Consider the following 56,150-nt stretch of genomic DNA (forward strand, 5'->3'; position numbering starts at 1 on the left):
TTCATCTTACTTCTTTGCCTCTTCTGCGACCATGCCCGCGACGACGCCCTCGGCCGTCTTCAGCCGCTGGCGCACGACCGCACGGCCGAGAATGGCCATACTGTCAAACAGCGGCAGCGACCGCGACGAGCCGGACATGGCGACGAACAGCGGCGCGACAACCGTGCGCAGTTTCTTGTCCATGTCTTCGGAAAGCTGGCGCAGCGCCTCCTCGATGGTGGTGACGTTCCACTCGACCAGCTTTTCCAGCACCGGCTGGACGGCCTGTAGGATCTCGAGGATTTCCGCCGGATTGGTCTTCTTGATCTTGGCGAAGGCTTCGGCCTCCGGCACCATGTCCGACTGCAGCAGGAAGCCCATCAGCGCCGGCAGCTCGCCGAGCTTGGTGATCCGGCTCTGGGAAAGTTTCAGCCCTTCCTTCAGCCGCGCGTTCTCGGACGCCCAGGCGGCGACGCGGAGGATGAAATCCTCTTCCGTCAGCGTTTCGCGCAGGAACCTTCCGTTCAACCATTCGAGCTTCTGGGTGTCGAACACCGCGCCGGACTTGTTGAGATTGTCGGCGTCGAACTGCGCGATGAGTTGGTCCATCGTCATCAGCTCTTCGCCCTCGGCGATCTGGATGAAGAACAGGCCGAGGAAGTTCATGAGCGCTTCCGGCAGATAGCCGAGCGCCGAATAATAGGAGATCGAGGTCGGGTTCTTGCGCTTCGACAGCTTCGACTTGTCGGGATTGCGCATCAGCGGCAAGTGGAAGAACTGCGGCGGCTCGAGCCCGAGATAGGTGTAGAGCAGGATGTGCTTCGGCACCGAGGCGAGCCACTCCTCGCCGCGCGCCACATGGGTGATCTTCATCATGTGGTCGTCGACGACGTTCGCCATGTGATAGGTCGGCATGCCGTCGGCCTTGAGCAGCACCTGCATGTCGACCGCGTCCCACGGGATTTCGACATCGCCGTAGACGCCATCGGTGAACTTGCACGATCCTTCGGTCGGGATCTTCATGCGCACGACATTGGGCTCGCCGGCCTCGATGCGGGCCTTCACCTCCTCCGCCTTCAGATGCATGCAGAGCCCGTCATATTTCGGAGCCCTGCCCTCGGCGCGCTGGCCGGCGCGCATGCGCTCCAGCCGCTCCGGCGTGCAGAAGCAGTGGAAGGCGTGGCCTTCTGCGACCAGACGGTCGACATAGGGCTTGTAGAGGTCCTTGCGGTCGGACTGGCGATAGGGGCCGTAGGGACCGCCAACATCCGGGCCTTCCGCCCATTCCAGCCCGCACCATTTCAGCGCGTCGAGCACGTTCTTCTCGAATTCCGGCGTCGAGCGCGTCGCGTCGGTATCCTCGATGCGCAGAATGAAGGTGCCGCCCATCTTCTTGGCGTAGAGATAGTTGAACAGCGCGGTGTAGGCGGTGCCGACATGCGGCTCGCCGGTCGGAGATGGCGCGATGCGCAGGCGCGGGCCGGTTGTGCTCATTGTTCTTGTCCGTGGCGCCGGGCAGGCCGGCAGCTTCCCTGAAAGTGCTGAATGTGCTGGGCCGCGGCAGGTCTTTGGAGGCGGCGGCCCGTTCAGGCCAGCCTTAGGCCATATTCAACCCTCTCCGTCAAGCCATCGGCCCGGCCACCGGCCCTCTCCGGCCGCCTCAGTGAACCGTCGGCGCGCTCGATGCGCCTTCGCCGCGCAAAGCCCGATCCTTCATCCGTTTGCGCCGCGCCAGCATGTTGAGCAGTTCGACGAGGCCCGAAAACGCCATCGCGGCATAGATATAACCCTTCGGCACATGGAAACCGAGGCCATCGGCAATCAGCGTCATGCCGATCATCAGAAGGAAGGAGAGCGCCAGCATGACGATTGTCGGGTTCGCCTCGATGAAGCGGGCGAGCGGTCCGGAGGCAATCAGCATCAGCGTTACGGCCACAACCACGGCGATGACCATGATCGGCAGATGGTCGGTCATGCCGACGGCGGTGATGATGCTGTCGACGGAAAACACCAGATCGAGCAGCAGGATCTGGAAGATCGCCGCGGTAAAGCCGGTCTTCACCGCGCCGCCGATGATCTCGCCGGCATGCTCCTCCGGATCGACATTGTGATGGATTTCCTTGGTTGCCTTCCAGACCAGGAACAGACCGCCGGCGATCAGGATGATGTCCTTCCAGGAAAAGCCGTGACCGAACGCGGTGAACACCGGCGTGGTCAACTGCACGATCCAGGCGACTGCGCCGAGCAGAACGAGGCGAAGCACAAGCGCCAGGCCGAGGCCGATCCGCCGCGCGCTTTGCCGGCTGGCCTCGGGCAGCTTGTTGGTCAGGATCGAAATGAAGACGAGGTTGTCGATGCCGAGCACCACCTCCATCACGATCAGGGTCACGAGCGCGGCCCATGCTTCGGGCTGGGCGGCCAACACAAGAATGTCGTTCAAGTCAGTCTCCTTCAAAACCCGGCATGCGATTGTTGCGATCGGTGGCCCGGAACCGGCGCGGAAGCGTCGGCGTTGTATAGCGCGAAATCCATCCTTTCACTATCAACGTAATTGACATTCAGCAGTTCCCGTCGGTCCCCCGCTTGACAGTCAACGCCGCGAGGAGCATTACCACGTCAACAAATCGAACCGGCGAGTTCGAATTCGCTATCTCCGTGCTGAACCTTCCTCCCTTCAGCGCCAGAAAGGCATTTTTCAACATGACGACTGAGACAGAAGTGCACCCCGAACCGCGCCCTGAAGAGACCAAACGCGGCGGCGGGGCCCGTAAAGTCATCTTTTCGCTGGTAGGAATAGTCCTTCTCGCCGGCGCGGGCTGGTTCGGCTATCACTGGTGGACCGAAGGTCGGTTCATGGTGTCCACCGATGACGCTTATATCGAAGGCGATATCGCCGTGATCGCGCCCAAGGTTTCCGGTTATGTCAAAACCGTCGAGGTTCAGAACAACCAACAGGTCAAGCAGGGTGACCTTCTGGTCAAGATCGATGACGGCGACTACCAGAATGCGGTCGCCCAGGCAGAGGCACAGCTCAACGCCCAGAACGTGGCCCTGAAGGCGACCGAGGCCCAGATCGCCGGCGCCAAGGCGTCGCTGTCGCAGGCAAAGGCCAACCGCGATGCGCTTAACCCGCAGATCGACAACGCCAAGACCGTGCTTCAGCGCGCCGATACCCTGCGCGAGAAGGGCGCGGCCACCGTCGCCTCCTTCGATGATGCCAGATCCGCGCTCGACCAGTTGAAGGCCAAGGTCCAGGCCGCCGACGCGGCGGTGGAGGTGGCGAAATCCAACATCTCGATTGCCCAGGCACAGCTTGCCCAGCAGCAGGCAGCGTTGCAAGAGCGCAAACTTGCCGTCGATATGGCAAAGCGCAATCTCGGCTTCACCGAAATCCGCGCGCCCTTCGACGGCGTGTTCGGCAACAAGAATGTCCAGGTTGGGGATTTCGTCAGCACCGGCATACGGCTGGGGGCACTGGTGCCGACGGACGATCTCTATATCGTCGCTAATTTCAAGGAGACCGATCTCGACCGCCTCGGCGTCGACGCGAAGGTCAAGGTTTCCGTCGATGCCTTTGAAAAAGACGATTTCACCGGCACGATCGAGTCCTTCTCACCAGCGTCCGGCGCCGTGTTCGCGCTGCTGCCGCCGCAAAACGCCACAGGCAATTTCACCAAGATCGTCCAGCGTCTGCCGGTCAGGATTTCGATCCCCAAGGACGTGCTCGACAGGCAGTACCTGAAAGCCGGGCTCTCCGTCACCGTCGATGTCGACACCCGCACCGCGCCCGATGGCACGCTCGGCGAAACGCTCGCCGCCAACCGCTGACATGTCGCGGGTGGCTGACGCCCGCGTCCTCATCCCACGGATGCTTCAATGACAGATACAGCCGAAAACGCGCCGGCCCCGGCGCAGGCAGGGGCGCCGCCCTCGGACCATGTCCCGCTGCGCACATGGATCGCCTTTATCGTCATGGCGTTCGGCATGTTCATGGCGATCCTCGATATCCAGATCGTCGCATCGGCGCTCACCGATATCCAGGCCGGCATCTCGGCAAGCGCCGACGAGATCGCGTGGGTGCAGACCTCATACCTGATCGCCGAAGTGATCATGATCCCGCTTTCGGGCATTCTGGCGCGGATCTTCTCGACCCGGGTCGTGTTCAGCGTTTCAGCCGCGGCGTTTACCGCCTGCAGCGCGCTTTGCGCCACGGCAACCAACATCGACCAGATGATCATCTATCGCGCGCTGCAGGGCTTTATGTCGGGCGGCATGGTGCCGGCGGTGTTCGCGGTATCGTTCACGGCCTTTCCGCCATCCAAGCGCTCGACCGTCATCCCCTTGGTCGGCCTCGTGGCGACGCTCGCCCCGACGATCGGCCCGACCGTCGGGGGCTATCTCGTCGATGCGCTGTCATGGCACTGGCTGTTCCTCATCAACGTCATCCCCGGCATTCTGGTGGCTGTCAGCGCCTGGCTGCTGATCGATTTCGACAAACCCGATCTTTCGATCATGCGCCATTTCGACTGGATCGGTCTTGCCGCCATGGCGACCTTCCTCGGAACGCTCGAATATTTTCTGGAAGAGGGCAATATCAAGGGCTGGTTCTCCGATGAGGTCATCCGGGTCGTCTTCGTGGTGATGATTGTCGGCGGCATCGCGTTCTTCTACCGCTCCTTCACCAGCCGTTATCCGGTCGTCGATCTGCGCGCCTTCGGTAATTTCAACTTCGCCGTCGGCTCGATCTTCTCGTTCTCGCTCGGCATCGGGCTTTACGGCCTCGTCTACCTGTTCCCGCTCTACATGGCCCGCATCCGCGGCTATGACGCGCTGATGATCGGCGAGACGATGTTCGTTACCGGCGCGTTCATGATGGCGACCGCCCCGGTTGCCGGCATGCTGCAGAACAAGCTCGACCCGCGCGTGATGATGGGCGCGGGCCTGGCGCTGTTCGCGCTCTGCACCTGGCAGATGACCCACATCACCGCCGAATGGGATTACTGGAACCTGTTCTGGCCGCAGGCGGGTCGCGGCGTGGCGCTGATGATCTCGATGATCCCGGTCTCCAACATCGCGCTCGGCACGCTGCCGCCGCAGGATATCAAGAACGCGTCCGGCCTCTTCAACCTGACCCGCAATCTCGGCGGCGCAGTTGGCCTTGCCGTGATCAACACGCTTTTGAGCCGCCGCACCGATTTTCATTTCGACCGGCTGGCGGAAACCGTGAACGCGGCGAGCGCCACGACACAGGAATGGGTCGGCGCGTTGTCCGGGCTCTACGACAGCTACGGCATCAACGGCGAAAAGGCCGCCGTGCTGCAGCTCGACCAGATCGTCAATCAGCAGGCATGGCTGATGGCGTTCATCGACATCTTCACGATCCTGACTGTGCTGTTCGTCTGCCTGAGCTTCTGCATCATTGTCGTGCGCAAGCCCCAGGCCGGAGCCGGCGGCGGCGGGCATTAGTGCCCTTCAGGCGGCATCGACCTCCGAGGCAATCCGGCAGAATTACGATCGCCGCGCCGCCTCGGCGCCATAACTGTTCATGAAGGTGCGGACGCCGCGCTCCGCCATGCGCTGAATGTCGGCCTGCGGCGGCGGCCCGTCCATCAAACCGAACAGCCGCATTTTCCACAGATGCCCGGTACACAGATCCAGAAGCTGCTGGGCGGCGACGCGCGGCTCGTCGGCAACCAGTTCTCCCGTCTCGCAGCGCGCTGCCACAAAGGCGGTCAGCGTTTCGATCAGGTTGTCGGGGTGATCGCCGAAGAAGGTGCGCACCAGTTCGGGAAAACGCTCGGCAACGCCGATGGCGATCCGCATCGCCCGGATGGTTTCCTCGCAGGTCAGGCCCGTGGCAAGCTGCGCGCCAAACCGCGTCAGCACGCTGTCAACCGCATCATCCTCGGCAAGAGTCTGGCGCAGATCCTCGAAGATACGCTGCTTGGCCTCCAGGATGATGGTCTGGAACAGCTCGCCCTTGTTTTCGAAATAGACGTAGATCGTGCCCTTGGAGACGCCGGCGGCGCGGGTGATGTCGTTCATGCTGGCGGCATCGAAGCCGACATTCATGAACACCTGGCGCGCGCCTTCCAGTATCTGCGCGCGCTTGGCCGGATCCTCACCGGCGGCATGCCGGCCGAGGCCGCGGAATACGCAGCGATCCGTCTCATCCTTCGGGCGGCAGAAGCCGCCCCTGGCTTTTCCAAATCCCAAATTCGCCTCACTCGCCGGCGCGATCGCAACCGCGCCGTCAGCCCTGAATGCTCCAGCAGCCCGGCGACACGCCGGATTTTAATATTGACCTATGCGGAACACATCTACGCATACGATGCGGGGCCGCTCAATTCAATGGTTAATTGAACTGAGCGGTTCGATGGACATCAATCCTGGCCGAACTCCTCCGGCGCATATTCATACGCCGTCGAACAGAATTCGCAGGTCACCGTGATCTTGCCGTTCTCGGTGCTTTCCGCGAGTTCCTCGGCCGTGAAGGCGCCGAGCACGTCGCGGATTTTCTCGCGCGAGCACGAACAGCGGTCATAGACCCCGTGGGCGGGATAGACCGTGACGCCGCGTTCATGAAACAGCCGATAGAGCAGCCGCTCCGCGCCGACTTCCGGATCGGTCATCTCGTCGAGATCGATGGTTTCGACCATGGCGCGGGCTTCCGACCAGGCATCGTCCGGATCGTGCGACAGCACGCCGTCATCGCCGTCGCCGCCGTGAAGGTCCGGCTGGCGCATGCGCTCCGGCTCCTGCGGCAGGAACTGGGCCACCAGCCCGCCGGCCCGCCAGCTTTCGCGCGGCTGACCGTCCTCATCGCGCGAAAACAGCTTCGCGACGCCGAGACGCACCGCCGTCGGGATCTGCTCCGACTGGCGGAAATAGGCCATGGCGATTTCCTCGAGCGAACGCCCGTCAAGCTCCACGATCCCCTGATAGGGCTGCATGAAGCCGCCCTGGTCGATGGTGAAGGCGAGCACGCCGCGACCGAGCAGCGCTTCCGGCTCGCTCTTGCCCGCCTCGATCGCGGCATCGAGGGCCGCCTGATCGAAACGGGCATAGCCGCGCAGCGCATCCGGTGTCGAGAAATCGGCGACCAGCAGGTCGACCGGGCCGTCGCCCTTGGTCTGGACGGTGAACTTGCCTTCGAATTTCAGCGATGTGCCGATCAGCGCCGTCAGCACCACCGCTTCGGCCAGCAGCCGGGCGACAGGCTCGGGATAGGCGTGGCGCGCCAGCATGGTATCCAGCAACGGGCCGAGCTGGACCGTGCGGCCGCGCACATCGAGCGCATCCACCTGGAAGGGCACAACCATGTCATCACCGGCGAAACCGAGTTCGCCGAGTTGCGTTTCAAGATTTTGCATTGTTCATCTCCTTGCCCGGCAAGGCGGCGCTTCAGTCGAAGACGCCGAGGCACCAGGCCAGAACGGATTTCTGGGCATGAAGCCGGTTTTCGGCCTCGTCAAAGACGACCGATTGCGGACCGTCCATCACCTCGTCAGTCACCTCCTCGCCACGATGGGCGGGCAGGCAGTGCATGAATATGGCGTTGCCATTCGCCTTTTTCATCAGGTCGGCATTCACCTGATAGGGCTGGAACACATTGTGGCCGCGCGCCTTGTGCTCCTGGTTCATCGAAACCCAGGTATCGGTGACCACGCAATCGGCGCCCGCAACGGCCTCGGCCGCCGTCTCGAAGAAGTTGACCTCCGCGCCTTCCGCGCGCGCCCAGTCGACGAACCGCATTTCCGGCTCCGAGCCTTTCGGCACGGCGATGTTCATGCGGTAGGAAAACCGCCCGGCGCCTTCCAGGAAGGAATGCAGCACATTATTGCCGTCGCCGGTCCAGGCAATGGTCTTTCCCGCCACCGGGCCGTTATGCTCCTCGAAGGTCTGCAGGTCGGCCATGATCTGGCAGGGATGGGTCGCATCCGTCAGCCCGTTGATCACCGGCACGGTGGCGGTTTCGGCAAGCTCCAGCAGCCGATCGTGATCGGTGGTGCGGATCATGATCGCATCGACATAGCGCGACAGCACCTTGGCGGTGTCGCCGATCGTCTCGGCGCGGCCAAGCTGCATGTCCTTGCCGGACAGCACCAGCGTGTCGCCGCCGAGCTGGCGCATGCCGACGTCGAAGGAAACTCGGGTGCGCGTCGACGGTTTTTCGAAGATCATCGCCAGCACCTTGCCGGCCAGAGGCTTGTCCGCGGTGCCTGCCTTCTGGGCGGTCTTTCGGCTCGCCGCGTCATCGAGAATGCCGCGCAGCGCGGATTTCGAAACGGCGGAGAGATCGAGAAAATGCCTCGGATTGGACATGGAACTACTCTTTCACAGATAGAACTTCGTTTTGCGCGACCGGCCAGCAAACCGCTTCGTGTGGCCGCGGCCTAGGCTGCCGAAAGCTTTTCAGCGGCACGGCCTAACCGGGCAAGACCTTCACGCGCTTCCTCGACCGTCACGGTCAAGGGCGGTAGAAGACGGATCACATTGTCGCCAGCCGGCACGGAAAGCAGCTTTTCCTCGCGCATGGCCGCCGCCAGTTCGCCGGCCGGCAGATTGGCCTTGATGCCCAGCATCAGGCCTTCGCCGCGGATTTCGCCGATCACGCCCGGATAGCGGTCCTTCAACTCGGCAAGCCCCTGCTTGAACACCAGGCCCACCTCCTTGACATGCTCCAGGAAGCCGTCTTCCAGCACCACGTCGAGCACCGCATTGCCGACGGCCATGGCCAGCGGATTGCCGCCGAACGTGGTGCCATGCACGCCCGGCACCATGCCGGATGCGGCCTCCTCGGTCGCAAGGCAGGCAGCCATCGGAAAACCGCCGCCAATGCCTTTGGCAATCGCCATGATATCCGGCGCGACCCCGGTCTGTTCATAGGCAAACAGCGTGCCGGTGCGCCCGACGCCGGTCTGGACTTCGTCGAAGATCAACAACAGGCCATGCTCCTCGCAGAGCGCGCGCATGGCATGAAGAAAGGCCTTGTCGACGGTGCGCACGCCACCCTCGCCCTGGATCGGTTCGATCATCAAGGCGGCGGTCGTATCGGAAATCGTTTCCTTCAGCAGATCGAGATCGCCAGCCGGAATCTGGACAAAGCCCGGCGCCTTCGGCCCGAAGCCTTCCATGTATTTCGCCTGGCCGCCGGCCGCGATCGTTGCGAGCGTCCGCCCATGGAACGCGCCCTCGAAGGTGATGATGTCGATCTTCTCCGGATGGCCCTTGGCATAATGATAGCGCCGCGCGGTCTTGATCGCCGTCTCCAGCGCTTCAGCCCCGGAATTGGAGAAGAACACCTTGTCGGCAAAGGTCGCCGCCGTCAGGCGTTCGGCCAGTTTTTCCTGGCCGGCAACCTGATAGAGGTTCGAGACATGCCACAGCTTGTCGGCCTGATCCTTCAGCGCCGCGACCAGATGCGGGTGGGCGTGGCCAAGGGAATTGACGGCGACGCCGGCGGCAAAGTCGAGATATCGCTCGCCCTTGTCCGTGATCAGCCAAACGCCTTCGCCGCGCTCGAAAGTGAGCGGTATTCTGGCAAACGTATTATAAAGAGGCGATGCACCGGACATGGCGGTAAAACTCCGACAAGATGACAAGGGCGATTTTTGAGCGCCCGCAGAAATTAAAAATGCCGCCTTGAGGCGGCGGCAGGCCTTATATTGTCATGTCCGCCTCCAATGTCAACAAACGCGGTGGCCGCAAGGCGATTGGGCAAAACTGCCGCTGTTTTCACGCCCGGGAAAACAAAAATCACCAAGTTGGGGAAAACCCTGAAAAACGATTCGCGCGATTCCCCGTAACCTTGCCACGCCCCGACCATAGGCCTACCTTACGAGCCAACAGAGTACTGCAAGCGGCGGATCTGATTACCCGGATTGGCGACATTTTCCTGTTTCGGACATGTTTCGGAGCACGACGCCGGATTCCGCCCGCAATAGCCGGAGACGACATATGAGCTGGACAGACGAACGCGTCGAAAAACTCAAACAACTCTGGTCGGAAGGACTGAGCGCCAGCCAGATCGCGACCCAACTCGGCGGTGTGAGCCGCAATGCCGTGATCGGCAAGGTGCATCGCCTTTCGCTGCCCGGCCGCGCCAAGAGCGGTGGCGCGCCGCCGCAGTCAGCCCCCCGGGCGACCGCGCGCAACACCGCACCGCCACGCGCGCCGAACTTCGCCTCGCGCGTCGCAGGCCGCCGCCCGGCCGCTCCGCCTCAAAGCACGCCATCCGCGCCGCGCACCGCTGGCGCCACCGCGCTCAAGCAGGAGGTCGAGGCCGATATCGCTCCGGCCGCGCGTCCCCGATCGAATCCCGACAATGTCGTGCCGATCATGAAGAAGGTGGCGCTTACCGAGCTCACCGAAATGACCTGCAAATGGCCGGTCGGCGACCCGACCCAGGACGATTTCTACTTCTGCGGTTGCGATGCAAAGGACAATTCCCCCTATTGCAGCTACCACGCAAAGCTCGCCTACCAGCCTGTCAGCGACCGCCGCCGGGCTGGGTAAGCGAAAGTCCTAGCTTTTGACAAGCTGCCGCATAGGACAGCTTGTCAGCGATACTTCAAAGCTCCTCTCGACGTCGCGACTTTCAATCTCCCCCCTTGAGGGGCAGCGCTATCGCATATGGCGTAGCAGCTTGCTCCCAATACTCTCTCCCGCTGGCGGGAGAGATGCCCCGAAAGGGGCAGTGAGGGTGGCGCAGTGCTTCAGATCGTGAGAGCGCTCGCGGGGATAGACTCCCCCCTCACTGTCGCTGTCGCGACATCTCTCCCCTCCGGGGCGAGAAGATTGGGGGCTATGCGAGAAGGTCATATGCGATAGCGCTGCCCCTCAAGGGGGGAGATTGTTGGTTTGAGAAACCGGATCACCCATCCCAGCCGATCACCGTCAGATCCGGCCAGAGCGTCTTCCAGCGCTCAACCTTGTTCTCATACGCCTCGCGGGACACCTGTGTCTTGTTCGGGCGCACGACGGCGTTGAGGAGATCGGCGAGACCGAAGGGCGCATCGCATTCGAAGCCCTCGCCCGTCGGTCTGATGCCGAAGGCGGTGGCTGTGGTCGGGAAGGTCGTGATCGCCTCCGAGACGCTGTCATATGCTTCGATGTCGAAGCCGAAACGGTCGCCGTACCAGAGATGCACCCGGGCCTGGTTCTTGACGTCGATCCAGGCAGGCAGAGCGGAAAAAGCCGCGCGGATACGGGCAGCATGGCGGGCTTCCGCCCGTTCCGACAGGTCGGTGGCATCGAAATAGACGATATCGATATCCGCGATGCCGTGCGCCGGGTCCATCCCGAACCGGCGGTTCCAGACCGTCTGCGCCAGCGCGCCGGCCACCAGCCAGCAATCCGGAAGGTCGATCAGGCGCCAGTTTTCAAGAAGCGGCCTGATAAGCGGACTGTCCGATACCGCCGACATGACCTCTGATAGTTCAGCCTTCATCGGACCCCGCTGCGACGATCCGGTCGGCGCCGGTGTAGACGCTGAAGCCGTCGCCGCGCGCCGTGGCAATCAGCGTGACGCCGGCGGCCTCGGCGGTCTCGACGGCAAGCGCCGTTGGCGCGGAAATCGCGATCAGCACCGGGCTGCCGGCAATCGCCGCCTTCTGCACCATTTCCACCGAGAGCCGGCTGCTGACGACGATCGCACCCGCGCCTGCATCAATGTCCTCGCGCGCCAGGGCGCCGATCAGCTTGTCGAGCGCGTTATGGCGGCCGACATCCTCGCGCACCGCCAGCATGCCGTCGCCCGGACGGTAGAAGCCCGCGCCATGCACCGCGCGGGTGGCGGCAAACAGCGGCTGCGCGCGCGACAGCGCCTCCACGGCGGCATCCACCTCGTCGACCTGGAGGCGAAACTCCGGGGCGGCGATTTTCGGCACATCCCGCACGGCCGCATCGATGCTCTCCAGCCCGCAAAGCCCGCAGCCGACAGGCCCGGCCATGGAGCGGCGGCGGGCGGCAAGCGCCTCGGAGCGATCCGCCTGCAGCGTAATCTGCACATCGATGCCCTTGTCGAAGGCAACGACATCGACCGCCTCGATCTCCCGAGCATCCCTGATGATGCCTTCCGTCAGGCTGAAGCCATAGGCGAAATCGATGAGATCTTCGGGCGTCGCCATCATCACCGCATGGGTGGAACCGCCATAGCTTATCGCCACCGCCATCTCGGCGGCAAGGGGCCGGTCGGCCGCCTCTTCACGGCTTCCATGGGTAAACAGGGGCTTCAGGGGGGCTCCGGCCATCGCCTTACACCATCACCGGTTTGGGAAGCTGCCGCTCGCCCTTCAGGATGGCCGCGACCAGCGCCAACGACGAGGCGAGTTCGAGCTCGCTCGAGGCGGCAAGCGCCACCCGGATCGCCGGCGGCGCGGCCGCGCGGCCGACATGGAAGCTCGACCCGGCCGCGACAGCAACGCCCCGGCTTTTCGCCCGCTCGACCATCGCCGCCTCGGTGAGGCCCTCCGGCAGCGGTATCCAGACATGCAGCGCGCCGGGCGTCATCCGGCAGGCGATGCCGGCGAGCGCTTTTTCCGCGATCGCGCGACGGCGCATCAGCGCCTGGCGCTGCCAGTTGACGAGTTCGATCGCAGTGCCATCGAGGATCCAGCGGCTGGCGATCTCCGCCATAACCGGCGTCGCCACCCAGTTCGCCGCGAGATAACGGTTGGAAACGGCGGCGGCAAAGCGATCAGGGGCGGCCACGAAGCCGCAGCGCAGCCCCGGGATCGTGTTCTTGGACAGGTCGGTCATGTAGACCGTGCGCTCCGGCGCGAAAGCGGCGACCGGCGGCGGGCGGTTTTCGACGAGCGGTCCCAGCACATCGTTTTCGATGATGGCGAGATCGAGCCTGCGGGCAATCGCCGCAATCGCGCGGCGGCGCGGCGCGCTCATCACTAGCGCCTGCGGACCGGCGGCCGATGGCTGGAGGAAGATCGCCCGCAGACGCTTCCGGCCGGCAACGGCTTCCAGCGCGGCCGGCACGATGCCCTCGCCATCCACCTCCACGCCTTCGAGATCGATGCCGAGATAGCCGGCGAGCGGTCGCACCATCGGGTGCGTCAGCGCCTCCACCGCCAGCGCGCCGCCGGCCGGCACCACGCTCATGAACGCCGCCGTCATCGCATCGCTGGAACCGTTGGTGACCGTGATGCCGTGGGCCGGCGCCTTCAGCCCGCAGGCTGCCAGCCAGTTGACGCCGGCCATGCGGTAGCGCTGGAACAGCGCGTTGGGCATCATCGAGAACGCCAGTTCCGGCGGCATGGTGGCGCCGAGTTCGGCGAAGGCCGCGCGGAACTTGGCAAGGCTGCGGCTCTCGCAAACCGGCTTCAGGATCGAAAGGTCGATGACGCCGCTGCCGCCCTCGGTGAGATACGGCCGCTCCGGCGCCACCGGTTCCGCCTTGATGTAGGACCCGCGCCCGACCTCGCCGACCACCATGCCGCGCCGCGTCAACTCCTCATAGGCGCGGCTGATCGTCTGCACCGACACCTTGAGATCGGCCGCCATCTCGCGCTGCGGCGGCAGGCGCATGCCATCGATCAGCAGGCCGCTGCGCACGGCTGCCGCGATCTGTTCGGCAATGGAGAGATAGGCCGGCCGCTTGATCAGCCGGGGGTTCGGGCGCCATTTTGTCATCTCCGGATGGTGGGGCAAATCCGAGACAATGACAAGCGCCGGACCGAGAGCGGATTGCGGAAAGGCAACGCCAAAGCCGTGGAATGCTTAACGCTTTCGAAACATCCGACGGGGTTTGGAAAGGACGCGCGCCGGACCGGACCCACACGGCTTTGCTTGGCGCCGCAAACCGTTTAGAAGGCCCTGAACAAAACCGGCGACCGGGGCGGCCATGTCCGAGAGCAAAGCGAAAACCGTGATAACCGACACCGATGCGCTGGTGGCGCGCGGGCTCGTGCCGGCGAATGCGGCGGGCGATATCGCGCGGGTTGCCGAGGATTTCCGCATCCGCATTCCGGCCCATATCCTGTCGGCGATCGACACGCTGGCCGCCGATGATCCGCTGGCGCGCCAGTTCGTGCCGGATGCGCGCGAGCTTCAAGCCTATGACGGCGAGATGGACGACCCGATCGGCGACGGCGCGTTCGAGCGCGCCAAGGGCGTCACCCACCGCTATCCCGACCGTGTGCTTCTGAAGCCAACCCACGCCTGCCAGGTCTATTGCCGTTTCTGCTTCCGCCGCGAAACCGTGGGCGAGCCGGAGGCGGCGCTTGACAGGGAGGAGCTTGCGGCGGCGCTCGACTATATCCGCGCCCATAGCGAAATCTGGGAGGTGATCCTGTCGGGCGGCGATCCGCTGGTGCTTTCCGACCGCAGGCTTGCCGCGCTGATGCGCTCGCTCGGCGAGATCGACCATGTCGCCGTGATCCGCATCCACACCCGCGCGCCGTTGGTCACGCCCGAGCGCATCACCGACGGTCTGGTCGACGCGCTGAAGCGGGCCGGCAAGACCGTCAATATCGTCATCCACGTCAATCATCCGCGCGAGCTGACGGAGGCGGTGCGCGGTGGGCTCGCCCGCCTTGCCGATGGCGGCATTCCACTGTTCGCCCAGACCGTGCTGCTGAAGGGCATCAACGACGACGCCGAAACGCTGGCGGCCCTGTTCAAGGCGCTCCTCGCCAACCGGGTCAAGCCGTATTACCTGCACCATCTCGACAAGGCCAAGGGCGTCGCCCATTTCGCCGTGCCGATCGCGCGCGGCCAGGCGCTGATGCGGGCGCTGCAAGGCAGTATCTCGGGGCTCTGCCTGCCGACCTATGTGCTCGATATTCCGGGCGGCCAGGGCAAGGCGCCGATCGGACCTTCCTATCTGGAGGAAATGGGTGCCGACGAATACGAGGTCACGGATTACCGGGGAGGAAAACATTCCTATTCCGACTGGCGGTAAACGCCAGTCTGGCCGCGCCGGGTGCGTCATCTCCGTTGTGCCTCGCCCTGAGCGAAGGCCAGGGCGAGGATTGCTTCCTTTGGAGGGACGCTGCGCCGCCCTCAGGCGCCGATGGTGCGCGCCTCGATTTCCTCCAGCGTGATGCCCTTGGTCTCGGGCGCTGCGGCGATCGCGTAGACGATGCCGACGACGCAGAAGAAGGTGAAGATCGCGAAGGTCCCGACAATGCCGATGCTCGCCAGCAATTCCGGAAACGTCAGCGCCACCAGGAAGTTGAAGAACCAGTTGGCAATCGAGGCGAGCGCCATGCCGCGCGGACGCAGCCTGAGCGGAAACAGCTCCGCCATATAGAGCCAGGGCAACGGGCCGAGACTGACGGCGAAAAAGGCGATGAACGTGAAGATGCCGATCATGGCGAGATAGGGGGTTGCCGCGACATCCATCATCGTCGCCACGGTCACCAGCGCCATCGACGCCGCGGTTCCGATGAAGCCGAGGATCAGCAGCTTGCGCCGGCCCATGCTTTCCACCAGATACATCGCGACCACGGTCAGCGCGACATTGACGACGCCGATGCCGACGGTGGCCAGAAGATCGGTCGTGGTGCCCGAAAATCCGGCATTCTTGAAGATTTCCGGGGCGTAATAGATGATCGCGTTGATGCCGGAAAGCTGCTGCAGCACGAACACGATCATGGCGAAGCTCGTCACCGGCAGGATGCCGCGCTTCAGGAAGGTGCTCCACGCCGGGGTCGCCTCCTCGTCCTTGGCGCTTTCCTGGATCTCGGCGATGATCTCATCGACCTCGGCGGGCGAAGATTCCGGCTGCAGTTTCGCGATGATATCGCGCGCCTTGTCGGCATTGGAATTGAGCGTCAGCCAGCGCGGCGTTTCCGGCGACAGCAGGATGCCGATCAGCGCCACGATCGACGGGAACACGCCGACGCCGATCATCCAGCGCCAGTCGCCCGAACCGCCAAAGGCCGCGTCCGACATGTAGGAGACCATGATGCCGATGGTGATCATCAACTGGAAGGCGGAGACGATGGTGCCGCGAATGCGCGCCGGCGCGACTTCCGCCAGAAACATCGGCGCGGTCATCGCCGAGGCGCCAATGCCGACGCCGATCAACAGGCGGGCAAGGGTCAGCACATACTGGTTGAAGGCGAGCGCGGAAATCAGCGAGCCGACCAGAAAGATCAGCGCGCCGAGAATCAGCATCGGCTTGCGCCCGTAGCGGTCGGTGGTGACCATGGCAAGCAGCGTGCCCGCCACCGCGCCGAGCGGCACGGCCGAGGTGATCACCCCCTCCATGAAGGCCGAAACCGTGAAATCCTGCTTGATGAACGGCAGAGCCCCGGAAATCACGCCCTGGTCGAAACCGAAGAGCATGCCGAACAGCGCTGCCACAATGACGATGGCGATGAGCATGGGTTTTCCTCCGCTTGGACGGCCGCTGCCGCCTTCCCCTCTTATGACCCTTTTTATGAACCGCCGCTGAAAACCGCAAACGGCCTTATACCAAAAGTTGAAAGTCGAAACGGCACCCGTTGTCAAATCCTTTTGGACCTTAGCGTTTATATTAGCGGCGTTCCCGACTTCGCCGCCGAGCCCCTTGACCGACGCACGATCGCGCGGCATAGAGGACGCATCCGAGGGGTGTGTCCGTGACACTGAGATGGCCGATGGCCGAACCCTTGAACCTGATCCGGGTTATGCCGGCGTAGGAACGGAGTTTGGTCTTGAGCGACACGCCCAGAAAATCAGCCTCTATTGACGCCTCCGCTGCCCGGTTCTGCCGGGGAGAGCGGGATTGAAGCGCACCCTTTCGGCGACACTCACCTTTTGCGCGATCGTGTCCGGGCTTCTTGTGCTCTGGCAGGCGATCATCGTTTTCGGCGAGCTGCCGCGCTATATCCTGCCGCCGCCGCTTGCCGTGCTGGCGAAGTTCCAGACCGCCCACGCGATGCTGCTAGAAGAGGCGCTGGTGACGCTCAGGGAAATCCTGGCGGGTTTTGCCATGGGCGCGGTCTTCGGCGCGGCGGCGGCGATTTTCATTGCCGCCTTTCCCCGCATCGGCCGTTTCATCTGGCCCGTTCTGGTGGTGCTGCAATCCTTTCCGGTCTTCGTGATCGCGCCGATGCTGGTGCTCTGGTTTGGCTTCGGCATCGCCTCCAAGGTGGTGATGACGACCATCATCGTGTTCTTCCCCGTCGCCTCCAGTTTTGCCGACGGGCTGAGGCGCACCGACCCGGAGATCGTGGCCGCGGCCCTGCTCGATGGCGCGGGGCATTTCGAGATGTTGCGCCACATCCGCCTGCCCCTGGCAATGCCGCATCTGTTTTCCGGCCTCAGGATCGCGGCCCCGCTCGCGCCGCTCGGCGCGGTGGTGGGCGAATGGGTGGGGTCAGCCGGCGGGCTCGGCTTTCTCATGGTCCAGGCCAATGCCCGCATGCAGAGCGAGACCGTGTTCGCCGCCATGCTGATCCTCGCGCTCGAGGCCGTGCTTTTTCGAAAGGCGGTGGATCTCGCCGCCCCCTTCTTCACCCGCTGGTCGCATGAGGATTGAGCGACCGGCGCAACCGAACAGGAGAATGACATGCTGAAGAAACTCGCATTCGCCGCCGCTCTCGCCCTGGCTCCCGGGCTGGCGAGCGCCGCCGATAAGCTCGACGTGATCCTCGAATGGTATGTAAACCCCGACCACGCGCCGCTGGTGATCGCCGCCGAAAACGGCTATTTCGCCGATGAGGGGCTCGACGTGGAACTGGTGCCGCCATCCGACCCGTCGATGGTGCCGCGCATGGTGGCGACCGGCAAGGTTGATATCGGCATTCACTACCAGCCCAATCTCTATCTCGATCACGAGGCCGGCATTGATATCGTCCGCTTCGGCACACTGGTCTCGACGCCCCTCAACACGCTGACGGTGCTGAAAGACGGGCCGATCAAATCCGTCGCCGACCTGAAGGGCAAGAAGATCGGCTTCTCGGTGGCCGGTATCGAGGATGCGGTGGTGGCCACGATGCTTGAAAACGCCGGCCTCACCAAGGACGACATCACCCTGATCAATGTCAATTTCGCGCTCACGCAATCGCTGCTTTCGCAACAGGTCGACGCGACCATCGGCTCGTTCCGCAATATCGAGCTGCCGCAGATGCGGATCGCTGGCCACGAGGGCAAGGCCTTCTTCCCGGAAGAGCATGGCGTGCCGGTCTATGACGAGCTGATCTACGTGACCCGCAGCGACATGCTTGACGATGACCGGCTGCCACGCTTCCTCGATGCTGTGGAAAAGGCGACGGTCTTCATCGTCAACCATCCAGAGGCGGCATGGGAGAGCTTTGCCAAGGCCTATCCCGATCTCGACGACGAGCTGAACCGCCAGGCCTTCGCCGAATCGATCGTCCGCTTCGCCAAGCGTCCCGCCGCCTCCGATGCCGAGCGGTATGAACGTTTCGGCGCGTTCATGGCGGAAAACGGGCTGATCTCCGAAGCGCCGCCGGTCGATGCAATCTCCGTCTCGCTATCGCAGCAAAAATGAACCGGCCTTAAATCGCCACAAAAGCACATTATAAAGAAGTGAAAGAGGCGGCTTGCGGGCCGCCTCGCTGTTTCGGTCTTTTGTGACGACAATTGCGGCGATACCGCCATGCAAAGACCGATCTCTACCCCTTTTGCGACAGGAGATCGGATCATGAAACTTGCCGGCCTTGTGCTGGTGGTGGTCGGGCTTGCGGGCCTCACCATCCGCATCTTGCTCTATCAATATCCCGACGTCGCGGGCACGATCGAGGGCAGCCTTTTGAGCCCGCTTTCGCACCTGACGATCGCCGTCGGCGCGGGGCTGCTGGCGCTCCACCTCCTCTACCGGGTGCTGCGCCACGTCATGCATTTCTGAAGTCCGTTAAATCCGCTTGCCGGCACGCTCGTTCAGCGTGCTTTCCACAAAGGCCGCGACATCGCGGTCGGCGGGATAGAGTTCGAGATACCGCCGCCATACCTCGACCGCCGCCTCTTGCCGCCCGGTCCTGTCGAGGATCGTCGCCATCAGGCCGAGCGCTCCGAAATCGCGCGGCTCCAGCGACAGCGATGTGCGGATATCGTCCATGGCGCGTTCGAGATCGCCATGGGTGTAATGAAGCACCGCGCGCTTGCGGTAGGGGGCTGCCTCGTCCGGCCTCAGCGCAATCGCCTCCGACAGGAAATCGAGCGCCGCTGCGCTGCGGCCATTGTTTTCCGAATCATCCGACCATTCGATCAGCAGGGAAACCGTGGGGCTTGGCGAGCGGTCGAGATATTCGTCGATCTGGCGGGCAAGGTCGGCCGCCCGTCCGGCATCGCTTGTGCGTTTCAGCCGGTCGTAAAGCCTGTCAAGCGGGTCGGACTCGACAAGCGCATCCGGCATCGCGGAAACCTGTTCGTCCGCGGCGTTGCCTTGGGCAAGCGCCGGCAGCGGGCCGGTGGCCAGAGCGGCGAGTATCAGAATGGCGGACATAGAAAAGCGCATGACGGGAATGGTACCCCGTCATGGCGAAAATTCAAACAGATAATGCGCTGATTTTCTCAGCCCTGACGGGCCTTGAAGCGCGGATTCTGCTTGTTGATGATGTATACCCGGCCCTTGCGGCGCACCAGACGGTTTTCCCGGTGACGGGACTTGAGCGCCTTGAGCGAATTCTTGATCTTCATGTTTTCGATCCGCTGTTTGTGCCGCTCTCGACTGATCAGTAAAGGCGGTCAGTATTGATATTCAAAGGCGCGCCTTGAAAAAGCGCGCCCGACAGTGGCCGCTACCTAGCGAATGATCGCCGCCAAGTCAACCGTCACGACGCTTTTCCAGAACGGTGACATGGCCCATTTTCCGCCCTGCCCGGGTTTCGGCCTTGCCATAGAGATGCACGAGCGCGCCTTCGGTCGTCATCCACTGCGGAATCCGCTCCATATCGTCGCCGACGATGTTGTGCATAACGCAATCGCTGTGGCGGACGGGGTCGATCAGCGGCAGGCCGCAAACGGCCCGGATATGCTGCTCGAACTGGGAGAGAACGCAGGCCGCCTCGGTCCAGTGGCCGGAATTGTGGACGCGCGGCGCGAATTCGTTGGCGATCAGCCTGCCGTCTCGGGCGACGAACAGTTCCAGCCCCAGCACGCCGACATAATCGAGCCCGATCAGAAGCCGCTCCGCTGCCGCGCGGGCAGCCGCGCCGGTCTGCGAAGACACATTGGCCGGGACGGTGGATGTCCGCAGAATGCCCTCGCGGTGCACATTTTCGGCCGGGTCGAAGCAAACGATCGTGCCGTCCATGCCGCGCGCCGCAATCACCGAGATCTCGCGGTCGAAATCGATCCACTCCTCGAAGATCGCGGGCGCGCCATCAAGCGCTGCAAAAGCGGCCTCCGGGTTATTGTCGCTGCCGTCAAACACCCACTGACCCTTGCCGTCATAGCCGAAGCGCCGGGTCTTCAACACGCCGCGTCCGCCAAATGTCTCGAGCGCCGCGGCAAGATCCTCGGCCGTATCGACCGCACGGAACCCGGCGGTGGCGATGTCGCTGTCGTTGAGGAAGGTCTTCTCGGTGAGGCGATCCTGCGAAACGGAAAGCGCGCGCGCCGGCGGGTAGACCGGCCGTTCGCCGGAGAGAATCGCCGCGCTTTTCTCCGGCACGTTTTCGAATTCATAGGTGATCACTTCACAGGCGCCGGCAAGTTCAAAAAGCGCCGCCTCGTCATCATAGGCCGCCACGATATGGCGGTTTGCGACCTGCGCGGCCGGGCAATCTTCCTGCGGTTCCAGAATAACGGTGCGGATCGAAAGCCGGGCGGCCGCCATGGCCAGCATACGGCCAAGCTGGCCGCCGCCGATGATACCGATGGTTTTCATGAAACTCATTCGTCCTTGTCGATGGGGTATTCGGCAACGCTTGCCGCCTGGCGCACGCGGTATTCATCCAGCCGGCCCGCAAGCTCGGGATCGGCAAGCGCCAGAACCGCTGCGGCCAGAAGCGCAGCATTGACCGCGCCGGCCTTGCCGATGGCGAGCGTTCCGACGGGTATGCCCGCCGGCATCTGCACGATCGACAACAGGCTGTCCTGGCCGGAGAGCGCGCGCGACTGAACAGGTACGCCGAAGACCGGCAGCGGCGTCAGCGCCGCCATCATGCCCGGCAGATGGGCCGCCCCGCCGGCGCCTGCGATGATGATTTGAAAACCCTCGGCGCGGGCGCTGCGGGCGAACTCATACATGCGGTCCGGCGTGCGGTGGGCGGAGACGATCCGCGCATCGTAATCGATGTCGAGAATATCGAGAATGTCGGCGGCGTTCTTCATCGTTTCCCAGTCGGACTGGGACCCCATGACGATGGCGACAGGCGGATTCTTGATCGGGCTCATCGGCATTCCATTGTTTCAACAAATTCGACGAATGTGGCACGCGCCGACCATGCGTCGTTTCGGGCGAAACACGCTCTAGCATCAATCGTTTTCGGTGAAAAGCAAGGCGCCGGGGAGATCACGCGTGCCAGGGGCAAAATGCCCTCACAAAATCACATTTCCGCCTTCGACAAACGTCTTCGATCATGGCATGCTGATATTGCACTTTGATGACGAGGCGCCGCATCCGGCGGCGCGAAACCAAAGGAAGGACGTGTGCAATGACAGTTCAGACGCATCTTGCCGCACTCGAGGAAAAACATTCCGAACTTGAGAGGAAGCTTCACGACATAATGGCTTCGCCGTCCAGCCACGACCAGGAAATCGCATCGATCAAACGCAGGAAACTTCACCTGAAAGACGAGATTGAACGCCTCCATCACTCCGCTACTTAAGACACCCCCCTGTCCTCAAACGCCCCGGCCCAAAACCGGGGCGTTTTTGTTTTGCGCAACGCGTTTCTGACCGATGGCTCGAAGCCCCCGCTATATTTAAACCCCGTCGTCCTTCTCCCGCTTCTTCATCACCCCGATCCTGAGCATCACCTCGCGCGGTATGTCGTAGGTCGATTTCAAATGGTGATCGGTGCGAAGTCCCAGATAATCGCGCTGGATGAACAGCGCGAAAGCGCGGTCGGCCGCCGCCTGCACCAGTTCGTCACGGTCCTGATTGGAGCCCGGCGTCTCGTCGTGGCGTCTGAGCGCTGCCAGCGCCTCCTCCAGCCGTCCGCCGATCCGCCCCAACGCCTGCGCCGTTTCCTGCATGATTTCGTATTGCAGGGCGTCCAGATCGGGATCGAGCGGCCTGCTGCTGGTGCCCGGCAATATCGGTTTCCTGGTGGCCATGATCTTTTCCTTGCGTCTTCCCCGAAGATCGGAAGATGAATGCACGAGGTCAAGGGTTTGAAACCAAAAGCGGGCCAACCGTAAATGTCCGGCAGACTTGTCATATGGCGTTATAAGACCTATATTTTGCCAAACTGCAATAACGGGATCAAACATGCCCCATCTGCAAGTAATCGAAAAAACCGCGCATCAGGCCGCCGCCCCCGAGATTACCGAGGCGGAGGGACAGGCGATGGCGCGGGCGACGGTCAATCTGTTTTCGCGCTGGCGGGTCAGCGACAGCCAGGCCTGCATCCTGCTGGGCGGGTTGTCGCCGCGCACCTGGGCGCGCTGGAAGGGCGGCGATATCGGGCGCATCCCCCGCGACCTCAAGGCCCGGCTTTCCAACCTGATGGGCATTCACAAGGCGCTCCGGATCATCTTCACGGACACGGACCGGGTCTATGGCTGGGTGCGGCGGGAAAACGCGGCTTTCGGCGGCGCATCGGCGCTTGACGTCATGCTTGGCGGCGAACTGACCGATATCATGCGGGTGCGGCGTTATCTCGACAGCATCCGGGGCGGCTGAGCTTGACCATGCCCGATATCGTGCGCGTGCGGTGGGCAAAGACCCACCGGATCATCCGTTCGCGTTTCCCGCCGATCGATCTGTTCGAGGATATCGCCGATCCGGCCGACTGGGACGCGATCCTGTCGGCCGAGGCCAAGACCAATCCGCGCGTCAGCCAGAGCGTCGGCATGCTCGATCTGGTGCCGCCCGAGCGCCGTGTTGCCGGAGAAGGCGCGTCATGGGCGATGGCGCCCTTCGTCCACACCTCGACGGACCGGCCGAGCCGGTTCAGTGACGGTTCGTTCGGCGTCTATTATGCCGGCGACCGGATCGAGGTCGCGCTGTTCGAGACCATACATCACCATGCCATATTCATGGCGGCCACGAACCAGACTCCCGGCTGGACTTCCGATTTTCGCGAACTCGTCGGCACGCTCGGCGCCGATCTCCACGATGTCAGCGACCGGACGCGTTTTGCCGAACTCTACGATCCCGACGACTATCGCAGGCCGCAGGCGCTGGGCGCGGAACTCCACGCGGAAAATGCGAACGGCATACTCTATCGCAGCGTCAGATATCCGGATGGCGCGGCGGTCGCCCTGTTCTGGCCGGATGTCGCCGGAATACCGGTGCAGGGGCAGCATTTTTCCTATTACTGGGACGGTGCAAACGTTGCCACGGTCAAGAACCTCGGCACCGGCGAGCTATTCGCCGTGGTCGATTAGAGCGCGTCCAGGAAAAGTGGATACCGGTTCTCCGTCCGGACGCACGTGAAAACAAACAGATAGAGCATTTCCGGTGATCCGGTTTTCAACGGAAATGCTCTGGCTCCGCTGGCGCCTTTCCGAAGGCATTGATTTCCGTCCAGATCAGGTCCTGCACCGCCGTGTGGCCGCCTGCCAGGCGCACCGCCGCCACCGTCAGCAGCGTGTGAGGCAGCACGTCTCGGAGGTCGAAGAGCAGGCCGGCGCGGATCGCGTCCCTGGCAATGCTTTCCGGCACCCAGGCGACGCCGACGCCGCTGATCGCGAATTGCAGGGCGGCCAGCGTCAGCGCGGTCTCGACCTTGCGGCGGACGAACTCGCCGCTCGGGACCTGCGGCATCACCTCCTCGTTGAAAATCCGGCCGAGAAAGGCGTCGCTCGGATAGGCGATCACCGGCAGTTCGCCGCGCGCATAACTGTCGTTCAGCACGCCGAGACCATGGGTGGCGAACACCGGGATAAAGGCTTCCGTGCCGAGATTGACCCGTTCGAGATAGTCCTCGGTCTCCGCCGCTGCCTCGGCCACCGACTGGTAGTTCAGCAGAAGATCGGCCTGCTTGGTCATCAGCAGCGCCAGACACTCGTCGCGATTGGCCGAGCGCAGGCGCACGCTGACGTCGATCGTGTTCGAGAACGCCTCGATGATGCCCGGGGCTCGCGACGTGGTGATCGCGTGCTGGCTCGCAATCACGATGCGGTTGTTGGCCTCGCGCCCCTGCCGACGCAGTTCGTAAAGCAGGTCCTTCATCTCGGAGACCAGCCGCTTGATCTCCTCCTGCTGGGCGGAGATCGACGGCTTGAGGCCGACGGGCTTGCGGTCCCGATCGAACAATTCGGCGCCGACATAATCCTCGATCGCGCGGATACGGCGCGAGAAGGCCGGCTGAGTGACGTTGCGCCGCGCGGCGGCCGCATTGAACGATCCGGTCTCCACCACCGCCAGGATATCCTCGAGCCATTCAAGCCGCATGAAAGCCTCCTAATATGCACACCTTGCATTTTATCGCGCGAAAACGGCATTTGATCAACGAAAGGAAATGCGCAAGATTTGAAATCACGCAATTTGATCAAGGTTGGTTTCCATGCATCTCGCCCGTTTTCCCCGCGTTCATCTGGCCCACCTGCCAACGCCTCTGGAGCGGCTCGACCGCCTGACGGCGGAACTCGGCGGCCCCGAAATCTGGATCAAGCGCGACGATTGCACCGGGCTTTCGACCGGCGGCAACAAGACCCGCAAGCTGGAATTCCTGATGGCCGAAGCCCAGGCGATGAAAGCCGACGTGGTGATGACCCAGGGCGCAACGCAGTCCAACCATGCCCGCCAGACGGCCGCCGCCGCCGCCAAGCTCGGCATGGCCTGCCATGTCCTGCTTGAGGACCGCACCGGCTCCAACGACCCGAACTACAATGAAAACGGCAACGTCTTCCTCGACTACCTCCACGGCGCCACCGCCGAAAAGCGCCCCGGCGGGCTGGACATGAATGCCGAGATGGAAGCTGTCGCCGACGAGATCCGCAAGACCGGCAAGACGGTCTACACCATCCCCGGCGGCGGCTCGAATGCGACCGGCGCGCTCGGCTATGCCAATTGCGCGCTGGAACTGGTCTATCAGGCCAATGAGCGCGATCTCGCGATCGATCATCTGGTGCACGCCACCGGCAGCGCCGGCACCCAGGCGGGCCTGATCGTCGGCCTCAAGGCAACCAACGCGCAAATCCCGCTCTTGGGCATCGGCGTGCGCGCGCCGAAGCCGAAACAGGAGGAAAACGTCTACAAGCTTGCCCTTGCGACCGCCGAAAAGCTCGGCTGCCCGGGCGTCGTCGCCCGCGAGGATGTGGTCGCCAATACCGATTATGTCGGCGAGGGCTACGGCATCCCCGCCCCCTCCACGATCGAGGCGATCGAGATGTTCGCCCAGGTCGAAGGCATCCTTCTGGACCCGGTCTATTCGGGCAAGGGCGCTGCCGGCCTGATCGACCTGATCCGCAAGGGCATGTTCAAGAAAGGTGAAAAGATCGTTTTTCTCCATACCGGCGGTTCGGCAGGATTGTTTGGCTATACAAGCGCTTTCGCCTTCGATCATACTACCCCCGTCGCCGCCGAATAGAAGGTCATTTCCTTTATGGCACCGAAACCGTTTGCGGGCACGTTTACCCAGCAGGAACCGCTTGGCGAGGCGGCGATTGCCGCTGCTATCCGCGTGCTCGAAAGCGGCAGGCTGCATCGCTACAACACGGTTGCCGGCGAGACCGCGGAGGCGGCGCTGCTCGAGGCGGAATTCGCCGCCTTTCAGGGCGTGGATTACTGCCTCGCCTGCGCCTCCGGCGGCTATGCCATGCATATCGCGCTGATGGCGGCCGGCCTGAAGCACGGCGAGCCGGTGCTGACCAACGGCTTCACGCTGTCGCCGGTGCCCGGCGCGATCGTCAACGCCGGCGGAAAGCCGGTGCTCGTCGAATGCACGCGCAATCTGGTGATCGACCTTGACGATCTGGAGCAAAAGGCCGCCGGCGCGCGGTTTCTACTGCTCTCCCACATGCGCGGCCATATCGCCGACATGGACCGGCTGATGGCGATCGCGGACCGTCACGGCCTGACGGTGATCGAGGATTGCGCCCACACGATGGGGGCAGACTGGAACGGCACGAAAAGCGGCAATTTCGGCCTTGCCGCCTGTTTCAGCACCCAGACCTACAAGCACATGAATTCCGGCGAGGGCGGGTTACTCACTTCCAACGATCCGGATTTCATGGCCCGCGCCATCATCCTCTCCGGCTCCTACATGCTTTACGAGCGCCATGGCGCGGCGCCCGCCAGGAGCCATTTCGAAAAGGCGCGGCTCGAAACGCCCAATTGCTCGGGCCGGATGGACAATCTGCGCGCCGCGATCCTGCGCCCGCAACTCGCCGGACTTGAAAAGAATATCGAGCGCTGGAACGACCGCTATAGCACCATCGAGACAGCGCTGAAGTCCTCCGGCCTGTTCCATCTGCCCGAGCGCCCGGCGGCGGAGCATCCCGTCGGCAGTTCCATCCAGTTTCTGGCGGAAGACATCGCGCCTGACGCGGCCCGCGCCTTCGTGGCCAATGCGAAGGCGCTCGGCGTCGAGCTCAAATGGTTCGGCGATGCCGATCCCGTCGCCTTTACCAGCAATCATCATAGCTGGCGCTTCATCGCCGATCAGGCGCTGCCCAAGACCGATCGGGTGCTTTCCGGCCTGTTCGACATGCGCATCCCGCTGACCTTCAGCATCGATGACTGCGCCCATATCGCCGCGATCATCATCCATTGCGGCGAACAGATGCGCCTCAAGGGGGCTGCGTAACATGCGGCGGATCGGGATTATCGGCGGCATGGGGCCGGAGGCGACGGTGCTTCTGATGAGCCGCATTATTGCCGCCACGCCGGCCAGGGACGATGCCGACCATGTGCCGATGATCGTCGACAACAACCCGCAGGTTCCCTCGCGCATCAAGGCGCTGATCGAGGGCGGCGGCGAGGACCCCGGCCCGGTGATTGCCGGCATGGCGCAAAAGATCGAGGCATTCGGGGCGGAAGCGCTCGCCATGCCCTGCAACACCGCCCATCATTATGCCGAAGAAATCCGCAATGCGGTCGCCATTCCCTTCATCGACATGGTGAGGCTGACGGTCGACGCGATCAGCTCCGAAACCCGGCCCGGCGCGAAGATCGGCATGCTGGCGTCGCCCGCCCTGCGCATCACCGGGGTTTTCGACAAGGCCTTTACCGGCACCGGTCGCATTCCGCTCTATCTTGCCGACGACGGCCCTCTTCTGGAACTGATCCGCCACATCAAGATCCACGGCGCGGATGACAATGCCCGCGCGCAGATGACGGTGGCTTCCCGCGCGCTGATCTGCGAAGGCGCGGACATGCTGCTGATTGCTTGTTCGGAATTGTCGCTGGTCTCAGGCGCCGTCGATCCGGCGGCCCATTCCATTGACACGATCGATCTTCTGGCCGGCGCATGCATCGCCTTTTCAAGCGGGCAGGAGACGTGACAGAATAACGGCTGAACCTGCAATGCGGGAAGCGGTCTCAGCCTCAACAACAATAACAATGCCCGCGCCAAACCAAATCTGGAGAGTGGAATGTTGAAAACTTTGATGACTGGCGTGATCGCAGGCTCGGTCACCGTGCTGATGTCAGGCGCCGCCTTTGCAGAAACAGTGATTATCGGCCATTTCGGCAACCCGACGCCGATGCAGCTCCTGGCCTCGTCCGACGCCGTTGAACAGGCGACCGGCTGGGATGTCGAGTGGCGCAAATTTGCCGCCGGCACGGATGTGATCGCTGCCATGGCATCCGGCGACGTGGTTCTGTCCGAGCTTGGCTCCTCGCCGCTCGCCATTGCCGCCAGCCAGGGCGTGGACCTGCAGATGATCGCGTTTTCGGATGTGATCGGCAAGGCGGAATCCCTGATCGTGGCCAAGGATTCCGGCATCGAGACGCTGGCCGACCTCAAGGGCAAGCGGATTGCCGTGCCGGTCGGCTCGACCGCGCATTTCTCGCTGATGGGCGCGCTGAAGCATGAGGGCATCGCCGAGGGCGACGTCACCATCATGAACATGCCGCCGGATCAGATCGCCGCCGCCTGGGAACAGAACGCCATCGACGCCGCCTGGATCTGGCAGCCCGTCCAGGCGCAGATTTCCGAAACCGGCACGCTTCTGCTCGGCGCGGACGAAACTGCCGCCTGGGGCTACCCGACCTTCGACGCCTGGGTGGTCAACACCGAATTCGGCGAAGAGAACAAGGACCAGATCGTCGCCTTTCTGAAGGAGGTCGACCGGGTCAACAAGGAGTATCTCGCCGATCCCTCGAAATGGACCGCCGACAGCGAGCCGGTGAAGACGCTCGCCGAGGCGACCGGCGCCGATCCGTCACAGGTTCCGGGCATTCTCGAAGGCTTCGCCTTCCTGCCGCTGTCGGAACAGGTTTCCGATACCTGGCTCGGCGGCGCTGCCGAGACCATCAAGGGTACGGCCGAATTCCTGAAGTCCGCGGGCCGCATCGATAACGTCGCCGAAGACTACGCGCCCTTCGTCAACGTCGACTACGCCGAAGCCGCGAAATAGGCCCGGCAATCTCCACGCAACGCCCCCGGCCCGCAAGGTCCGGGGGCAGATGGGACCACGATCATGGTGTTGGAAATCAACAGGGCCTCCGTCGTCTATCCCTCCGCCAGCGGAAACGCGCCGGTGGAGGCGCTCCGGGAGATCGACCTTTCGCTTGGCGAAGGCGATTTCGTCGTGGCGCTCGGCGCTTCGGGTTGCGGAAAATCGACGCTTCTCAATCTCATCGCGGGTTTCCTGTCGCCGACCAGCGGCGAGATCCTGCTGGACGGCCACAAGGTCGAGGGCCCCGGCGCCGACCGCTCGGTGGTGTTCCAGAAGCACGCGCTGATGCCGTGGCTGACGGTGCGCGAAAACGTCGCCTTCGGGCTGAAGCTGCAGGGCCGCCCCAAGGCCGAGCGCGACCAGATCGCCGAAAAATTCATCGCGCTGCTCGGCCTTACGGGCTTCGAGGATTCCCCGATCTATGCGCTTTCGGGCGGCATGCAGCAGCGCATCGGCATTGCCCGGGCGCTGACCTGCGACCCGCGCGTGCTGCTGATGGACGAGCCGCTGGGCGCGCTCGACGCGCTGACGCGCGAAAAGGCCCAGGAACTCATTCTGAAAATCTGGGACAACACCAGAAAGACTGTGTTCTTCATTACCCACAGCGTCGAGGAAGCGCTCTTCATGGGCACGAAGCTGATCGTGATGTCGCCGCGCCCCGGCCGCATCACCCACCGCTTCGACCTGCCATTTTCACGCCAGTTCATCGAGGGTGCCAAAGCGCGCGAGGTCAAGGCCTCGCCCGAATTCATCAAACTGCGCGAGGAGGTGCTCTCCATCATCTTCGCCGACGAGGAAGATGCGGCATGAGCGATATCACCAAGACCAAGCCGGCGGAGACAGAAGGTCCCGCGCCGCGCAGGAAAAGCGGCGGCCTCATCGCGCGCCTTGCCAAGGGGCGGGCGACGCGGCCGGGCGAGACCTACGGCGTGCCGGGCTATGGCGACACGGTGATCCTCAGCTTCGTCACCATCCTCGTCCTGATCGGGATCTGGTGGGCTGTCACCGCGCTCGGGCTGGTAAAGCCGCTATTCGTACCGTCGCCGGTGGCGATCGTGGCGAAGTTCTTCGACACGATGCAGAACGGTTTCACCGGCACGCCGCTCTACGTCCATATCCTGATTTCCGCCGCCCGCGTGTTCAGCGCTTTTCTTCTGGCCTGCGTGATTGGCATACCGCTGGGGCTTGCCATGGGCATGAGCCCGCTGGTGCGTGGCATTTTCGATCCGCCGATCGAATTCTACCGCCCGATCCCGCCGCTTGCCTATCTGCCGCTGATGATCATCTGGTTCGGCATTGGCGAGACCTCCAAGGTGCTGCTGATCTTCCTGTCGGTGTTCGCGCCGGTGGCGCTCGGCGCCCGTTCCGGGGTCAAATCGGCGGCGATCGAGCAGATCCATGCCGCCTATTCCTTCGGCGCCAGCCGCTGGAAGGTGATGCGCTACGTGATCCTGCCGTCCGCCCTGCCGGAAATCCTGACCGCCATGCGCATCGGCATCGGCTTCGGCTGGACCACGCTGGTGGCCGCCGAAATGGTCGCCGCCACCAAGGGCATCGGCTACATGGTGCTGTCGGCCTCGCAATTCCTGCAGACCCCGACGGTGATCATGGGCATCATCGTGATCGCGGCCATTGCCTATGCCTTCGACATGCTGATGCGCTTTCTCGAGCGCAGGCTGGTGCCATGGAAGGGCAAGGCTTAAAGCCCCCTGCCCTGTTTCCGTTTCCTGCAATATCCCGATGTGAAGGGGGTGTTTCGTGCCGCGTACATATCTGAAGAAGGCGCTCAAGACCGCTGAAAGCGATGCCGCCGCCGTGACCGGGATCGTCCAGACCATCCTCGACGAGATCGAGGCGGGCGGCGAGGAAGCGGCAAAAGCCTATGCCGAGAAGTTTGACCGCTATGACGGCAATATCGTCGTCACCCGCGCGGAGATCGAGGCTGCGGCCGCCAGCCTGCCGCAGAAGCTTAAGGACGATATCCGCTTTGCCCACGACAATATCCGCCGGTTCGCGGAGGCCCAGAAGGCGACGTTGAGCGAGACCGAAATCGAGATCGCGCCCGGCTTCTTCGCCGGCCAGAAGATCATCCCATGCCAGGCCGCCGGCTGCTATGTGCCGGGCGGGCGCTACAGCCATGTCGCCTCGGCGATCATGACGGTGACGACGGCCAGGGTCGCAGGCTGCCAGCATATCGCGGTCGCCTCGCCGCCCCGGCCGGAAACCGGCGTCCATCCCGCCATTCTCTACACCGCCGATCTTTGCGGCGCAGACAGCATCCTCGCCATGGGCGGCGTGCAGGGCGTAGCGTCGATGGCCTTCGGCCTGTTCGGCCAGCCGAAGGCCGATATTCTGGTCGGCCCCGGAAACCAGTTCGTGGCGGAAGCCAAGCGCATCCTGTTCGGCCGCGTCGGCATCGACATGTTCGCCGGTCCGACCGACAGTCTGGTGATTGCCGACGCCAGCGCCGATCCCGAAATCGTCGCCGCCGATCTCGTCGGCCAGGCCGAGCACGGCTATAATTCCCCTGTCTGGCTGGTGACCGACAGCGGCGCGCTTGCCGAGAAGGTGATGGCGCTCGCGCCCGGCCTCATCGACAGCCTGCCCGAGCCGAACCGGGCAAGCGCGGAAGCGGCCTGGCGCGACTATGCCGAGGTGATTGTCTGCGACACAATCGAGGAGGTTGCCGCGACCGCCGATGACTACGCGCCGGAACATCTGAGCGTGCAGGCCGAGAACCTCGACTGGTGGCTTGCCCGGCTGAAATGCTACGGCTCGCTGTTCCTCGGCGAGGAGACCACCGTGGCCTATGGCGACAAGGCCGCCGGCACCAATCATGTGCTGCCCACCTCCGGCGCCGCGCGCTATACCGGCGGGCTTTCGGTGCACAAGTTCCTGAAGGTGGTGACCTGGCAGCGTTCAAGCCGGGACGCCTCGAAGCCGGTGGCGCTCGCCACCGCGCGGATTTCGCGGCTTGAGGGCATGGAAGGCCACGCCCGCACCGCCGACATCCGACTGGCGAAATATTTCCCCGGCGAGAATTTCGACCTCGCGGCGGTCGAGTGAAGGTGGCGGGGCCGCTCATCTGCCGGGACGAGGGCGAAGGCCCGGAGCTGGTGCTGGTCCATGGCTATCTTGGCGGCGCGGGCATGTGGGACGGCCAGTTCGCGGCCTTTGCCGGACGCTTCCGCTGCATCGCGCCAAACCTTGCCGGCTTCGGCGCGAGCAGCCATCTCGAAGCGCCCGAAAGCATCGATGGCCACGCCCGGCTGGTGTTCGAGACGCTGGATGCTCTCGGCGTCGAACGCTTCCGCCTGCTTGGCCATTCCATGGGCGGCATGGTGGTCCAGCAGATGGCGGCGATGGCGCCGGAGCGGATCGAAAAGCTCGTTCTCTATGGCACGGGACCGGTGGGCGTTCTGCCGAACCGCTTCGAGACGATCGAAACCTCCCGCCGGCGCATACGATCCGACGGCCTCGAAGCGACCGCCGCCCGCATCGCCGCGACATGGTTCATGAAGGGCGCCGACGCGGAAGGTTATGCAATCTGCGTCGCCGAAGGGGCGCGCGCCAGCCTTCAGGCGGCACTCGCCAGCCTCACCGCCTGGGAGCATTGGGACGGCACCGCGGCGCTTCCACATTTCCCGATGCCGACGCTCGTCGTCTGGGGCGATGGCGACCGCTCCTATGGCTGGAGCCAGCCGGAGACGCTCTGGAAAAACATCCCCGGCTGCCGCCTCGCCGTCGTGCCCGGCGCGGCGCATAACGTGCACATGGAGAAGCCGGAGATTTTCAATATGATCGTTGCGGATTTTCTGTCCGACGACAGTTGCCCGGCATGGACGCCTGGCCCTTTTCGCTAACCCGCCTCGGGAAAAAGTGTCTTACTTCCGATCGCATTTGTTACCGGAAGCGGCTGGGGTTGCGAGGGTTCTTCCGCTTTTTCCGACGGAGCCGCCTCCTCCTCACCGACATCGACGCCGAAACTGTCGATGGGATAGCCGTACAGCGTCACATTGGAGAGGCCGAGAGCGGAGCGGAGCGTGCCGCCGGTGAGATGGCATTGCAACAGCGCGATGTCGAGGTCGCGCTCGCTGTCGCTGCGCTCGATCAGGGCGTTGTAGTAATCCTCCTCCGCATCCAGCAGGTCATTGAGGTTGCGGGTGCCGAGATCGAAATACTGGCTGCGATAAAGCGCCCGGGTCTGATCGAGCAATTTCGTCTGGGTGTTCGCGGATGCAATCAACTGACGGGCGTTGGTCATGGCGGTTCCGGCGTCAAGCGCATCGAGCGAGGCGGTCTGGCGCACCTTGTCGAGGCGCGCCTTCGCGGCGGCAAGAGCGTCCTCGGCCGCCCTTCTCGCCGCTTCGATCGCGCCCCCCTGCCACAGCGTCGGCAGCACGTTGAAATTGATGCCCACCCTGAACCCCTCGTCATAAAGCGGCTGGCGGCCATAGGCCTCGGCCGAGACGCCGGGCAGGCGCGCCTTTTGGGCGTCTTCATATTCAAGCTGGGCCTGGGCGATTTCCAGATGCGCCAGCGCCACGTCCGGAAGCGTATCGGGCACCGTCGGCGCCGGCGTGCAGGCTCCTGGGACCTTCTCCAAGTCCACATTGAGATCGATGGCGAAGGGCCCCGAATATTCACGAAGCTGATTGGCGGCCCGGTCGCGCTCGGATTGCATTTCGAGCAGATCGTGACGCGCTTTCTCGAGGCTGTTTTGCGCCGCCAGCACATCCGGCTGGGTGGTAGCGCCCGCCGATGCGCGCTGGCCGATCAGATTGCTCAACTCGCCGAGCCGCTTGACCCGTTCCTGGTCTATTTTGACATTGTTGCGGTAGCGGCTGAATTCGGCGTAGGCGGTCAGCACGTCCATCAGCACCTGATCGGCATTGGCCTGAAACTCCAGCACGGCTTCCTGTGCGGAAAGGTCGGCGCGCGCCACCTCGCGGTCTGTTCTGCCGAAATCGAACAGCAACTGGTTGGCTGAAAGCACGAAGGACGGATCGTCGGCATCGCCGACGCCACCGGTCACGCCGCCGCTGACCGTCGGCAGGTAGCCACCCTTGGCGACATCGATATTGCCGGTTGCCTCGCGAATCGTAGCGGCGCTCTCGATCATCGCCGGGCTCTGGTAAAGCGCCACCTGCACCAGACCGTCAATGCTCTGGCCGGCCGCCGTCAGGTCCGCAGGCTTGTCGATTTCCGGCCGATCCTGCTGGATCGATCCGGTCCTGTCTTCGAATGATACGGAGGGTCGTCCAGCTCCACTTGTCGAGCAACCGGCAACGCCACCGGCCACGCCGACGCAAAGTGCGAGCAACAGACGCCGTGCGGCAGGAGCCGCACAGTGCATAATATATTGTGTCACCGCGTTTCCATGCTATGCGGTCTTGAGAAAGCGCCCAAAACCGGCCTCCCAGGACTGCTTTGTTCCCGAGCGGACAACGCACGCACAGATTGCTGCGGGAGAAGAACGAATCAGTTATGAATCAACATAACCGATTGATTCGTTATCCACAACTTAGTTGCGACCGATCACGAGGTCTCGGCATTGCGGGCGACGCCATACGGTTTCTTCAACCGCGTTGCCATTGCCGAACAGGACCTTGTACTGGCAGACGATCTCGCCGTCCTCCGCCGTGACGAATTTGAGATTGTAATCCCACGCCTTGCCATTCTTGGCCATGCTTACGGGCTGGCCGAGCAGAGAGGCAACGTCGTTCCGCGAAGCGCCGAGCTGGATCTCGCGGACACGATCGACGGTGACGGGCTTGCCGGGGCGGACAAAATAGGCGTCGAGTTCGGTCAGCGCCGGCGACACGCTGTCAAACCGCATGTTCGGGTTATGGACATTCAGCATGCCCGCGCTGGCGGCACCGGCGGACAGAACGCCCGTGAGGACGGCGATGGATATGGTCTTCAGCATTTCTCTCTCCTTCAGTTTCATTGACATCATTTCGCCCTGTCGGGCCTTTCATGCGATCAGCGCTCCCTGAGAGCCTCCCGGCCCCGATTGAGCGGCTTGATGAGATAGTCCCAGACGGTCTTTTCGCCCGTCTTGATATCGACGGTCGCGATCATGCCGGGGGAAATGGGAAACCGCTTGCCGGCCGCATTCACCAGCGCATCGGAGGCGGTGCGGATATAGACCCGGTAATAGAGGTTTTCCGGATTGATCTCGTCGCGGATCGTGTCCGGCGAGATGTTCTCGACCGTGCCGTCAAGTCCGCCGTAGACCGAGTAATCATAGGCGGTGATTTTCACCAGCGCGTCCTGGCCGGGGTGAATGAAGGCGATATCGCGCGGGGAAACCCGGGCCTCGATCAGGAGCTGATCGTTGAGCGGCACGATCGTCATGACCGCGCCGTTCGGCGAAATCACGCCGCCGATCGTCGTCACCGCCACGTCCTTGATCACGCCATGGACCGGGGAGCGGATCGTGGTGTGGGAAATCGTGTCCTCCAGCCCGTTGAGCGTGGACAGCAACGACTGCACCTCGGCCTGCGCCTCGGCCAGCTTCTCGCCGGTCTCGATGACGTATTTGGAGCGCATGTCGTCCATTCTGAGCTTGATGTCGCCCCGGTCGCGCTTGAGCTTGATCAGTTCGACCTTGCTCGCCGCCCCGGTCGCGAGCAGCGGCGTTGTCAGGCGAAGCTGCTCCTCGAGCAGCGCCATGTCGGCTTCCATATCGGCGATGGATTCATGGTAGCTTTCCGTCCGGGCCGTAAACAGCGCCTGCTCCGAGGCTCTGAGCTCGGGATAGTCGTCGAGCGCCGCCGGAAAGGTCACGGCCTCCGCGCCCGTGACTTCCGCCTGCAGCCGGGCCGCCTGGGCCAGCGAAGCGCGGTAGCGCGCCGCCGTCTCGTCATATTCGGACTTGGCGCGGGTCGGATCGAGCCGCGCCAGCACCTGACCCTTGTCGACGATCTCGCCGGCGCTGACATCGAGTTCGGCCAGAATGCCGCCGTCGAAGGACTGGATCACCTGTTCATGCGAGAGCGGCACCACCGTACCGGGTCCCGACGACACCTCCTCCACGGAGAAGAAGTATGCCCAGACGAAGAAGGCGGCGAGGATCAGGAATAGCACCAGCACGACCCTGTTCGCGCCGCTGGCGGAAATATCGTCGCCCTCGATAAGGCTGTCATAGGAAGCGGCGCTCATTGGACCTTTACCTCGCGCTTCCCGGCGGCCAGAGCCTCGCCCTTGCGCAGGCGCGTCAGAATCGTGTCGCGCGGTCCGTCCATGATGATCTTGCCGTTGGACACGACCAGCAGCCGGTCCACCAGCGCCAGGATCGACGGCTTGTGGGTGGCGACCACCAGCGTGGTTTCCCCTGCCAGTTCCGAAAGCGCGGAAAGCACTTTCTGCTCCGCGGTCTCATCAAGCGCGGCCGTCGGCTCGTCGAGCAGGATCACGGAGGGTTCGCGCAACAGCAGGCGCGACAGGATGATGGCCTGGCGCTGGCCGCCGGAAAGGCCGATACCGCCTTCCTGGATCTGCCGGTCGAGCCCCTCGGGCATGGCGCGGATGAATTCCCACGCGCCGGTGCGCTCAAGGGCGGCAATCAGTTCCTCGTCGCGGGCATTGGGCGCGCCGAGGCAGAGATTTTCCCGGATCGTGCCGTAGAACAGCCGGGCATTCTGGCCGGCAAGGCCGATATGACGGCGCAGATCGGCCGGATCGACATGGGTAATGTTGACGCCATCGACCAGAACCGTGCCCGAGCGCGCTTCCATCAGCCCCGAAAGCCCCTGCAGCAGGGTCGACTTGCCGGCGCCGTTGCGGCCGATAATGCCGACCTTGGAGCCCGCCGCGATCTTCAGACGCTCGACGGTGAGCACCGGCTCCTTTTCATAGGCAAAGACCGCATTCGCGAACTGAAATTCGCCCTTGATCACCGGCTTGTGGATGCGCTTGGCGTTTTCGGGATGATCGACCGGCAGCGTCATGATCTTGTCGAGGCTTTCGCCGGCGATCTTGGCCTGCTGCCAACGGTTGAGGATCTGCGCCACGCCGGCGAGCGGCGCCAGCATGCGGGTCGACAGCATGGCGGCGGCAACCAGCGCGCCGGTCGTCATGTCGCCGAACATCACCGCCGGCGCGCCGGCCGCGACCACGGCGATATAGACCATGCCCTGCACGGTCTGCGTCCAGTTGCCGAGCGTGCCGACGAGATCGCGCAGCTTCATGCCGCTGTCGGCGTTGACGGCGTTGTAATGGTTCCAGTGGTTCTGGAACCGATCCTCGGCCTGCAGCAGCTTGATGTCGTCGAGCCCCTGAACGGCCTCGACAAGCATGGCGTTGCGCAGCGCGGATTCGCGCATATTGGCCTTGGCCAGCGCCCTGAGCCGGCCCTGAGCCAGAACGCCAGGCAGGATTAGAAGCAGCACGGCCACCGCCGGAACCCAGACCAGGTTGCCCGCAACCCACCAGAAGATGAGGCAGAACAGCAGAAAGAACGGGATATCCGCGATCGCCGAGACGGCCGACGAGGTCATCATCTCGCGCACGTGTTCGAGTTCGCGAAGCTGCGCGATGAAGGTGCCGGTCGCCTGCGGGCGGGCGCTGTTCTTCACGCGCAGCGCATGACCGAAGACCTTGTCGGATATGCGCAGATCGGCCCGTTTGCCAATCACATCGGTGATCTTCATGCGCATCTGGCGCATGACAAAGGCGAATATCACCGCGATGAGCGCGCCGCCGCCGAGCACGAACAGCGTCGGATAGGATTGCGCCGGCACCACGCGGTCATAGACCTGCATGGAGAAGATGACGCTGGCGAGCGCGAGGATATTGGCCGCAAGCGAGGCCAGCATGATGAACACATAGGGCCTGAGATCGGCAAGGACGATCGATCTCATCCAGTGTTTGCGGAACGGCTCGATATAATTGTCGATCCGCCCATCCGGCATGCCGCCGGCCGGCCGGATCACCGCCACCAGTTCGACCCTGTCCCGGATCCCGGCAATCTTGATATCCGATGTCAGCCCGCCATCGCCGGAAAAGCCGAGCGTCAGCCGGTCGCCATTGCGCCGGGTGGCGACGGCAACCTCGCCATCCTTCAAAACCAGCACGACCGGCAGCCGCATATCGTTGATCTTGCGAAGATCGGTGCTGATGAAGCGGATCGCAAGCCCGGCCTGGCGGGCAAGCTTGCCGAAACTTCTCTTGCGGTCGCCGCTGTTATCCCAGGCATCGGCGAGCCGAAGCTGCTCGGGCGAGCAGTCGATCCGGTAATGGCCGGCAACCGTCAGCAGGGCCTCGATCCAGCGGGCCGAAACGGTACCGGTCGAAAGCTCGATCTCTTCGCCGCTCTCGCGATTTCTGTTGATGTGGATATTCATGGCTGCGCCAGACTTATTGCAAAAAGGGGTCCAGCAGCCGGGGCAGAGCCCCGGCTGTCAATCGTGCTTCATGGGCACAGATGGGGGGCTCAGCCCACCATCATGGCGTGATCTTCCAGCTCGTTGAGATCGATGTTGGGTGTGCCCGGATCGCTGAAGTCCTGCGGATCATTTGCCGCCGCGCTATCCGCGTGCTTTTCCTCGGGCAGATAGGCCTCGAGGCTTTCGACATTGTCCTCATAGACAAGGTCGGCCACGTTGATATCGTCATCGACGGCCGGATGATCGCCGCTGGCGTCATCGTCCTCGGCCGAGGCTTCGTCGATCGATGCAAGGCCCAGCGTTTCCGCGTGGAACGCGCCTTGACCCGCTGCCTCGCCGCTGTCTTCCGCACTGTCGGTCTCGATCGCCATGCGCGCGGCAGATGATGTGGCGCCGGCGTTCTCCTCATGCACGTCGATCTTCAGCGAGGCTTCGCTGGTGTCACCGCTGTCATCGGTGAGCACGTAGCGGAAGTTTTCCTCGCCCATGCCCGTGTCGGGCCCGGCCGTATAGGTCCAGTCGCCGGTTTCGAAGTCGAAGACGAGCCTGCCGCCCTGATCGGTTTCCACGTTGAGGATCGAGCCGTTGCCTACCGCATCGCCATGACTGTCGGAGATCCCGTTCAGATCATAGGTGTAGGTCTCGCCATCGACATCGATCGAGAGGATGCGGCCGCCATCGATGCCGAGAAGATCGTCATCCGCGGTACCGGCGATGCCATCGGCGCCGTTCAGCACATTGCCGGAGACATCCACTTCCTTGAGGACATCGAGCAATTCGTCCACGAGGTCGTCGAAGTTGCCCACCTGGACGACATGGTTGTCGCCATCGGCCTCATCGACATCCTGCAGCCGGGGCACCGTGACGCCCTGGCCGATGCCGACCGTCTGGACGTCGATTTGGTTGTTTGCAACGAAATCGTTCCATGCAGTCTGGGTAGCGCTCTGCAACGAATGCTCGATATTGCCGTTGCCGTCGGTTTCATACTGACGGGTCGGCTCGCCATCGCTCATGAAGTAGACGCGATTATTGTAACCGTCGATAGGCTGATAGGACTCCATCGTCTCGTTGACGGCCGCCGTGTAGTTGGTCTGGCCGCTATAGGGACGCTGTGAATCCCAGGCATCGACCTGCGCCGCGAATTCGGCATAGCTGCTGAAGGATACCGTCGAACTGGCGTCCGAAGAAAACGCCACGAGCTGGATCTGTACATCGCCCGTCGTGCCTTCGAAGAAGGCCTGACCGGCAGCTTTGACGGCCTCCAGCATTTGGTGGGCTTCGGTGTTGTCCACACTCCCGCTGAAATCGAGAACGAAGGCGATGTTGAAGTTCTCGTCGCTGATGAAGTCATCGCCGGCAAGCTGCAGGCTGATATCGTCCTCGTATGCGAGCGGAGCATTGCGCTCAAATGCCTGGGTATCCGTACCCTCAGAGCCGAGATTGCCGACCTTGTCGGTATAGCTCTCGTCGGCAACCGTGACGGTCAGGTCACCCCCGGCCTTTTCAGGCGTCACCCTAGCGGTCCAGGTATGACCGTCAACTTGCTGCAGGTTCGACAGCGTACCGTTGTTGACGCTGATGTCGGAGGCGTCGAAACCGTCGACGTCTTCGGAGAAAGTAAAGGTGACGTCACCGCCCAGACCGTTATCGTCGATATCGATATCGACCACGACGGAGGGGCCGTCGACGTCGAAGGTCTCGGTGTCGGCGCCTTCCGAGCCCTCATTACCGGCCGTGTCGGTGTAGGAACCGTCGGTGACGGTGGCCGTGACTTCGCCATTGCCGGTGGGCGTGATGGTTGCGGTCCAGACCTGGTTGCCGTCGCCATCGGTCGACCACGTGCCATCCGTGCCGAGATCGGCATTTTCCAGCTCAAGATCGGCTGCCGGATCGAAGCTGTCGCGATCGGTATCCGGCGAGAAGGTCAGCACCAGCGTGCCGTCCTGGCCGTTATCGGTGATCTCGACGCCGACCGTCGGCGCGGTGCGGTCGAAGGCTTCGCTGTCGGAGCCCTGCGTACCGGGGTTGCCGGCAAGGTCGGTATAGGAGCCGTTGCCGACGGCAACAGTGACATCGCCGGTGGCGGTCGGGGTGACCGTTGCCGTCCAGGTGGTGTCGTTGACCTTGGTGAGGTTGGAGAGCGTGCCGTTGCCAACGCTGACATCGCTGCCATCGAAGCCGGTGACCGCTTCCGAGAAGGTGAAGGTCACATTGCCGGTTTGGCCGTTGTTCTCGATATCGACCACGACGGACGGGCCGTCGACGTCGAAGGTCTCGGTGTCGGTGCCTTCCGAGCCAACATTACCAGCCGTGTCGGTGTAGGAACCGTCGGTGACGGTGGCCGTGACTTCGCCATTGCCGGTGGGCGTGATGGTCGCCGTCCAGACCTGGTTGCCGTCGGCATCGGTCGACCACGTGCCGTCCGTGCCGAGATCGGCATTTTCCAGCTCAAGATCGGCTGCCGGATCGAAGCTGTCGCGATCGGTATCCGGCGAGAAGGTCAGCACCAGCGTGCCGTCCTGGCCGTTATCGGTGATCTCGACGCCGACCGTCGGCGCGGTGCGGTCGAAGGCTTCGCTGTCGGAGCCCTGCGTACCGGGGTTGCCGGCAAGGTCGGTATAGGAGCCGTTGCCGACGGCAACAGTGACATCGCCGGTGGCGGTCGGGGTGACCGTTGCCGTCCAGGTGGTGTCGTTGACCTTGGTGAGGTTGGAGAGCGTGCCGTTGCCAACGCTGACATCGCTGCCATCGAAGCCGGTGACCGCTTCCGAGAAGGTGAAGGTCACATTGCCGGTTTGGCCGTTGTTCTCGATATCGACCACGACGGACGGGCCGTCGACGTCGAAGGTCTCGGTGTCGGTGCCTTCCGAGCCAACATTACCAGCCGTGTCGGTGTAGGAACCGTCGGTGACGGTGGCCGTGACTTCGCCATTGCCGGTGGGCGTGATGGTCGCCGTCCAGACCTGGTTGCCGTCGGCATCGGTCGACCACGTGCCGTCCGTGCCGAGATCGGCATTTTCCAGCTCAAGATCGGCTGCCGGATCGAAGCTGTCGCGATCGGTATCCGGCGAGAAGGTCAGCACCAGCGTGCCGTCCTGGCCGTTATCGGTGATCTCGACGCCGACCGTCGGCGCGGTGCGGTCGAAGGCTTCGCTGTCGGAGCCCTGCGTACCGGGGTTGCCGGCAAGGTCGGTATAGGAGCCGTTGCCGACGGCAACAGTGACATCGCCGGTGGCGGTCGGGGTGACCGTTGCCGTCCAGGTGGTGTCGTTGACCTTGGTGAGGTTGGAGAGCGTGCCGTTGCCAACGGTCACGTCGCTGCCATCGAAGCCGGTGACCGCTTCCGAGAAGGTGAAGGTCACATTGCCGGTTTGGCCGTTGTTCTCGATATCGACCACGACGGACGGGCCGTCGACGTCGAAGGTCTCGGTGTCGGTGCCTTCCGAGCCCTCATTACCGGCCGTGTCGGTGTAGGAACCGTCGGTGACGGTGGCCGTGACTTCGCCATTGCCGGTGGGCGTGATGGTTGCGGTCCAGACCTGGTTGCCGTCGCCATCGGTCGACCACGTGCCATCCGTGCCGAGATCGGCATTTTCCAGCTCAAGATCGGCTGCCGGATCGAAGCTGTCGCGATCGGTATCCGGCGAGAAGGTCAGCACCAGCGTGCCGTCCTGGCCGTTATCGGTGATCTCGACGCCGACCGTCGGCGCGGTGCGGTCGAAGGCTTCGGCGTCGGAGCCCTGCGTACCGGGGTTGCCGGCAAGGTCGGTATAGGAGCCGTCGCCGACGGCAACCGTGACATCGCCGGTGGCGGTCGGGGCGACCGTCGCTGTCCAGGTGGTGTCGTTGACCTTGGTGAGGTTCGAGAGCGTGCCATTGCCAACGCTGACATCGGACGCATCGAAACCGGTGACCGCTTCCGAGAAGGTGAAGGTCACATTGCCAGTCTGGCCGTTGTTTTCGATATCCACAACGACCGAGGGGTCTGTCAGGTCCAGATTTGTGGTGTCTGAATCGGAAATCGGGTTGCCGTTTTCGTCCTCGACCGGGTTGCCATTCTCGTCAGTAACAGTTCCAATCACCTCAACATCACCCTCGGCAATGTTGTCGCGCGGAATTTCATACGACCAGTTTCCGTTCTCATCGACCGGAATGGGCTCGGACGTGACAATGTTGCCGTTTTCGTCCGGGTAGGAAACGACAATGTAGTCGCCCGTGCTGCTACCGCTGACCGTCACGCGGTCGCCGGCCGGGTCGTCAGTGATATCCTGTACGTCGACCACCGGGAATACGGGCGCGGCATCGTCGTCGTCTCCGCCCCCGGCAAAGGCCAGGCCGCCGGCCCCGGCGGCGGCAAGTCCGCCCAGCGCCGCGAACGGGAATGGCGCCACACCATCAGCGCCGATCTCGGCGAAGGCGAAGTCGCTCCACGGACCGGAATACTGCCCCCACCATGCAATGCCGTCATCGTCGACAAGGATCAGTTCACTGCGCTCGTCATCGAAATCGATGAAGAAGTCGCCGATAACGATTGTCTCCCCGGCGGCCGTGACGATCAGGAGATCGTTGCCGTTCTGTTCGAACGAAACAACGCTTTCCGGCGCGATGGGAAGCTTGACTACAGACGCCTCGTCAAGCTGCAGACCGGTTACGGGCTGACGATGCTGGGAGCCGTCGCTCTTGTCGATAATGATTGCATCCATGGGAGTACTCCTCAAAAAACTCATTGAATGACAGCGCTACCACACTCTCACGGTGCAAAGACGCTTGCTCATCGGCGCACTGCTTCGCTATGTTGGGGACCCGTGTAGTGGATTGTTAACTACCACTTTAACGGAGGTCAGTAGCGCATACTTGCGTCGTCTGCAAGCCGTGTAAGTCATTTTTTCTGAACCGGAGATGAATTTTCGTATTTTTCATAAAGTAATGTTTTTACATATATAATCGCGCGATCTTGAGGTCACGGGATGTGAAATAGCTCGAAGCGCGGCCGATTCCCACTGTAAATCCAATCAGATGATTGAATCCAATATTACAGAAACATGACAATCAGGGCGAGCTTGAAACCAGCCAGGGCAAGCGCATTTTATGGTTGCATGCGATAGTTTTCCACAAGTTTTCTCTTTTTCTTATTCGTCCTTAGGTTGTGAATCATAAAACGGCCGGACGACAGCTATCGCTGCGCAAGCGGCGAGCGCTGCCGTGTCCATTCGGACGGCCGTCCTTCCTTCTAAAACTCAATGGAAACTTAGCGTTGACTTACGTCCTGGCCATCTTCGATAACGCCGGAACCCGTCATTTTGACTTTTCATTCCGCAACTTCGGGCTGATAGCTGGCCGTCAGCGCCTCGGCCCGCTCAATACGGTCCGAGGGCAAGGGATGGGAAGTGTTGTAAGAACGCCTTGCGCCAGGCGGCGCGTCCATGGACTGCATGGTTTTCAGGAAACGCACCAGCGCCGCGGGGTCGTATTCAGCCTCGGCCAGCAATTGGATGGCCATCGCGTCGGCTTCCAGTTCCTGTTGCCGGGAAAGGTCCGCGACTTGCGCGCTGGCGTCGGCGAGAAGCGCACGCACGCGATCACTGTCCGGCAGGGCCGCGGCAATGTCCGCGCTGGAGATGGCCGCCTGCCTCCCAAGGCGGGCGCGGGCTTCCGCGTGACCGGACAGGATATGGGCCATCTCGTGCGCGACGACGGCCGCGATCTCGCTCTCATCATCGGTCAGCGCGAGTAGCCCCCGCGTCAGATAGATATATCCGCCCGGCGCGATATAGGCATCGGGTATCGGCGAGTTCAGCACAAGGATGGTCATCGGCCTTCCGCCGGCGGCCTCAGATAGTCTCTTACCGATTTCAGCCAGTTCCCGCGAAACCTCGGGGTTACTGTACAGCCCGCCGGATTCTTGCACCAGGCGACGGCGAAAGGCGTCCGCCTCGCTTTGCTCCCGCGGCGCCGGCCCAGGGTTGACGGCCTGGCATCCGGCAAGGCCGGACAGAACCATCATGATGACGATGCCGCCGGCGCGGCATGAAAGAAAACCCGTGAAGGCCCGCGCCCAGCAGGCCGATTTATGTCTGTTCTTCATTCCGATGCGCATTCCCCGCGAAAACCCGTACTGTATTCACGCGTGCCGCATCATGCATAACGAAGTTTCAATCCAGCCTGTAACACAACGTGATACTTTTGAATTACAGTAAAGATTGACGGGAAGCCGGTTCTGAGGGCGAGCGCGGCAACGGCGCGGCCTGTACTCTTGGCCAGCTTACGGCGTTCGAACAGGTTCTCGTCCCGACGCCCATGCCCGGCGATAGCGTCGTTCTGGACAATCTGCCTGCCCTTAAGTCGCGGTCGTGCGCGAAGCCATTGAGGAGGCAGGGGGCAAGTTTGCGTTTCCTTCCGCCCTATTCCCCCGACCTCAACTCAAGCGAAATGGCCTTTTCCAAACTCAGGGCTGCCTTCAGGCCGTTGCCTGTCGGACCGTCGCCATCCCCTGGGAAAGGATCGGCGAAGCAATCCAAACGCTCTCCTCGTCTGGATGCAAGAATTACTTCGAAGGCGCCGGATATGAACCTGTTCAATGAGTTAGAGCGTCCTTTCTGCGTCCCATAGGACGCACAACGCTCCAAGGGACCGGATGCTGAAAGAACACTATTCTGCGCTCAGGGTTTCCTGGCATACTTGCGAAAACGCGTGTTTCTTGTTTTTCAGGCAGCTCTTGATTGTGAATGGGTTCAACCCGCCGCATACGTCTCTCATTTCTGACTGGCACATACTGGCGGTGACCCAAAAAGCCTGGCAAACGGGAGACAGTTTCGAACTGTTCTCCTCGACACAGGCCGATATGGCATCAGGCGTAAGCCGCCACGGCCGTAGACAAACGGAGCGGATTTCCGCTCCGCACGCTTGTTTGACCGCAGCCGAGGGCGCGGCGGCCATGGCGGCCTGTAGCGAGATGAGCACGCTCAAGGCCGTGATGAACGCTAGGCTCCAAGTAAAACGACGGCCTGCAATTGGCGCAGTTGTCGCATTCTGCTTAAAGCTGATGTTTGGTTGGAACCGCCCTTCGTGTTGGCTCATGGGGGTCAATCTCCTGGTTATCCTGAAGGCGTCGATCGGGAATTCGCACGGACCGAAGAGGATGGATTGCCGTCGTATTGCAGGTCGTCGAAGCTGAAGAGTTCGTTTGCCTCGGCAACTGGCCTCGAACAGCAAGAGCAAGGCTCCGTTCGCGCGGCGGCTGGAAGGCATCAGTGCGTCGCGAGCGGTTTGGGTTTCTTTTCGGTCCATTCCGGTGGCAGCCCGTAATTGGCCGCGATGGCGCCCAACACCCCGGGCGCTCGGCCAAAGGCGTCACAAGCGGGGTATTTGGGTTTTCCGCCCAGCCAGGATTGCACGCCGTGCCTCGTTGGAAGGGAAATGTCCCACATCTTTGGCTCCTTGCCAGCGATGAGCATTTCGGAAAAGTCACTCGCGAACTTTGATGCGAGGCCATAGGCGTCGCCCACCTCCGAAACGCGAGGATTGTCCTGGATCGCGTTTGCCCCGCGCGCCCAGACGATCGCCGCGCGCTGGACGCCGCCGCTGTCAACCGCCTCCGATTCAACTGCCAGCCCACCCAGGCCGATGGGCAGGCGTGGCACGCCGACGAAGGGAACATCGCTAGGTATGGCGAATCCGCCGCCCACGGTCACGACGGTTGCAATTCCCGCCGCCGTCTTGTTTGTCGGAACAACGTTGGTGATGACGGACCGGATCGTGATATCCGCCGGCTGGCCGGCTGGAACCATCTGATATTTTTCGCTCAGCGCGACGCAGAGTGCCCGATCCAGTGCATTGGACACCATTGAACGGTCGGCCCGCGCTTTGACACGGGATGCAGCGCCGAATGCGTATGTGGTCGGCACGATGCTGGCCGTCTTCGCCGCTGCTAGACCTTTGCCATCCACGTAAATTCGCTTCTTTGACAGCTTTCCCTTGGGAGCACCGAGATTGCTGTAGGAGGTCAGTGTTCCAGCGTCCTTCAGAGGCACCGAGGCACATCCGGATATCGCAACAATCACCGGCAAGGCCAGGCTGAGAACTCTCAATGGGAATCGTCGCGGAGGAGCGGCAAATCCCCGGAACGCGAAAATTGATGGATTGTTGGTCACGCTTTATAGCCTCCGTCACCGATGTTGGAGGGACGGTGCGAGCTTGGGATTGCCGCAACATTACAGACTGCTCTAAGGAAGGACGATTTTGCCGTTGGCATGAATGTACGGAAGCTCAAGGCACCCTTTGCTTCGGGATGCGGTCTCCACCGAATGATGCTCTAAGGCCAGTCAGGCCTCTCGCAAGACGAATGCCAGGATGCTGGCAATCCCAAGCGCGAAAGTTGCCGCCGCAAGGTTGTGCTCTTGCCCGCTCCGTTGGGACCGAGGAAGCCGGTAATGACGCCCGGTTCCGCGGTGAATGACAGATCCTTCACCACCAGCTTTTTCCCGTATCTCTTGGTAAGTCGATGCGCTCTGATGCCGGCTGCGGTTCCTTTGTCGAGAGGCTGGTTGGTATGACGCGTCTCCCCGTCCGCGAGAGGAAGAATTGCATGCGATTGGATGGCCGGCGCCATTCCGCGCATCGGGGACCGGCAGCGCCCAATGATGCTCATTCCGGCCTACCCCAGGACATAGACGTAGGCATAGGCGAAGGCGCATTCGGGGTTGCTTTGCGCCCTCGCGGGTTGCAAGCTACCACCAAAGGCTTTCGAGACCGGGGCGGCGGCAATGGTCGCCAACGAGGCGGCGAGCAGTGCGCGGCGCGTCAATGGGAATTGTCCGTGTCTTTGCACGGCGATGGGATATTGGTGATCGTCAATCATGCTCACTCCGGGAAAAATGTGCCCTGCCGAGCAGACAAAGCGGGCAGCTTCGACTACTTGGCAGAACAACCCGATGACTGGTCAAAAGGGATTGCGGGGCTCGGCCAACAGCGCCGGATCCGGTACAACCGATTGGCTCGCGACGTTGGCCAGCATCTGGTGCGCCATGTGGAAACCGAAGTCTTCGGAGATCGCCTTCTTCCAGTGTCGCGACAGGATGTTGTGGGTCGCCCAGCGCGTGTAGCGCGGCCGTTTCATCATGTAGCGGGCGAGGTCCCAGGCCCTTTCGAGAAGCTCGTCCCGGGGAAATATCTCGTTGACGAGACCGCGTTCGAGGGCCATTGGCGCCGGAATGGATTTCGCTGCGTAGATATAATACGCGGCGCGCTTTGGCCCCATCAGGGCTTGCAGCGCCATGCCCTGCCCGTCGCCCGGAGGACTTCCCAACCAGAAGTGTGGATCCATGAAGTCTGCATCCGGCGCTGAAAAGGTGACGTCGGACAAAAGCGCGAACTCCGTATGGACGCCGGGGCCGTTGACGGCCGCGATGGTGGGCATGTCGATGCTGTAGATGAAGTTTTCGATGTGCTTCCACCCGTCCATCATCCGTTGAAAGATGTGATCCGGATCCAGTTCCGACGCCGGTTTCGGGTTGAGCCCTTTCGGATCGCCCATCATCCATTGGTCGCCCGTGCCGGTCAGGATCAGCACCTGGTTCTCGGGATCATTGCCGACATCCTGCCAGACGCGGGCCCAGGCGTTGTGGGCGGCGTGGGTATGTCTGTAGGGGCCGTCGTCGGTGTGCATGCGCAACTCGATGATGCCGCCCTCGCGTCGCATCCTGAAGAAGCGCTCGTAGCGCTTCGCATAGTCATCGAACGATGTTGGTGCGGCATAGCCCGTCCATTCCGCGCTCGGATCCCAGGTCATGGACACAGCCTCCGGGAACGGGCGATAAAAACTGCGATTGAGATGCGCGCGAGGACCTCGGCTGGCAATGAAGCCCGCCAGCCGCTCGCCCACGATGTGCGATTGTCGTTTGTCATAAAGCTTGCTCTCGTTTCAACACCGCCGCAGGCTGCAACGGTCGCTCGCGAGCAACAATGGAACGCAAGAATTGCGTGGACATTACACGCCGCGCCGCGAATGCCCTTCGTGCTCAAAGCCGCATTGTCACCTTGGTGCCGTAGGAGCCGCTTTCGATACTGGCATGCCCGCCATGTTTTTCGACGATTTGCTTTACCAGGCTCAATCCAAGGCCTGCCCCGCGGCTGTTCGGGACCACGCGGTAGAACGGCTCGAACACCAGGTCCTGCTGATCTGCCGGGATGCCCAGCCCTTCGTCGCTCACGCTGATTTCGCCGTCCGCCAAAGCGGAAACCGTGATCGTCCCATAGCCGCCGGCGTGCTCGATGGCGTTGCGGATGAGGTTGCCGATCGCGCGACGCAGGGCCGAGCTATCGCCTTTGCGCTCGACGCACTCTGCCTCGCCATGAAACGACATCTCGTAACCTGCCGCGATTGCAAGCGGCGCGAGATCCGCCACCGCCGTGCGCGCGATATCGACGAGATCCACCGTTTCGTCGAGATCGATCGTCTGGTTGCCGCGTTCGAAATCGAGGAGTTGTTCCGCCATATCCGCCAGGCGCGCGACATCATCCAGCAATCGCCGGCGCTCCGGCCCTTCGGACAGACCCTCGATGCGCGTCTGCACGATCGCGATCGGCGTCCTTAGTTCATGCGCCGCGTCGATCAAAAAGCGCTGGCGTTTTCGGAACTCATTCTCGATCCGGTCGAGCGCGCCGTTGAATGCTATGACCAGAGGAGCAACCTCTTTGGGGATGCCAGCCACGGGAAGACGGTCCCCATGCCGGTGGGGTTCAATTTGCGACGCCATGTCAGCAACGTCGCTGACGCGCGCGATTGCATGCCCGACGATGCGGGGAACCGCGAGAAAGATGGCCGGCAGCGCAATTGCGAGCAACGAGAGGTAGATCGGATAGGCCTCTTTGAAGATCGTGAAAACAGGCCACCCTTTGCCGGCGATGCCGCCGAAGAGAATCCTGACTTCCCCGATCGGCGTCTCGACGTCCTCGATCGAAGCGATTTCACGCACACCGCTTGCTCCGCGAATATCGGCCGAATGAAACAGGCTCACCAGCGGAGAAATGGCGGCATAGTTTGCGGGAACAGTTCCGCGGGAGAGAGAGGCCCCGTCGGTTGTGGCGGCCACGAACCAAAGCCTGTCGTTCCGTTCCATCAACAATCGAAGCGCCGGCGTTTCTCTGAGTGCGAGCGTGCCATGACGATCGCGCTCAATCGCTCCCGCCACGGCGGATTTGACCTCCTGCTCCATGGCGACATTGGGCGAAAGAACCATCGTGCCATAGACGCAAAGCCCGAGGATGACCCCAGCAATGACGACCGAAATCACGAGACTGAGCTGCCAGCTCAATCGCCACCGGAGCGAGGGATTGGATTGGCGTCCGGGGCGCATCATTCCTCCCTCAGAAGATAGCCGACACCGCGGATATTGTGGATCGTTACCCCCGCCTCGGCGTCCGCCAGCCGCTTTCGCAGCCTCGAAATATGGGCATCAAGAGCGTTGGATTGTATTTCCTCCTCGTAGTTATAGACCGCGACCTCGAGCGTGGAACGGAGGACGGTCTTTCCCTTCCGCCTGGCAAGCGCCTGAAGGACCAGAAGTTCACGCCTGGGAAGATCGAGCGGCACGGTGCCAGACGTGACATCGAGATTCAGCGGATCGATCTGCAATCGCCCCACCCGGATAGTCTGTTCCTCCAGGGTTGGCGGACGTCGCAGCAGGGCGCGCACCCGCGCCATCAGTTCTTCGATGAGAAACGGCTTTCCAAGATAATCGTCCGCGCCGAGGTCCAGCCCCTCGACACGCTCCATCGGCTCATTTCTGGCGGTCAGCACGATGACGGGCGTATCAACCCCGGCCCGCCTCAGCTTCGGAATGAATGTCAGGCCCTCGCCATCCGGCAAGCGCCGGTCCAGCAGAATGGCGTCGTATGTGTTTTGACGTGTAAGCTCAAATGCATCCGCAAGATACACGGTATGGTCGATGACAATGCCGTGTCTGCTCAGCGCAGCCGACAGCGCAGTTGCCAACTCCCGTTCATCTTCAATCAGCAGGAGCCTCATCGCTTCTCCGTGTTTTCTGCAGGCAGCAGTCTTTCCTACCAAGATTGCAACAGCATTACGGGGATACAAGGGTTGAACGCTTCGGGGGGCAAGCCTTGGCCGAACGCTGGGACCGGACGACAGGTCCATGGCGGACAAATCATTCCGGCGGCGCAATCGTCCGCCCCCGGAAATCGGCTTTTAAGCCTCTGTCTATTTGCTGTCGATCCGTGCCTGAGAGCCGGTTTCAGTCTCGCTCTTTATCGTGCTCCAGGCCGGATCATCCGGATAGAGCGCGGTTCTGAGATAGGCCCAGGTGATGCGCTGGATGGCGGCAACGCGTTCAGGGCTTTCGTCCGATGTTTCCGCCGCGTCATAGCCCGATATGCCGCCGAAAATGTGTCCGGCATCCCGCACGGTCAGCAGCGACTTGGGGGCCGGAGCAAGCCGGTAGGCGTCGGCCCGCCAGTCCGCGCGCTCGGAGAACATCGGGTTGATGTCCTTGTCGCCCGTCACGACCAGGCAAGGCGTCGTCATGAAGCTGAAGTCGCTGTTGACCAGGGCCGGATAGCGTTCGGCTATTGTCGCGGACGCATCGCTTCCGCTGCCCGGCGGCGAGAACAGGACGGCCGCCTTTATTCGTGGCTCGGAGAGGTCCACGTCTTCACCATTTGCGGGATCCTTCACGCGCATGCCGGCCAGCATGGCGACGGTGTGACCGCCCAGGGAATGCCCCACCGCGGCGATGCGGTTCCTGTCGATACGTCCCGCAAGGCCGGGGACGGCGGTTTCGATCTCATCGAGATGATCGATGATGAAGCTCATATCCCTCGGGCGCGATTTCCAGAACAACGGCCCCTCGGGACCGCTCGTATCGAGGCCGAGTGTCTTGGAATTCTGGTGCGTTGGAATGATCACCACAAAGCCGTGGGAGGCATAAAAGTCGACCAGCGGGCCATAGCCTCGCATCGAGGCGATGAAATTGGACGAGCCGTGGCCGTGAGACAGCAGGAGCACCGGCAGTTTGTCGCCCGTCGCCGGGACAACGACCCGCATTTCGAGCGGCGCCTGTCGACCCGGGACCTCGAACGTCACCGGACTGAAGGAAAGGATGGGTGTCGCCATCGGTACCGGTGGCCTGTCCGGTTTTACGGTTGGTTCGGACATGATCTTGGTCTCCATTCGCGGGATGATGTTTCAGGGGGCAGGCCTTCGTTCAGACCGAGTCCAGTATGTCCTGGATGAGTCCGGCCTTCTGCAGGGGTTGCCATTGCAGGTTCTGCCTTGTCAGGTGACTGGATGCGGGAACGTCCATGCGCGCGATCCGGTCGAGCCAGCCGAAGTGGCCAGCCGAGTCTTCTTCGGAAAGCGACCTCACCGGCACATCCAGCCGTTTGCCGATCGCTTCGGCGACGTCGCGGACTGTCACGCCTTCTTCGCTCACAGCATGATAGCGCTCGCCACTCACACCATTGTCGAGGACAAGACCGTAAAGCCGGGCGGCATCGAGCCGGTGAACCGCCGGCCAGCGGTTTTGTCCGTCGCCGACATAGGCCGAGACGCCGTGATTGCGCGCATGATCCATCAGATAGGAGGCAAATCCCTGCCGATTGCGGTCGTGGACCTGCGGCATCCTGATCACCGACACGCTGACGCCGCTGTCTGTCAGCGCCATCGCCACCTGCTCCGACACGCGTGGCATGCCATGGGCACCGGCCGGCAGGATGTCGGTCTCGGTCGAAACCCGTCCCATCAAGGGCGGCAGGCCTGATGTGACGATGAACCTTTTGCCCGATCCGGCAAGGGCGCCGCCCATCGCCTCGATCGCGATGCGGTCCATCTCGCAGTTGTCCGCCATGCGTGAGAAATCATGATCGAAGGCCGTGTGGATGACAGCGTCCGCCTGCTCCGCGCCCCGGCGCAGGCTCTCCAGATCACGCAGATCGCCTTTCAGGACATCACAACCCGCTTGCCGCAAGACTTCGGCAGACGGTTCCGACCGCGCCAGTCCCAAGACTTGGTGTCCCTCGTCGAGCAGGTTGGCCACGATCGCCGAACCGATGAACCCGGTCGCGCCGGTTAGAAAAATGCGCATTTCATATCCCTCAAATAAGTCCCCTGGTTTCTCTGCTGGCTTTTTGAAGCCCGACGGCGTATTAAGCGGAACAGTCTTCCGTCTATATACGGAACATTGTTCCGTTTAACAAGCGTCTATTGGAGATTTTCTGGAATCCATGGCTGGCAGATCGTCGGAACGGAGCGTGCGCGCAGATGCGCAGCGCAATATCGAGACACTGGTGCGCACCGCACGCGACGTGTTCGCCACGTCGGGGGTCGAGGCGCCGATGCGCGAGATCGCGGAAAAGGCGGGTGTCGGTGTCGGGACCATCTACCGCAACTTTCCGCAGCGTTCCGATCTGATTGCAGCGGTTTTTCGCAGTGAGGTCGACGCCTGCGCGGACGCCGCGGCCTCTCTCGCGGAAGCCTATCCTCCCGCAGAAGCGCTCGAACGCTGGATGCAGCGCTATGTCGACTTCATTGTCGCCAAGCGCGGACTGGCCGCCGCGCTCCATTCGGGCGACCCGGCGTTCGAAGCGTTGCCGGCCTATTTCGACAGCCGGTTCGAGCCTGCGCTGCAAAGATTGCTCGATGCCGCCGTCGCCGCCGGAGAAATACGTCCCGACGCAGACCCGTATGATCTCCTGCGCGCGGTCGCGAGCCTGTGCATGCCGTCAAGCGACGGCAATCCAGCAGCCGCGCGCCGGCTGGTCGCGCTGTTGGTGGACGGGCTGCGTTATCGCGCGGCCGGTCAGCAGGGCGCTGCTGGTCCCTCACACGAGCCCGACTAGTCGCCGGGCAAATCTTCTCAGGCAGCCTAGGCGCGCTGGTTTCCCGGAACCCCGCCGGGCCGCCGCAAGAGAATGGCGTCCGATATGATGTCGAACAGATGATCCGCCCGCGGGACGAGCGGAGGCTGGTCGGCAAGCCACGCCAGAGCGCTGATCAGGGCGAAGAGATCATTGCCATCCATGTCCAGCCGCGCCAGCCCGCTCGCCTGCGCCCGCTTCAGAAGCCCCGCCCCCGCCTGGCGCAGATCGACACATGAGGAATGCAGGGCGGAATTTTCGTCAGCGATCGCGGCCACCATCGGCGCGATGACGCCCTTGTAGTTGTGCGTCACCGCAATCGCCTCGCGCACCCATATCAACAGCGCTTCGTCGGCCTCTTCGCACTGTGCCAGCTCGCCCGCCCGCACGCTCAACGCATCGAAGCTTGTGCGGAGCAAGGCCTCCAGCAGGGCCTCGCGCGTGGGAAAGTGGCGGTGCAGCGTTCCATCGCCAACGCCAGCCTTGCGGGCAATGTCACGCAGCGACGCATCCGCGCCGTCCCCGGAAAGAAGGTCGCGGGCGACAGCGAGGATGTGATCGTAATTCTTTCGGGCGTCTGATCTCATGATGTCACTTAACAGGTGGAGCTCCACCCCGCCTAAACGGGGCAATGCTCCAGCTGTAGCACGCTTGCCTTGCGAGAACAAAGCGGTGCCGAATGGCTGTAGAACGCTTCCACCGGAATGGCGGCTCTCCGGTCCTACCCCATGGGAGCAATCACCAGCTTTCCCTTGGGGTTGCCGGTCTTTTCGAGCGCAATAATGGCCGGGATCGCTTCCGACAGCGGCACGACGCGACCGATCACCGGCGCCAACTTGCCTTGCCCGGCCGCTTCGGAAATGCCCGCGAAGCTTTCGGGGGTTGGATTGGCGAACACGATGTGATGACGCGGTGAAAACAGGCAGCCGACCATCTTGGCGGGCGTCGGGACGATGTGCAGCGATAGGCCGCTCTTCTTGAGCATCGCGCCGCACTGGCGCAGCGACAGCGCGCCAGCAGTATCGAAGATGACATCGAACCGGCGTTTATAGGCCCCGATATCGAAGGCGTTGTAGTCGATCACCTCGCTTACGCCCAGCGCCTGAGCCTCCTCGCGCCCGGACGCACGACAACTGCCAGTGACGATTGCCCCTTGCATGCGTGCGATCTGCACCGCCGACCGTCCCACACCGCCCAGACACCCGGTGATCAGGACGGACTGACCGGCTCTCAGTTTAGCCTTTGCGATCAGTGCGATCCAGGCTGCTGAACCGACGACCGTCAGGGTCGCCGCCTGCTCGAACGTTAGATTCAATGGCTTCAGCGTAACCGCTTTTGCGTCCGCCACGACATAATCCGCGAAAGCGCCGGCTTGCCGGATGGTCGTTGCGCCAAAGACTTCGTCGCCTTGCCTGAATTGATCGACGCCGGGGCCCACGGCTTCGACCACACCGGAAAAGTCATGACCCAGGCCGCGCGGAAAGTGTGAACCGGACAAAATTTTCATTTCTCCGCGCCGGATCTTCCAGTCCATCGGGTTGACGGACGCGGCCCTGACCTGAACCAGAATCTGGCCGCGTCCGGGTTTCGGCTGATCCACATCGGCGAGCGTAAGCTCTTCCGGCTTGCCATACCTGAAATACTGGATGCGCTTCATGACTGGTACCCGTCGGTTTGCTCAGCGCTCATATCAGTTCGCAGCGTGAAACCCATCATCAGCCCGCCCACCAAACCCAGATAAAGGCCGCCCCAAGCACCGCTTCCGCGATGACCGAACGAAAGATGCCCGCACTGACGCGCCGAGCCAGGAATTCGAATAATCCCAGACCTGCCAACAGCAGGGCCGTTCCGCCGATGACCAGACACACCGCTGAGCGGATTTCCGAAGGGCCGGCTGTTCGCCCGAGGAAAAATATCAGGGCGAGGCCAAGATACATCAGGCCCATCCGGCGAAACAGAATGAGCGCTCCGGCCGTGCTTTCGAGCCCCCACTCCTTGAGCACGCTCCCGCCGAAAAAGACAAATCGGATACCGAGAGCGCAACAGGCGAACATCATCACGAGCGCCAATATCCCAAAGGTCAAAGCCGATCTCCCTGCGCAAGTGTTCGCTGAACCGCAAAAGCATCATAGGCCGTCGACTTCAGACGAACTATGCGCCAAAATCCTGCTTTTGTTGGAGATCATCCAGAATGGATCCGCTGTCCGATATCATCTCCTTCCTGCGACTGCGAAGCTATCTCGTGGGCGGCTTCGAGGCCGGCGGGAGTTGGTCGATCGGCTTTGACGCCCATGAGGCCGTCAAATGCTATGCCGTCACCGCCGGCGCGTGCTGGATTGCTGTGGAAGGCGGGGGCGAGCCTGTGCTTCTGCAGAAGGGCGATTGCTTCATGTTGCCACGCGGCCAGCCGTTTCAGATCGCCAGTGACCTGAGCCTGCCGCCCGAGGACTGGCGGCGCTACTTTCTCGGCGCTGAAGAAGGCACGCTGGTGAAACTCAACGACGGATCAGACGTGACGGTGCTCGGCGGCCATTTTGCGCTTGCGGGCCCGCAGGCCGAGATTTTACTCGGCATGCTGCCGCCAATCGTCCATCTGCGCGGCGAGGCTGAAACGCTGCGCTGGGCCTTCGAGCGGATGCGGCAGGAACTGACCGATCTCAAACCGGGTGGCATCCTCATCGCACAGCAACTCGCCTCGATGATCTTCATCCAGGCGCTCCGTCTCTACCTCAACGAGAACAAGGGGACCGGCTGGCTGTTCGCGTTATCGGACCAGCGCGTGGGGGCGGCCATCAAGGCGATCCATCGGGAACCGTCGCGGCGCTGGACGGTGGAAACGCTTGCCACTGAGGCCGGCATGTCGCGCGCCAGCTTTGCGGCGCGGTTCCGGCAGTTGGTCGGCGAAAGCCCGATCGAATATCTCACGCGCTGGCGGATGCTCCTCGCCGGACGCCGTCTGGAGCATGGCGAAGCCATCGGCGCGATTGCCCATGCCCTCGGCTATGAATCGGAAAGCGCGTTCAGAACCGCCTTCAAACGCGTGACGGGCACGACGCCCCGCCATCACGCGCGTTCGTCGGGACAGAATGGCGCCGCGCGTTTCCTCGCCTAGCGCCACGTCGTTGTAGATGCGGCGCGAGGCGTGTCGACACACTCCCCGGAAACAGGATCGCGGGGGACAGCGAGGACGCGGTCGTCGTTCTTGCGGCCGTCTGATTTCACAATAACGCTTGACAAATGGAGCGCCGCCCCGTTTAAA

The 56,150-nt window shown here is 62.6% G+C and carries 55 protein-coding genes, 1 pseudogene and 1 riboswitch (1 of these 57 only partly in view); of the genes and pseudogenes, 21 read left to right on the forward strand and 35 right to left on the reverse strand.

The window, feature by feature from the left end; genetic code table 11:
- The 3 genes from lysS to Mame_RS21405 all read right to left on the reverse strand — a co-directional run.
- A protein-coding gene (lysS, locus tag Mame_RS21395; protein ID WP_018064374.1) for a lysine--tRNA ligase crosses the window boundary here: on the reverse strand, window positions 1-5 show its 5' portion. Its footprint begins 1,483 nt before the window's first position; the window shows 5 of its 1,488 coding nt (coding positions 1-5); its start codon is at window positions 3-5; the stop codon falls past the left edge of the window.
- Between the two features lies 1 nt (window position 6).
- Window positions 7-1,473, reverse strand: a complete 1,467-nt coding sequence (gene gltX, locus Mame_RS21400; protein WP_018064373.1) for a glutamate--tRNA ligase — start codon at window positions 1,471-1,473, stop codon at window positions 7-9.
- A 166-nt stretch (window positions 1,474-1,639) separates the two neighbouring features.
- The gene (locus tag Mame_RS21405) at window positions 1,640-2,419 is read right to left on the reverse strand and encodes a TerC family protein (protein WP_018064372.1); all 780 of its coding nucleotides are present in this window, start codon (window positions 2,417-2,419) and stop codon (window positions 1,640-1,642) included.
- Between the two features lie 260 nt (window positions 2,420-2,679).
- Between Mame_RS21405 and Mame_RS21410 the strand changes: the two genes are divergently transcribed.
- Both Mame_RS21410 and Mame_RS21415 read left to right on the forward strand, forming a co-directional pair.
- On the forward strand, window positions 2,680-3,807 hold the full coding sequence (locus Mame_RS21410; protein ID WP_155122166.1) for an HlyD family secretion protein: 1,128 nt from the start codon (window positions 2,680-2,682) through the stop codon (window positions 3,805-3,807).
- 48 nt (window positions 3,808-3,855) lie between these two features.
- Window positions 3,856-5,445: a DHA2 family efflux MFS transporter permease subunit gene (locus Mame_RS21415; protein WP_018064370.1), complete on the forward strand. Its 1,590-nt coding sequence runs from the start codon at window positions 3,856-3,858 to the stop codon at window positions 5,443-5,445.
- 42 nt (window positions 5,446-5,487) lie between these two features.
- On the opposite strand, the gene Mame_RS21420 is transcribed toward Mame_RS21415, so the two are convergent.
- The 4 genes from Mame_RS21420 to Mame_RS21435 all read right to left on the reverse strand — a co-directional run bounded on the left by Mame_RS21420 (window position 5,488) and on the right by Mame_RS21435 (window position 9,557).
- Window positions 5,488-6,195: a TetR/AcrR family transcriptional regulator gene (locus Mame_RS21420; protein ID WP_018064369.1), complete on the reverse strand. Its 708-nt coding sequence runs from the start codon at window positions 6,193-6,195 to the stop codon at window positions 5,488-5,490.
- Between the two features lie 167 nt (window positions 6,196-6,362).
- Complete coding sequence (locus Mame_RS21425) at window positions 6,363-7,352, reverse strand: Hsp33 family molecular chaperone (protein ID WP_018064368.1); 990 nt, start codon at window positions 7,350-7,352, stop codon at window positions 6,363-6,365.
- A 31-nt stretch (window positions 7,353-7,383) separates the two neighbouring features.
- Entirely contained in the window at window positions 7,384-8,304 is a 921-nt protein-coding gene (gene argF / locus Mame_RS21430; RefSeq protein WP_018064367.1) for an ornithine carbamoyltransferase, read from the reverse strand.
- Between the two features lie 71 nt (window positions 8,305-8,375).
- Window positions 8,376-9,557: an aspartate aminotransferase family protein gene (locus Mame_RS21435; RefSeq protein ID WP_018064366.1), complete on the reverse strand. Its 1,182-nt coding sequence runs from the start codon at window positions 9,555-9,557 to the stop codon at window positions 8,376-8,378.
- A gap of 382 nt (window positions 9,558-9,939) precedes the next feature.
- On the opposite strand from Mame_RS21435, the gene Mame_RS21440 reads away from it, so the two are divergent.
- Window positions 9,940-10,497, forward strand: coding sequence for a GcrA family cell cycle regulator (locus tag Mame_RS21440; RefSeq protein WP_018064365.1), 558 nt, complete (start codon window positions 9,940-9,942; stop codon window positions 10,495-10,497).
- 358 nt (window positions 10,498-10,855) lie between these two features.
- Here Mame_RS21440 and Mame_RS21445 read toward each other — a convergent pair whose 3' ends face one another.
- Genes Mame_RS21445 through ehuR form a run of 3 tightly spaced genes read right to left on the reverse strand, consistent with a single transcriptional unit; the run spans window position 10,856 to window position 13,626 of the window.
- Complete coding sequence (locus tag Mame_RS21445) at window positions 10,856-11,431, reverse strand: nucleotidyltransferase family protein (protein ID WP_026173400.1); 576 nt, start codon at window positions 11,429-11,431, stop codon at window positions 10,856-10,858.
- Window positions 11,421-12,233 carry a formate dehydrogenase accessory sulfurtransferase FdhD gene (gene fdhD, locus Mame_RS21450; protein ID WP_085986556.1) on the reverse strand — a complete coding sequence of 271 codons (813 nt, stop codon included), beginning with the start codon at window positions 12,231-12,233 and terminating at the stop codon, window positions 11,421-11,423. The genes Mame_RS21445 and fdhD overlap by 11 nt, the downstream gene beginning before the upstream one ends.
- Before the next feature lie 4 nt (window positions 12,234-12,237).
- Window positions 12,238-13,626, reverse strand: a complete 1,389-nt coding sequence (gene ehuR / locus Mame_RS21455; protein WP_018064362.1) for a MocR-like ectoine utilization transcription factor EhuR — start codon at window positions 13,624-13,626, stop codon at window positions 12,238-12,240.
- A gap of 211 nt (window positions 13,627-13,837) precedes the next feature.
- Here ehuR and Mame_RS21460 point away from each other — a divergent pair, with 211 nt between their 5' ends.
- The gene (locus Mame_RS21460) at window positions 13,838-14,896 is read left to right on the forward strand and encodes a lysine-2,3-aminomutase-like protein (RefSeq protein WP_018064361.1); all 1,059 of its coding nucleotides are present in this window, start codon (window positions 13,838-13,840) and stop codon (window positions 14,894-14,896) included.
- A gap of 101 nt (window positions 14,897-14,997) precedes the next feature.
- Here the strand turns inward: Mame_RS21460 and Mame_RS21465 are convergent, their stop codons facing one another.
- The gene (locus tag Mame_RS21465) at window positions 14,998-16,326 is read right to left on the reverse strand and encodes a sugar porter family MFS transporter (RefSeq protein ID WP_018064360.1); all 1,329 of its coding nucleotides are present in this window, start codon (window positions 16,324-16,326) and stop codon (window positions 14,998-15,000) included.
- A 214-nt stretch (window positions 16,327-16,540) separates the two neighbouring features.
- A riboswitch (TPP riboswitch) is annotated at window positions 16,541-16,642 on the forward strand.
- Between the two features lie 66 nt (window positions 16,643-16,708).
- On the opposite strand from Mame_RS21465, the gene Mame_RS21470 reads away from it, so the two are divergent.
- From Mame_RS21470 to Mame_RS21480, 3 genes are all read left to right on the forward strand, one after another.
- Window positions 16,709-17,464, forward strand: coding sequence for an ABC transporter permease (locus tag Mame_RS21470; RefSeq protein ID WP_018064359.1), 756 nt, complete (start codon window positions 16,709-16,711; stop codon window positions 17,462-17,464).
- Window positions 17,465-17,494: 30 nt separating this feature from the next.
- Window positions 17,495-18,439: an ABC transporter substrate-binding protein gene (locus Mame_RS21475; RefSeq protein WP_018064358.1), complete on the forward strand. Its 945-nt coding sequence runs from the start codon at window positions 17,495-17,497 to the stop codon at window positions 18,437-18,439.
- Between the two features lie 153 nt (window positions 18,440-18,592).
- A complete protein-coding gene (locus Mame_RS21480; RefSeq protein WP_018064357.1) occupies window positions 18,593-18,796 on the forward strand; it encodes a hypothetical protein in 204 nt (67 codons plus the stop codon).
- A gap of 6 nt (window positions 18,797-18,802) precedes the next feature.
- Here the strand turns inward: Mame_RS21480 and Mame_RS21485 are convergent, their stop codons facing one another.
- The 4 genes from Mame_RS21485 to purE all read right to left on the reverse strand — a co-directional run bounded on the left by Mame_RS21485 (window position 18,803) and on the right by purE (window position 21,294).
- Complete coding sequence (locus Mame_RS21485) at window positions 18,803-19,393, reverse strand: tetratricopeptide repeat protein (RefSeq protein WP_079920961.1); 591 nt, start codon at window positions 19,391-19,393, stop codon at window positions 18,803-18,805.
- A gap of 68 nt (window positions 19,394-19,461) precedes the next feature.
- Window positions 19,462-19,587, reverse strand: a complete 126-nt coding sequence (ykgO, locus tag Mame_RS21490) for a type B 50S ribosomal protein L36 (RefSeq protein WP_018064355.1) — start codon at window positions 19,585-19,587, stop codon at window positions 19,462-19,464.
- Window positions 19,588-19,714: 127 nt separating this feature from the next.
- Entirely contained in the window at window positions 19,715-20,788 is a 1,074-nt protein-coding gene (locus tag Mame_RS21495) for a 5-(carboxyamino)imidazole ribonucleotide synthase (RefSeq protein ID WP_018064354.1), read from the reverse strand.
- Complete coding sequence (purE, locus tag Mame_RS21500) at window positions 20,785-21,294, reverse strand: 5-(carboxyamino)imidazole ribonucleotide mutase (RefSeq protein WP_018064353.1); 510 nt, start codon at window positions 21,292-21,294, stop codon at window positions 20,785-20,787. Before purE ends, Mame_RS21495 begins: the two co-directional genes overlap by 4 nt.
- A 326-nt stretch (window positions 21,295-21,620) precedes the next feature.
- On the opposite strand from purE, the gene Mame_RS27710 reads away from it, so the two are divergent.
- Window positions 21,621-21,722, forward strand: coding sequence for a DUF465 domain-containing protein (locus tag Mame_RS27710; protein WP_418287800.1), 102 nt, complete (start codon window positions 21,621-21,623; stop codon window positions 21,720-21,722).
- A gap of 96 nt (window positions 21,723-21,818) precedes the next feature.
- Here Mame_RS27710 and Mame_RS21510 read toward each other — a convergent pair whose 3' ends face one another.
- The gene (locus Mame_RS21510) at window positions 21,819-22,172 is read right to left on the reverse strand and encodes a DUF6665 family protein (protein WP_018064351.1); all 354 of its coding nucleotides are present in this window, start codon (window positions 22,170-22,172) and stop codon (window positions 21,819-21,821) included.
- Window positions 22,173-22,326: 154 nt separating this feature from the next.
- Here Mame_RS21510 and Mame_RS21515 point away from each other — a divergent pair, with 154 nt between their 5' ends.
- Window positions 22,327-22,740, forward strand: a complete 414-nt coding sequence (locus Mame_RS21515) for an MbcA/ParS/Xre antitoxin family protein (RefSeq protein ID WP_018064350.1) — start codon at window positions 22,327-22,329, stop codon at window positions 22,738-22,740.
- Window positions 22,741-22,748: 8 nt separating this feature from the next.
- The gene (locus tag Mame_RS21520; protein WP_018064349.1) at window positions 22,749-23,447 is read left to right on the forward strand and encodes an RES family NAD+ phosphorylase; all 699 of its coding nucleotides are present in this window, start codon (window positions 22,749-22,751) and stop codon (window positions 23,445-23,447) included.
- Between the two features lie 85 nt (window positions 23,448-23,532).
- On the opposite strand, the gene Mame_RS21525 is transcribed toward Mame_RS21520, so the two are convergent.
- The gene (locus Mame_RS21525) at window positions 23,533-24,456 is read right to left on the reverse strand and encodes a LysR family transcriptional regulator (protein WP_018064348.1); all 924 of its coding nucleotides are present in this window, start codon (window positions 24,454-24,456) and stop codon (window positions 23,533-23,535) included.
- Between the two features lie 112 nt (window positions 24,457-24,568).
- Here Mame_RS21525 and cuyA point away from each other — a divergent pair, with 112 nt between their 5' ends.
- The 8 genes from cuyA to Mame_RS21565 all read left to right on the forward strand — a co-directional run bounded on the left by cuyA (window position 24,569) and on the right by Mame_RS21565 (window position 32,491).
- Window positions 24,569-25,594: a D-cysteate sulfo-lyase gene (gene cuyA / locus Mame_RS21530; protein WP_018064347.1), complete on the forward strand. Its 1,026-nt coding sequence runs from the start codon at window positions 24,569-24,571 to the stop codon at window positions 25,592-25,594.
- Window positions 25,595-25,609: 15 nt separating this feature from the next.
- The gene (locus Mame_RS21535) at window positions 25,610-26,812 is read left to right on the forward strand and encodes a DegT/DnrJ/EryC1/StrS family aminotransferase (protein WP_018064346.1); all 1,203 of its coding nucleotides are present in this window, start codon (window positions 25,610-25,612) and stop codon (window positions 26,810-26,812) included.
- A gap of 1 nt (window position 26,813) precedes the next feature.
- Window positions 26,814-27,509 carry a cysteate racemase gene (gene cuyB / locus Mame_RS21540; RefSeq protein ID WP_018064345.1) on the forward strand — a complete coding sequence of 232 codons (696 nt, stop codon included), beginning with the start codon at window positions 26,814-26,816 and terminating at the stop codon, window positions 27,507-27,509.
- Between the two features lie 90 nt (window positions 27,510-27,599).
- Window positions 27,600-28,586 carry a taurine ABC transporter substrate-binding protein gene (gene tauA / locus Mame_RS21545; RefSeq protein WP_026173397.1) on the forward strand — a complete coding sequence of 329 codons (987 nt, stop codon included), beginning with the start codon at window positions 27,600-27,602 and terminating at the stop codon, window positions 28,584-28,586.
- A 63-nt stretch (window positions 28,587-28,649) separates the two neighbouring features.
- Window positions 28,650-29,438 carry a taurine ABC transporter ATP-binding protein gene (locus tag Mame_RS21550; RefSeq protein WP_018064343.1) on the forward strand — a complete coding sequence of 263 codons (789 nt, stop codon included), beginning with the start codon at window positions 28,650-28,652 and terminating at the stop codon, window positions 29,436-29,438.
- Window positions 29,435-30,331: an ABC transporter permease subunit gene (locus tag Mame_RS21555; protein WP_018064342.1), complete on the forward strand. Its 897-nt coding sequence runs from the start codon at window positions 29,435-29,437 to the stop codon at window positions 30,329-30,331. Before Mame_RS21550 ends, Mame_RS21555 begins: the two co-directional genes overlap by 4 nt.
- Window positions 30,332-30,386: 55 nt before the next feature.
- A complete protein-coding gene (gene hisD / locus Mame_RS21560; protein ID WP_018064341.1) occupies window positions 30,387-31,694 on the forward strand; it encodes a histidinol dehydrogenase in 1,308 nt (435 codons plus the stop codon).
- Window positions 31,695-31,696: 2 nt separating this feature from the next.
- Window positions 31,697-32,491, forward strand: a complete 795-nt coding sequence (locus Mame_RS21565; RefSeq protein ID WP_026173396.1) for an alpha/beta fold hydrolase — start codon at window positions 31,697-31,699, stop codon at window positions 32,489-32,491.
- Here the strand turns inward: Mame_RS21565 and Mame_RS21570 are convergent.
- The 6 genes from Mame_RS21570 to Mame_RS21595 form a co-directional block, all read right to left on the reverse strand.
- The gene (locus tag Mame_RS21570) at window positions 32,488-33,999 is read right to left on the reverse strand and encodes a TolC family protein (protein WP_155122167.1); all 1,512 of its coding nucleotides are present in this window, start codon (window positions 33,997-33,999) and stop codon (window positions 32,488-32,490) included. The two genes, Mame_RS21565 and Mame_RS21570, sit on opposite strands and share 4 nt — an antisense overlap.
- A gap of 153 nt (window positions 34,000-34,152) precedes the next feature.
- Window positions 34,153-34,557 carry an outer membrane protein assembly factor BamE domain-containing protein gene (gene bamE / locus Mame_RS21575; protein ID WP_157624534.1) on the reverse strand — a complete coding sequence of 135 codons (405 nt, stop codon included), beginning with the start codon at window positions 34,555-34,557 and terminating at the stop codon, window positions 34,153-34,155.
- A gap of 56 nt (window positions 34,558-34,613) precedes the next feature.
- Entirely contained in the window at window positions 34,614-35,795 is a 1,182-nt protein-coding gene (locus tag Mame_RS21580; RefSeq protein WP_018064337.1) for an HlyD family type I secretion periplasmic adaptor subunit, read from the reverse strand.
- Window positions 35,792-37,978 carry a type I secretion system permease/ATPase gene (locus Mame_RS21585; RefSeq protein ID WP_018064336.1) on the reverse strand — a complete coding sequence of 729 codons (2,187 nt, stop codon included), beginning with the start codon at window positions 37,976-37,978 and terminating at the stop codon, window positions 35,792-35,794. The genes Mame_RS21580 and Mame_RS21585 overlap by 4 nt, the downstream gene beginning before the upstream one ends.
- An 89-nt stretch (window positions 37,979-38,067) precedes the next feature.
- Window positions 38,068-42,723, reverse strand: coding sequence for an Ig-like domain-containing protein (locus Mame_RS21590; protein WP_169929169.1), 4,656 nt, complete (start codon window positions 42,721-42,723; stop codon window positions 38,068-38,070).
- Between the two features lie 605 nt (window positions 42,724-43,328).
- The gene (locus tag Mame_RS21595; protein WP_018063596.1) at window positions 43,329-44,117 is read right to left on the reverse strand and encodes a M48 family metallopeptidase; all 789 of its coding nucleotides are present in this window, start codon (window positions 44,115-44,117) and stop codon (window positions 43,329-43,331) included.
- Between the two features lie 185 nt (window positions 44,118-44,302).
- Here Mame_RS21595 and Mame_RS27715 point away from each other — a divergent pair.
- A pseudogene (locus Mame_RS27715) lies at window positions 44,303-44,629 on the forward strand (transposase); the annotation flags it as partial.
- 39 nt (window positions 44,630-44,668) lie between these two features.
- On the opposite strand, the gene Mame_RS27155 reads toward Mame_RS27715, so the two are convergent.
- The 9 genes from Mame_RS27155 to Mame_RS21645 form a co-directional block, all read right to left on the reverse strand.
- Window positions 44,669-45,097 carry a hypothetical protein gene (locus tag Mame_RS27155; protein WP_155122168.1) on the reverse strand — a complete coding sequence of 143 codons (429 nt, stop codon included), beginning with the start codon at window positions 45,095-45,097 and terminating at the stop codon, window positions 44,669-44,671.
- A gap of 170 nt (window positions 45,098-45,267) precedes the next feature.
- Window positions 45,268-46,152, reverse strand: coding sequence for a DUF3313 domain-containing protein (locus Mame_RS21610; protein ID WP_051085077.1), 885 nt, complete (start codon window positions 46,150-46,152; stop codon window positions 45,268-45,270).
- Window positions 46,153-46,331: 179 nt separating this feature from the next.
- Window positions 46,332-46,667, reverse strand: a complete 336-nt coding sequence (locus Mame_RS27585; protein ID WP_335645162.1) for an ATP-binding cassette domain-containing protein — start codon at window positions 46,665-46,667, stop codon at window positions 46,332-46,334.
- A gap of 6 nt (window positions 46,668-46,673) precedes the next feature.
- On the reverse strand, window positions 46,674-46,877 hold the full coding sequence (locus Mame_RS21620) for a hypothetical protein (protein ID WP_018063593.1): 204 nt from the start codon (window positions 46,875-46,877) through the stop codon (window positions 46,674-46,676).
- 81 nt (window positions 46,878-46,958) lie between these two features.
- On the reverse strand, window positions 46,959-47,900 hold the full coding sequence (locus tag Mame_RS21625) for an enoyl-CoA hydratase/isomerase family protein (protein WP_210162223.1): 942 nt from the start codon (window positions 47,898-47,900) through the stop codon (window positions 46,959-46,961).
- Window positions 47,901-48,036: 136 nt separating this feature from the next.
- Window positions 48,037-49,374 carry a sensor histidine kinase gene (locus Mame_RS21630; protein WP_018063591.1) on the reverse strand — a complete coding sequence of 446 codons (1,338 nt, stop codon included), beginning with the start codon at window positions 49,372-49,374 and terminating at the stop codon, window positions 48,037-48,039.
- Entirely contained in the window at window positions 49,374-50,045 is a 672-nt protein-coding gene (locus tag Mame_RS21635; protein ID WP_018063590.1) for a response regulator transcription factor, read from the reverse strand. The genes Mame_RS21630 and Mame_RS21635 overlap by 1 nt, the downstream gene beginning before the upstream one ends.
- Before the next feature lie 192 nt (window positions 50,046-50,237).
- A complete protein-coding gene (locus Mame_RS21640; RefSeq protein WP_033409637.1) occupies window positions 50,238-51,191 on the reverse strand; it encodes an alpha/beta hydrolase family protein in 954 nt (317 codons plus the stop codon).
- 49 nt (window positions 51,192-51,240) lie between these two features.
- Window positions 51,241-52,119 (reverse strand): SDR family oxidoreductase, encoded by an 879-nt coding sequence (locus Mame_RS21645; protein ID WP_018063588.1) that lies wholly within the window; start codon window positions 52,117-52,119, stop codon window positions 51,241-51,243.
- 139 nt (window positions 52,120-52,258) lie between these two features.
- Between Mame_RS21645 and Mame_RS21650 the strand changes: the two genes are divergently transcribed.
- Window positions 52,259-52,873 carry a TetR/AcrR family transcriptional regulator gene (locus tag Mame_RS21650; protein WP_018063587.1) on the forward strand — a complete coding sequence of 205 codons (615 nt, stop codon included), beginning with the start codon at window positions 52,259-52,261 and terminating at the stop codon, window positions 52,871-52,873.
- Between the two features lie 26 nt (window positions 52,874-52,899).
- On the opposite strand, the gene Mame_RS21655 is transcribed toward Mame_RS21650, so the two are convergent.
- From Mame_RS21655 to Mame_RS21665, 3 genes are all read right to left on the reverse strand, one after another.
- Entirely contained in the window at window positions 52,900-53,478 is a 579-nt protein-coding gene (locus Mame_RS21655) for a TetR/AcrR family transcriptional regulator (protein WP_018063586.1), read from the reverse strand.
- 134 nt (window positions 53,479-53,612) lie between these two features.
- Window positions 53,613-54,548, reverse strand: a complete 936-nt coding sequence (locus Mame_RS21660; protein ID WP_018063585.1) for an NADP-dependent oxidoreductase — start codon at window positions 54,546-54,548, stop codon at window positions 53,613-53,615.
- A gap of 58 nt (window positions 54,549-54,606) precedes the next feature.
- Window positions 54,607-54,975, reverse strand: coding sequence for a hypothetical protein (locus Mame_RS21665; RefSeq protein ID WP_018063584.1), 369 nt, complete (start codon window positions 54,973-54,975; stop codon window positions 54,607-54,609).
- A gap of 107 nt (window positions 54,976-55,082) precedes the next feature.
- On the opposite strand from Mame_RS21665, the gene Mame_RS21670 reads away from it, so the two are divergent.
- Window positions 55,083-56,003 carry an AraC family transcriptional regulator gene (locus tag Mame_RS21670; RefSeq protein ID WP_018063583.1) on the forward strand — a complete coding sequence of 307 codons (921 nt, stop codon included), beginning with the start codon at window positions 55,083-55,085 and terminating at the stop codon, window positions 56,001-56,003.
- Window positions 56,004-56,150 lie beyond the last annotated feature (147 nt).

Origin of the sequence: Martelella mediterranea DSM 17316, assembly GCF_002043005.1 — a bacterium.
Classification (GTDB): domain Bacteria; phylum Pseudomonadota; class Alphaproteobacteria; order Rhizobiales; family Rhizobiaceae; genus Martelella; species Martelella mediterranea.

Excerpts from the sequence above, each read along its gene's own strand:
- gltX (WP_018064373.1), bottom strand. The coding sequence starts at position 1,473 with ATGAGCACAACCGGCCCGCGCCTGCGCATCGCGCCATCTCCGACCGGC.
- Mame_RS21410 (WP_155122166.1), top strand. The coding sequence starts at position 2,680 with ATGACGACTGAGACAGAAGTGCACCCCGAACCGCGCCCTGAAGAGACC.
- Mame_RS21415 (WP_018064370.1), top strand. The coding sequence starts at position 3,856 with ATGACAGATACAGCCGAAAACGCGCCGGCCCCGGCGCAGGCAGGGGCG.
- Mame_RS21425 (WP_018064368.1), bottom strand. The coding sequence starts at position 7,352 with ATGCAAAATCTTGAAACGCAACTCGGCGAACTCGGTTTCGCCGGTGAT.
- argF (WP_018064367.1), bottom strand. The coding sequence starts at position 8,304 with ATGTCCAATCCGAGGCATTTTCTCGATCTCTCCGCCGTTTCGAAATCC.
- Mame_RS21435 (WP_018064366.1), bottom strand. The coding sequence starts at position 9,557 with ATGTCCGGTGCATCGCCTCTTTATAATACGTTTGCCAGAATACCGCTC.
- Mame_RS21440 (WP_018064365.1), top strand. The coding sequence starts at position 9,940 with ATGAGCTGGACAGACGAACGCGTCGAAAAACTCAAACAACTCTGGTCG.
- Mame_RS21445 (WP_026173400.1), bottom strand. The coding sequence starts at position 11,431 with ATGAAGGCTGAACTATCAGAGGTCATGTCGGCGGTATCGGACAGTCCG.
- fdhD (WP_085986556.1), bottom strand. The coding sequence starts at position 12,233 with ATGGCCGGAGCCCCCCTGAAGCCCCTGTTTACCCATGGAAGCCGTGAA.
- ehuR (WP_018064362.1), bottom strand. The coding sequence starts at position 13,626 with ATGACAAAATGGCGCCCGAACCCCCGGCTGATCAAGCGGCCGGCCTAT.
- Mame_RS21460 (WP_018064361.1), top strand. The coding sequence starts at position 13,838 with ATGTCCGAGAGCAAAGCGAAAACCGTGATAACCGACACCGATGCGCTG.
- Mame_RS21465 (WP_018064360.1), bottom strand. The coding sequence starts at position 16,326 with ATGCTCATCGCCATCGTCATTGTGGCAGCGCTGTTCGGCATGCTCTTC.
- Mame_RS21475 (WP_018064358.1), top strand. The coding sequence starts at position 17,495 with ATGCTGAAGAAACTCGCATTCGCCGCCGCTCTCGCCCTGGCTCCCGGG.
- Mame_RS21480 (WP_018064357.1), top strand. The coding sequence starts at position 18,593 with ATGAAACTTGCCGGCCTTGTGCTGGTGGTGGTCGGGCTTGCGGGCCTC.
- Mame_RS21485 (WP_079920961.1), bottom strand. The coding sequence starts at position 19,393 with ATGTCCGCCATTCTGATACTCGCCGCTCTGGCCACCGGCCCGCTGCCG.
- ykgO (WP_018064355.1), bottom strand. The coding sequence starts at position 19,587 with ATGAAGATCAAGAATTCGCTCAAGGCGCTCAAGTCCCGTCACCGGGAA.
- Mame_RS21495 (WP_018064354.1), bottom strand. The coding sequence starts at position 20,788 with ATGAGTTTCATGAAAACCATCGGTATCATCGGCGGCGGCCAGCTTGGC.
- purE (WP_018064353.1), bottom strand. The coding sequence starts at position 21,294 with ATGCCGATGAGCCCGATCAAGAATCCGCCTGTCGCCATCGTCATGGGG.
- Mame_RS27710 (WP_418287800.1), top strand. The coding sequence starts at position 21,621 with ATGGCTTCGCCGTCCAGCCACGACCAGGAAATCGCATCGATCAAACGC.
- Mame_RS21510 (WP_018064351.1), bottom strand. The coding sequence starts at position 22,172 with ATGGCCACCAGGAAACCGATATTGCCGGGCACCAGCAGCAGGCCGCTC.
- Mame_RS21515 (WP_018064350.1), top strand. The coding sequence starts at position 22,327 with ATGCCCCATCTGCAAGTAATCGAAAAAACCGCGCATCAGGCCGCCGCC.
- Mame_RS21520 (WP_018064349.1), top strand. The coding sequence starts at position 22,749 with ATGCCCGATATCGTGCGCGTGCGGTGGGCAAAGACCCACCGGATCATC.
- Mame_RS21525 (WP_018064348.1), bottom strand. The coding sequence starts at position 24,456 with ATGCGGCTTGAATGGCTCGAGGATATCCTGGCGGTGGTGGAGACCGGA.
- cuyA (WP_018064347.1), top strand. The coding sequence starts at position 24,569 with ATGCATCTCGCCCGTTTTCCCCGCGTTCATCTGGCCCACCTGCCAACG.
- Mame_RS21535 (WP_018064346.1), top strand. The coding sequence starts at position 25,610 with ATGGCACCGAAACCGTTTGCGGGCACGTTTACCCAGCAGGAACCGCTT.
- cuyB (WP_018064345.1), top strand. The coding sequence starts at position 26,814 with ATGCGGCGGATCGGGATTATCGGCGGCATGGGGCCGGAGGCGACGGTG.
- tauA (WP_026173397.1), top strand. The coding sequence starts at position 27,600 with ATGTTGAAAACTTTGATGACTGGCGTGATCGCAGGCTCGGTCACCGTG.
- Mame_RS21550 (WP_018064343.1), top strand. The coding sequence starts at position 28,650 with ATGGTGTTGGAAATCAACAGGGCCTCCGTCGTCTATCCCTCCGCCAGC.
- Mame_RS21555 (WP_018064342.1), top strand. The coding sequence starts at position 29,435 with ATGAGCGATATCACCAAGACCAAGCCGGCGGAGACAGAAGGTCCCGCG.
- bamE (WP_157624534.1), bottom strand. The coding sequence starts at position 34,557 with ATGCTGAAGACCATATCCATCGCCGTCCTCACGGGCGTTCTGTCCGCC.
- Mame_RS21580 (WP_018064337.1), bottom strand. The coding sequence starts at position 35,795 with ATGAGCGCCGCTTCCTATGACAGCCTTATCGAGGGCGACGATATTTCC.
- Mame_RS21585 (WP_018064336.1), bottom strand. The coding sequence starts at position 37,978 with ATGAATATCCACATCAACAGAAATCGCGAGAGCGGCGAAGAGATCGAG.
- Mame_RS21590 (WP_169929169.1), bottom strand. The coding sequence starts at position 42,723 with ATGGATGCAATCATTATCGACAAGAGCGACGGCTCCCAGCATCGTCAG.
- Mame_RS21595 (WP_018063596.1), bottom strand. The coding sequence starts at position 44,117 with ATGCGCATCGGAATGAAGAACAGACATAAATCGGCCTGCTGGGCGCGG.
- Mame_RS27155 (WP_155122168.1), bottom strand. The coding sequence starts at position 45,097 with ATGAGCCAACACGAAGGGCGGTTCCAACCAAACATCAGCTTTAAGCAG.
- Mame_RS27585 (WP_335645162.1), bottom strand. The coding sequence starts at position 46,667 with ATGAGCATCATTGGGCGCTGCCGGTCCCCGATGCGCGGAATGGCGCCG.
- Mame_RS21620 (WP_018063593.1), bottom strand. The coding sequence starts at position 46,877 with ATGATTGACGATCACCAATATCCCATCGCCGTGCAAAGACACGGACAA.
- Mame_RS21630 (WP_018063591.1), bottom strand. The coding sequence starts at position 49,374 with ATGCGCCCCGGACGCCAATCCAATCCCTCGCTCCGGTGGCGATTGAGC.
- Mame_RS21635 (WP_018063590.1), bottom strand. The coding sequence starts at position 50,045 with ATGAGGCTCCTGCTGATTGAAGATGAACGGGAGTTGGCAACTGCGCTG.
- Mame_RS21640 (WP_033409637.1), bottom strand. The coding sequence starts at position 51,191 with ATGTCCGAACCAACCGTAAAACCGGACAGGCCACCGGTACCGATGGCG.
- Mame_RS21645 (WP_018063588.1), bottom strand. The coding sequence starts at position 52,119 with ATGCGCATTTTTCTAACCGGCGCGACCGGGTTCATCGGTTCGGCGATC.
- Mame_RS21650 (WP_018063587.1), top strand. The coding sequence starts at position 52,259 with ATGGCTGGCAGATCGTCGGAACGGAGCGTGCGCGCAGATGCGCAGCGC.
- Mame_RS21655 (WP_018063586.1), bottom strand. The coding sequence starts at position 53,478 with ATGAGATCAGACGCCCGAAAGAATTACGATCACATCCTCGCTGTCGCC.
- Mame_RS21660 (WP_018063585.1), bottom strand. The coding sequence starts at position 54,548 with ATGAAGCGCATCCAGTATTTCAGGTATGGCAAGCCGGAAGAGCTTACG.
- Mame_RS21670 (WP_018063583.1), top strand. The coding sequence starts at position 55,083 with ATGGATCCGCTGTCCGATATCATCTCCTTCCTGCGACTGCGAAGCTAT.